This is a genomic window from Streptococcus sp. SP8, assembly GCF_030440045.1.
Lineage (GTDB): Bacteria > Bacillota > Bacilli > Lactobacillales > Streptococcaceae > Streptococcus > Streptococcus parasanguinis_I.
Genome location: NZ_JAQFJL010000001.1, coordinates 173,015 through 230,685 on the forward strand (window position 1 = coordinate 173,015; position 57,671 = coordinate 230,685).

A 57,671-nucleotide genomic window follows, 5' to 3' on the forward strand; every position below is an offset into this window, starting at 1 on the left:
TATAGATAGAAAAAGCAAATCCGACAAATTCTTCTTCGTTATAAAAAGCAAAAAAATTAGCATCGTCATTGTCCGTATAACGCAGGTATTCCGACAAAGGGACTCGCTCTTCTTCTGGGAATGCCTCGATATTCAGCCTCTCGACCTTGTCCAGATCTGGGAACGTTTCAGTGATTAATTGGCTGGTTAAGCTCATAAAAGCCTCCTTTTCTGCCCTGATTATACCAAAAAATGTAAGGGCCTTCAACTATCGACGCTTGTCGCTGGTTCCTGAAGTTGGTATAATGACACTATGAAAAGAATTCAACGTGTGGACCTCATAGATGGTCCTATTTTACCCGCTCTATTGAGTTTTGCCTTTCCTATTCTTTTGTCCAATATCTTTCAACAACTCTACAATACCTCGGATGTTATGATTGTAGGGCGTTTTTTAGGTCAAAAATCATTGGCTGCCGTTGGAGCAACCTCTGCCATATTTGATTTGATCGTTGGATTTGCTGTCGGTGTCGGCAATGGGATGGGCATTATTATCGCAAGAAATTATGGAGCCAAAAACGAGGACCAATTACGAAAATCTGTCGCAGCAACTGCTGTTATTGGTAACATCCTCAGTCTCTTTGTGATCTTCATTGGTGCCGTGGGGCTTTATCCAATGCTCCAATTTTTAGGGACCCCATCAGCTATTGTAGCTCAGTCTTATCTCTATATCTCCACTATTGTCAATGGTGTAGCTGTGACCTTTGCCTATAATCTTTGTGCTGGACTTCTTCGAGCGGTTGGCGATAGCCTAGCAGCACTCTATTTCTTGATTATCGCTGCCATTCTCAATATTCTTCTTGATCTTTATTTTATTACCCAACTTCATCTTGGAGTTCAATCTGCTGGGATTGCGACCATCATCGCCCAGGGTATTTCGGCCCTTCTTTGTCTTCTCTATATTCGTAAGAAGGTCCCTTTTCTGCTCCCGCATCGCAAGGATTTTGTTTGGGACAAGGAGCTTTATCAGGATCTGCTAAGTCAGGGCCTTGCCATGGGCCTCATGACTTCCATCGTTTCGATTGGAACGGTTATCCTCCAATCCGCTATTAATCAGCTTGGAACAACCATTATCAGTGCACAGGTCGCAGCCCGTCGTATCATGTCCTTTGCCGTTTTACCGATTACAGCTATCGCCTCAAGTATCACAACCTTTATCTCGCAGAATTTTGGCGCAGAGCAATTCCAGCGGATCAAAAAAGGCGTTACCATTGCCAACCTTCTTTCTTGGGTTTGGTCTGTCTTGGTTGCTGCTCTTCTATTCTTCACAAGTCCGTCTTTAACCAGCTTTATTTCCGGCTCGACAAATCCTGATCTCATTGCAAATGCCAGTCTTTATCTCCAGATCAGCTCTTGCTTTTATCCTATTTTGGCGAGTCTCATCATCCTGAGAAATGCCCTACAGGGAATGGGTAAAAAATTAACCCCACTCACATCCAGTTTTATTGAATTGTTTGGAAAAATTTTCTTCGTTCTGTGGATTATTCCTCACACCGGCTACATGGGGGTCATTCTCTGCGAACCCCTTATCTGGATTCCCATGACCCTACAGCTCATCATAATCTATCGAAAAATCAGGTACCAACTCCTTACTGAATAATGATAGATTAACAAGACCAAAACAACTTCTGCTCATTTGAACAGAAGTTGTTTTTAGATATCTAGCTATTAGAACAAACCGATGGCTGTTCCATCAGCAGCCACATCCATATTCAAAGCAGCTGGACGTTTTGGTAAACCAGGCATGGTCATCACATCCCCAGTCAAAGCTACAATAAAGCCTGCTCCCAATTTTGGAACCACTTCACGGATAGTGATTTCAAAGTTTTCAGGAGCTCCCAAGGCATTTGGATTATCAGAGAAGCTATATTGTGTTTTGGCCATACAGATTGGCAACTTATCCCAACCATTTTTCACGATTTGGGCAATTTGTGTCTTGGCTTTCTTCTCAAAATTCACCTTAGTACCGCGATAAATTTCTGTAACAATCTTTTCAATTTTTTCTTCAACAGAAAGGTTATTATCATACAAGCGTGTGTAGTTAGCTGGACTTGTTTCGATGGTTTTAACCAAGGTTTCAGCAAGTTCAACTCCACCGTCAGCACCATTCGCCCATACACTCGCAAGCTCAACTGGCACCTCAATTTCAGCACACAATTCTTTCAAAGCAGCAATTTCTGCTTCTGTATCGGTGATAAATTCATTGATGGCAACCACTGCAGGAATGCCAAACTTACGGATATTTTCAACGTGACGTTTCAAGTTGGCAAAACCAGCACGAACAGCCTCTACATTTTCTTCAGTCAAAGCATCCTTGGTCACTCCACCGTTCATCTTAAGAGCTCGGAGAGTCGCTACGATCACAACCGCATCTGGTGATGTAGGCAAGTTTGGAGTTTTAATATCAAGGAATTTTTCAGCGCCAAGGTCAGCCCCAAAACCAGCTTCTGTAATCGTATAGTCGGCTAAATGAAGAGCTGTCGTCGTTGCTAATACAGAGTTACATCCATGGGCGATATTGGCAAATGGACCACCGTGAACAAAGGCAGGTGTACCATAGATGGTTTGAACCAAGTTTGGCTTGATCGCATCTTTGAGGATCAAGGCAAGTGCCCCTTCCACTTCCAAATCACGGACATAGACCGGGCTACGATCATAGCGGTAACCAATTACAATGTTGGCCAAACGACGTTTCAAATCTTCAATATCTGTCGCCAAGCAAAGGATGGCCATGATCTCAGAAGCAACGGTAATATCAAATCCGTCTTCACGCGGAATCCCATTTAAAGTACCGCCAAGACCGACAGAGACATGACGAAGAGCACGGTCATTCAAGTCCACTACCCGTTTCCAGATAATCCGACGTTGGTCAATTCCTAGCTCATTTCCTTGGTGCAAATGATTATCAATCAATGCCGAGAGGGCATTATTAGCCGTTGTGATCGCATGCATATCCCCTGTGAAATGAAGGTTGATGTCTTCCATCGGTAGAACTTGGGCATAGCCACCACCAGCAGCACCACCTTTAATCCCCATAACTGGACCTAAAGAAGGTTCGCGAATGGCAATCATGGTTTTTTTACCGATTTTATTCAAAGCATCTGCTAAACCAATGGTGATGGTTGATTTCCCTTCTCCAGCTGGAGTTGGGTTGATCGCAGTGACTAAGATAAGTTTTCCTACTGGATTTTTCTCAACTTCATGAATCTTATCAAAGCTCAATTTTGCCTTGTATTTTCCATACAATTCAAGATCATCGTCAACCAAATCAATTTTCTTCACAACGTCCACAATCGGTTGGAGTTCAATGCTTTGAGCAATTTCGATATCTGTTTTCATAAGGGACTCCTTTATATTTGATAGATCTATTATACCTAAAATTCGCGAAAATAACATGGTTTTTCCACCTTTTGAATCGAACGTTCGTTTTTTATCTAAATTTTATGGCTATACATAGTTAATCCTAATAGCTTCAGAACTTTACTTACGTATCTTTTTTGTGTAAAATAAGCATATGCATATTTTAATTACATCAGGTGGGACGAGCGAAGCCATTGATAGTGTTCGTTCGATCACCAATCATTCCACCGGGAGCCTAGGGAAAATCCTTGCAGAAATGGCTCTTGCAAAGGGACATCAGGTGACCTTGATCACAACGCCTACCGCGCTTAAACCCGATCCTCACCCACAGCTTCGACTTCTATTGATCCAGAATGTCGAAGAACTTCTCGCACAAATGAAAACGGAAGTCCCTCAACATCAGGTTTTGATTCACGCTATGGCTGTTTCAGACTACACACCTGTTTACATGACAGGCCTTGATGAAGTTGAGAAAGCTCAAGACCTTCATAGCTTTATCCATCGCGAAAATCAGGAAGCTAAAATCTCTTCCAAAGAAGAATACCAAGTACTCTTTCTAAAGAAAAATCCGAAGATTATCTCGCTCGTCAAAGAATGGAACCCTGCTATTCAACTGATCGGCTTTAAGCTATTAGTCGACGTTTCTTCTGAAGAGTTGATCCAGGTAGCACGTGAAAGCCTGGTTAAAAATCATGCCAGCATGATCGTTGCCAATGATCTGACCAAGATTCAGAACGGTCAGCATCAAGCCTATCTAGTAACAGATGATCACGTTCTAGAAGCTTCTACGAAAACAGAAATCGCAGAGGCTATCCTACGTTATATCAAATAAAAAGGTACATATGACACACATTACTTTAGCGGTTACCGGTAGTATTTCCGCCTATAAGGCTGCTGATATTACCAGCCAACTAACCAAATTGGGATTTGAAGTGAAGGTCCTCATGACTCCTTCAGCCCAAAAATTTATCACCCCTTTAACCTTGCAAGTTCTTTCAAAAAATCCAGTAGGCCTAGAGGTTATGGTGGAAGACGATCCACAGCGGATCGAGCACATCGACATTGGGAAAGAAACTGACCTCTTTCTTGTAGCGCCGGCCAGTGCCAACACCATTGCTAAATTGGCCATGGGACTTGCAGATAATATGGTCACAAGCACAGCTCTAGCCTTGCCTCAAAGGACTAAAAAATTACTGGCCCCTGCTATGAATACAAAAATGCTAGATCATCCTGCTACCCAACGAAATCTAAAACTCTTACAAGACTATGGTTACCAGATCATCCAACCTCGAGAGGCTACTCTCGCTTGTGGAGATCAAGGTTCTGGAGCTCTAGCCACTGTCGACACTATCATCCAAGCTGTTAAGGAGAATTGTTTATGAGAAAATCAGCCTCTATTTCACGAATTGCCATCTTTTTTGCCGTGATGATCACCATTCACTTTGTGACGTCCTTCATTTTGCAATTTGTCCCATCAGGAATTCAACCAACCTTGGTTCATATTCCTGTCGTGATCGCTTCTATTATTTACGGACCTCGAACTGGAGCAATTCTAGGACTCCTCATGGGACTCTTTAGCCTCACCATGAATACCCTGGTTATAACACCAGCCAGCTATCTCTTTAGTCCCTTTGTCCCTCACGGGAATCTCTACTCCCTTATCATTGCCATAGTCCCTCGGATTCTCATTGGGGTAACCCCTTACTTCGTCTATCGCTGGATTCGCAATCGTACAGGACTTATGATCGCTGGAATTGTCGGCTCTATGACCAATACTGTTTTCGTTCTAAGTGGGATTTATTTCTTCTTTGGAAATAGCTTCGGTGGTGGAATTCAACATTTCCTAGCCTTGATTATATCTACCAACTCTCTCATCGAAGTCATTGCTACAGTCCTCATTACCAGTGCCGTCGTTCCATCTCTTGAAAAATTAAAATAACCTTTCAAACCAAGACCAATTTATCTTGGCTTTATTTGATGGTGAATTAGCTCTATTTTTTTGAAAAGATTTACATTTATCGCTAGAATTTTCAGAAAAAATTTGCTATAATGTAAGCGATTAAATTATAAGCAAAAAGGAGACGCTTGCATGACCTATCAAGAAAACTACCAAAAATGGCTCGACTTTGCTGAATTACCAGCTTACCTTCGTGATGAGTTGGTCGCAATGGATGAAAAAACAAAAGAAGATGCCTTCTATACCAACCTTGAATTCGGTACAGCTGGTATGCGTGGATTAATCGGTGCTGGTACCAACCGTATTAATATCTATGTTGTTCGCCAAGCAACTGAAGGGTTGGCCCAATTAATCGACTCAAAAGGTGAGGAAGCGAAGAAACGCGGTGTTGCGATCGCCTACGACAGCCGTCACTTCTCTCCTGAGTTTGCTTTTGAATCTGCTCAAGTTTTGGCTGCACACGGAATCAAATCTTATGTATTTGAAAGCCTACGTCCAACACCTGAATTGTCATTTGCTGTTCGTCATCTCCACACATTTGCTGGGATTATGGTAACCGCTAGCCACAACCCTGCTCCGTTTAATGGATATAAGGTATATGGTGAAGACGGTGGACAAATGCCACCTGCAGATGCCGATGCTTTGACAGATTACATCCGTGCTATCGAAAATCCTTTCACTGTACAATTGGCTGACCTTGAAGAAAGCAAAGCTAGTGGCTTGATTGAAGTTATCGGTGAAAACGTCGACGCTGAATACTTGAAAGAAGTGAAAGGCGTTAACATCAACCAAGACTTGATCAATGAATACGGTCGCGACATGAAGATTGTCTACACACCACTTCATGGTACTGGTGAAATGTTGGCTCGTCGTGCTCTTGCCCAAGCTGGATTTGAAGCTGTTCAAGTTGTTGAGGCTCAAGCCGTTCCAGATGCTGACTTCTCAACTGTTAAATCTCCAAACCCTGAAAACCAAGCTGCCTTTGCTCTTGCTGAAGAACTTGGCCGCAAAGTAGACGCTGATGTATTGGTTGCAACTGACCCAGATGCTGACCGCCTTGGTGTTGAAATCCGCCAACCAGATGGTTCTTACCTCAACCTTTCTGGTAACCAAATCGGAGCGATCATTGCTAAATACATTCTTGAAGCTCACAAAACAGCTGGTACCCTTCCTGCCAATGCTGCCCTCTGTAAATCAATCGTATCAACTGAGTTGGTGACTAAGATTGCAGAAAGCTACGGCGCAACTATGTTTAACGTCTTGACTGGTTTCAAATTTATCGGTGAAAAAATCCATGAATTTGAAACACAACACAACCACACTTACATGCTTGGTTTCGAAGAAAGCTTCGGTTACCTGATCAAACCATTCGTACGTGACAAAGACGCTATCCAAGCCGTTCTTATCGTTGCTGAAATCGCAGCTTACTACCGCTCACGTGGTATGACTTTGGCAGATGGTATCGAAGAAATCTACAAACAATACGGTTACTTCGCAGAAAAAACCATCTCTGTTACCCTTTCAGGTGTGGACGGGGCTGCTGAAATCAAGAAAATTATGGATAAATTCCGTGGCAATGCTCCTAAACAATTTAACAACACAGACATTGCTAAGACAGAAGACTTCTTGGAACAAACAGCTACTACTGCTGACGGCGTTGAAAAATTGACAACTCCTCCAAGCAACGTTCTTAAATACATCTTGGCTGATGATTCATGGTTTGCCGTTCGTCCTTCAGGTACAGAACCAAAAATCAAATTCTACATCGCCACAGTTGGTGAATCTGAAGCAGATGCTAAAGAAAAAATTGCGAATATCGAAGCAGAAATCAATGCTTTTGTAGGCTAAAATATGAGGCTGGGACAAAAGTCCTAGCCTCTCAATTATTTTTTGATTGTTGAGCAAGACGCAGTGGTTGAGTGGGCTCTACTACGCTGATTTCATCAGCTTTTACAGCCCTACTCAACTGTGCGGAGGTGGGACGACGAAATCGAATTCTAACGATAACCGATTTCTGTCCCACTCTCTCTTTCTTTCGTAGCAAATACCAGCGATTTTATAGAAAATATGGCATACTAGACATAGAAGAAAGCGAGGTAATCTCATGGAACAATTTTTAGAAGATATTAAAGATCTTGAAGTCACAACTGTCGCGCGTGCGCAAGAAGCGATCGATCAAAAAGAAACAGCGACCTTCTTTATCGGACGCAAGACTTGCCCTTACTGCCGGAAGTTCGCTGCTAAATTAGCAACTGTCGTAGCTGAAACAAAAGCTCATATCTATTTTATTAATAGTGAAGAACCAAGTCAGCTAGACGCATTACAAGCCTTCCGCTCAACTTACGGCATCCCAACTGTCCCAGGATTTTTACATGTCGAATCTGGTGAAGTCAGTGTTCGTTGCGACTCATCCATGTCTGAAGAAGAAATCAAAGCATTCGCTCATCTATAAAAAAAATAGCTAGAGAATAATCTCTAGCTATTTTTCATTTTCCGTAAAAGTCGTCCAAATCTTTTGCTGGGGTTTAGCAAAAGGATAGTCCGAAAATTCTTCTGGTGTTAACCAAACAGTCGATTCACTTGCTGGTTGCTCTCCTTCTTTTACTAGGCCGTAACGAAGTTGAACCTGCCACTTGCGATGCGAAAAGACATGCTGGACGATAGGATACGATCTGTCCTGCCATTCAATAGCCAAGTCATAGTCTTGTTCAAAGGAAAGAATTTCTGGGTTGACTTCTGCATGACCTTGCCCATTCAGTAGGGATAATTGACCTAGGTTCTCAGATAGGCCATCCACTTCAATCAAGGGGAAATGCCAAAAACCAGATAAAAGCCCTTCTCGCTCATTTTTCTCCAGCAAGTAGCGGCCTTGACTATCCTTGATAATAAAAGCTGTTAGATAGACAGGTACAGGTTTCTTCTTAGGAGCCTTGATGGGATAACGATCCATGGTCCCATGTTGGTAGGACGCACTAAACTCCTTAACAGGACTCTCTTCCGGCCGTGGATTGACTGGCGATTCAATATCGGATCCCAAATCCATCAAAGCCTGATTAAAATCACCCGGCCGGGCCGGATCGATCAAGATTTCCATCATGGTTTGAAAAATCTTGCGATTGGTCGGAACTCCGATATCGTAGTCCACTTCAAACAAACGGGATAGAACACGCATGACATTGCCATCTACTGCTGGCTCTGCTAATCCAAAGGCAATACTAGCAATGGCACCAGCTGTATAAGGCCCAATTCCCTTAAGTTTTGAGATAGCCTCATAGCTTGATGGAAACACACCACCGTGATCTTCCATCATCTGCTGAGCAGCTTTCTGCATGTTGCGAACCCTTGAGTAATAGCCCAAGCCTTCCCATGCTTTTAAGAGCCTTTCTTCAGGAGCTTGAGCCAAATCAGCGACAGTTGGAAACCAGTCCAGAAAGCGCTCATAATAGGGAATAACCGTATCGACACGTGTCTGCTGGAGCATAATCTCTGAGATCCAAATTTTATAAGGATCCTGGGTCCTTCTCCAGGGGAGATCCCGTTTATGGGCATCATACCAGGCTAATAACTTTTCTCGGAAGGAAGCAATTTTTTCATCCTCCCACATGATAATCCCGTAATCTTTTAAATCCATCATATTCCTAGTATACCATAGAACGGCTTAGAGTTTAGAAATTCTGATTTTATAAAGAAAAAGGCTCAAGATCATCCTGAGCCTTTCAATCATTCTTATTGTTCTACTGCTTGTGCCGCTGTAATCAAGGTCAATTTGTACACGTCATCTGAATTACAGCCACGAGAGAGGTCGTTCACTGGTTTGTTCAACCCTTGCAAGACAGGACCTACCGCTGCAAACCCACCCAAACGTTCAGCCATCTTGTATCCAATGTTACCTGCCTCAATACCAGGGAAGATAAAGACATTGGCTTGTCCTGCCACCTTGCTTCCTGGAGCCTTCAAGGCTGCAGTTGCTGGGACAAAGGCTGCGTCAAATTGCAATTCCCCATCAATTTCAAGGTCTGGACGAAGTTCATGAGCAAGTTTAGTCGCTTCAACAACCTTATCAACACTTTCCCCAAAACCAGAGCCTTTGGTTGAATAGCTCAACATGGCAATTTTTGGATCAATGCCAAACATCTTAGCTGTGATAGCAGAGTTGATGGCGATTTCAGCCAAGCCTTCAGCATCTGGATTAATGTTGATGGCACAATCCCCGAACAAGTAGCGTTCGGATCCACGTACCATAAGGAAGGCACCAGAAGTCCGTTTGACATTTGGACGAGTTTTAATAATTTGAAGAGCTGGACGAACCGTTGCAGCTGTTGAGTGAATCGCACCTGACACCATCCCATCAACGATTCCCAGATGTACCAACATGACACCAAAGTAGTTGACATCGTCTTTCAAGATTTGACGTGCTTCTTCTTCTGTCATTTTTCCCTTACGACGATCTACCAAGGAAGCTACCATCTCTTCAAAACCTGGATAAGAATGCGGATCAATGACTTCATATCCATCCAAAACCCCTTCAATTTCAAGGTAAATCCGAATTTTATCCGGATTACCAAGCAAAACAGGGGTTACCTCTGTCTCCTTTACAAGGCGTTTGGTCGCTTGGAGAATACGAGGCTCTTCACCTTCTGGTAATACAATACGTGCATTCTTACCAACGAGGTTGGCTTTGAGATTTTCGAAAACTTCCATGAGTTTTACTCCTTTTAATAATTAATAACTAGTTTGAAGCTGTGTTAATACAGCTTGGAAATCTGGAGGCAGTGGACTTTCTATGACCAATTCTTCCTCTAGAAATGGATGATAATAGGATAGACGATGACAATGAAGGGCTTGGCGCTCAATGCCGTCTTCTAAACTGCCGCCATAGAGATCATCTCCCAAGAGCGGAAAACCAATATGGGAAAAATGAACGCGGATCTGGTGGGTTCGACCTGTGTGTAACTGAATAACCACTAGGTGAATATCACCAAAAGATTGAACAACCTGGTAGCTTGTATGAGCATACTTGCCACCTTTAGCTACCTTTCGGGTGATAATTGAATCTTCATCACGCGCAATCGGAGCAATAATCTCTCCAACAGGGTCTAATGACCCTTCTCCCTTAATCAGGGCATAATAGCGTTTCTGAATCGTTTTAGACTGCAATTGCTTATCCAAGCGAGCATGGGCATAGCCATGTTTGGCAAAGAGCATAACGCCACTTGTATCCTTGTCCAAACGAGTAACAATGTGAACCTGCTGGTTCTCGTAGTCCTGCTTCACATAGTAGCCCTTTACAAAATTTGCTAAGGTATTGGAATGAATCGCACTTGGAATCGATGCGATCCCAAAGGGTTTGTTTAAGACCAAAAAATGATCATCTTCAAACAAAATATCCAAAGGCCGATCCATGGGTTTTAGAGTTTCGAACCCTTCTTCTGCTGGAATATCAATGACCAAGCGATCCCCAATATCCAACAAATAAATCGCATTCTCCGGACGTCCATTGACAAGGATCTTGCCACCACGAAACTTAATCTTTGCTAAGAGGCCCTTAGAAACCTCGTGCTTTTTCAGGAAGGTCTTGACCTTGACATGCTCATCGACAATGAATTCAAATCTCATTCTCTATCATCTCCGATAAAGGCATCCTTGACCCGATTCCAGAAACTGGTGTGACTGGAGCTTGCCACAAAATTAATCTTATGGTTGTCAATCTGGTATTCTACCTTTGCAATATTGCGATAAGAATAGGTTGAATTGTCAACAGAGATAATGTGAAAGCCAGGTCTCGTCGGTGTAATCTCGATCTTATCCTTTTTAGGGACAATGACAGAAGAACCCAAGGTACGATAAACGCGGTTGTTGAGACTGGCGATCTCAGCGATTTGCAGCGCCTCAATAGTTGGGTGAAGGACTGCTCCTCCCAAGGATTTGTTGTAAGCCGTACTTCCTGTAGGAGTCGAAACAGTAATGCCGTCTCCTCTGAAGCGCTCAAAATCCACTCCATTAATCGTAAGATCGGCAACCATGGTTCGGTCGCTTCTCTTAATCGTTGCTTCGTTCAACGCTCTCATGGTACGGGTTTCCCCATTATCAAAAGTAATCTTGACATTCAAAATAGGGTAAGAAACCTTGGCACCTGTATCATATTTTAAATTCTCAACTAGCTTATCAATTTCACTGTCTAAGTAATCTGTATAGAATCCTAAGTGTCCGGTATGGACACCAACAAATCGCACCCGATCCAACTGGTGTTCATACTTGTGAAAGGCCGATAGCAACATCCCATCACCACCAATGGAAATCACAATATCCGGGTGCTTCTCCGTCAAAATAAAATTATTTTTCCGAAGCTTGTAGCGCAATTGCTGAAAAACCTCTTCACTTTGACGCTTTCGATTGCGAATAATGGATACTTTTTTACCTGTAGTCTTCATCTGTGTCATCACTATTTCCAACGCCATCATTTAACTTACGATGAAGTGGATCAAATAGAGCTTGAGCTTCCTGTATGGCATCCCGAATTGCTCCCATCTCTTCATCCAAAAGATAGGCCAAGTTGGCTGTCGTCTCTAAGCGTTTTTTGATCTCGTCTGGAAAGTCTCCTTTATATTTATAATTAAGCGAGTGTTCAATGGTTGCCCAAAAGTTCATGGACAAGGTCCGAATTTGAATCTCTGCTAAGATCGTCTCATTTCCATCAATGGTGTCAACCGGATACTCCACCACAACGTGGTAACTCCGATAGCCACTTGATTTCTTGTGGCGGATGTAATCTCGTTCTTGGACCACGCGCATATCCTGCCGTTGTCTCAGAACCTCAAGGATTTCGTCCACATCGTCTACAAATTGGACCATGATGCGAAGACCGGCAATATCTTGCATATCTTGGGCAAGATTCTCTTCAGAAATATTCCTGCGAGACATTTTTTCACGGATACTTTCAATCGGCTTAACCCGCCCTGTGACAAACTCAATTGGAGAATGTTTTTGTTGCTTACGATATTGCTTACGAATCCCACGCAGTTTAATTTTTAACTCTCCAACTGCTTGGATATAGGGGTCTAAGAAGTTTTCCCAATCAATTGCCATCCTACCACCTTGTAATCTGAACCATTTTTGTATACAATAAACACATCTCCTATTATATCATGAATCGCTTTCAAAAAAAAGCAAAGGATGACAAAATGAACCATTTAGAAATTGAATATAAAACCTTGTTGAATAAGCAAGAATACCAGTCCCTTCTCTCCCTTTTCACAGATACACCCTTAGTTATTCAAACGAATCACTATATTGATACGCCAGATCAGCTCATCCGTAAGGAAAAAATGGCTTTGCGGGTGCGTACTTTCACAGATCAGGCTGAATTGACTCTCAAGGTCCCTGAAGTAGTCGGTCACTTCGAATATAATCAAGACCTCAGCCCTGAAGAAACTGAGGCGATCCTCCAGCAACATGAATTTCCTGACGGAGAAATCAAAAACCTCTTAATCTCTAAAGAAATCTCTGTTGAGCAACTCGCTGTCTGGGGAAGCCTTACAACAGAACGATTCGAAAAAGAAACAGCTGCAGGATTGGTGGCACTAGACCACAGTCTCTATCTAGACACTGAAGATTATGAATTAGAAATCGAGGTCGAAACCGCTGAGCAGGAAGAAAATTTCCATCAGTTCATCAAAGAGCATGGAATCGTCTACAAAGCTGCAAAAAATAAAATCGCAAGATTGGCGGAAAGATTGTAAAATAGCTGAAATTATCGCAAATTTTTGCTAAAATAGTGTTAAGATCAAAAATCTAAATGAGGTTGGAATCACATGTCAGATAAAAAAAATATGAAGCTCTTCTCTCTCAATTCAAATCCAGAGATTGCGCAAAAAATCGCGGATCATGCTGGGGTTCCACTTGGGAAAATTTCATCCCGTCAATTCTCAGATGGTGAAATCCAAGTCAATATTGAGGAAAGTGTTCGTGGATATGATATTTATATCATTCAATCAACCAGTTTCCCTGTCAACAATCACTTGATGGAACTCTTAATTATGGTGGATGCTTGCCAACGGGCCAGCGCAAATACTGTCAATGTGGTCATGCCTTACTTCGGTTATGCTCGCCAAGACCGGACTGCTGCTCCTCGCGAACCAATTACTGCTAAGCTTGTCGCAAATATGTTGGTCAAAGCTGGGGTGGATCGTGTCGTCACTCTGGATCTCCATGCAGTGCAAGTCCAAGGTTTCTTCGATATTGCCGTGGATAACCTCTTTACCATTCCACTTTTTGCAGAACACTACATCAACAAAGGTCTAACTGGTCCTGATGTCGTAGTCGTCAGCCCTAAAAACTCTGGTGTCAAACGAGCTCGCAGTTTAGCAGAATATCTTGATGCACCGATTGCGATCATTGATTACGAGCAAGATGATGCGAACCGTGATTATGGCTATATTATCGGGGATGTCAAAGACAAGAAAGCGATCTTGATTGACGATATCCTCAATACTGGTAAGACATTCTCAGAAGCTGCGAAAATCGTCAAACGCGAAGGTGCTACTGAAATTTATGCTGTATCAAGCCATGGTTTATTTGTAAAAGGAGCTGTTGAATTATTAGACCAAGCTCCGATCAAAGAAATCTTAGTAACCGATTCTGTTGCTCCAAATGGACCAACACCAAAAAATATTAACTATCTGACAGCTAGCGAACTGATCGCTGAAGCTATTGTTCGCATTCAAGAAAGAAAACCTGTTAGTCCTCTATTTGCCTACCACAAGAAATAAGGTCTTAATGTGATATATTTTGATAATGCCGCAACAACTCCCCTTCTACCTGAAGTCATTGATAAAATGTCTGAAACTATGAAGACCACTTTTGGAAATCCATCGAGCCTTCATGCTCATGGACGGATGGCTAGTAAACTTCTCCGGGAATCTCGCGAGCAGATTGCTCAGTCTCTCCATACTCTTCCAAATCGTATTTTCTTCACTTCAGGTGGATCAGAAAGTAATAATACCGTTATAAAAGGCTACTGCTTGAAACACCAAGCAGATGGCAAACACATCATTACGACCGCTTTGGAACACCATGCGGTTCTAGAACCCATCGAATATCTTGTAGAACGTTTCGGTTTTGAAGTTACGATCGTCCAACCAAGAGTTGGACGCATTCTGGCTAGTGATATCAAGGCCGCTCTTAGACCGGATACTATTCTTGTCTCTACCATGTTTGCCAATAACGAGACTGGCGATCTTCTACCGATTAAAGAAATCGGAGAACTCTTAAAAGATCATCCAGCTGCCTTTCACGTTGATGCTGTCCAAGCAATCGGAAAGGTCCCTGTCTATCCCGAAGAGTTGGGAATTGATTTTCTCAGTGCTTCTGCCCACAAATTCCATGGACCAAAGGGAGTTGGTTTCCTTTATGCAGCTGTCCCAGACTTTGATAATCTCATCCATGGTGGGGATCAGGAAAGTAAGATGAGAGCCAGCACGGAAAATCTCATTTCTATTGTCGGGATGGCAACTGCGCTTCAGCAAGCTACACTTCATCAAGAAGAAAATTTCAACCAGGTTCAAAAACTTGGCCAGGAACTAGTCAATGGTTTAGCAGCCTACGACTACTACGTAAATGCGAATGACGATCATCTTCCATTTGTTTGGAACCTTGGCTTTCCGGGTGTCCAAAATGATGTATTATTGATGCGACTCGATCTTGCTGGAATTTCTGTCTCTACAGGTTCTGCTTGTACCGCCGGTACAGTTCAACCCAGCCATGTCCTTGAGGCGCTCTATGGAAAAGATAGCTCACGCCTAAAAGAATCCCTTCGAATTAGTTTTTCAGAACTCAATACCGTAGAGGAGGTTCAAGACTTCCTCTCAAAACTTAAAGAAATTTTATCATAGGAGAACAATATGGCTTTTGAAACAAGTGTTTCATTGAAAGACTGCAAATATACCTATAGTCTACACCCAAATGTTAAAAAATATACCTTACGTGACAATACATTTGCTGTTACAAAAGTTGGAAATTACGAGTTAAATCGTTTGCTCGAAGCTGTTCCAAATAGCGGTGAAGGCTTCTTGCTTAAAATTATCTTCAACAAAGACCTCACAGGTTTTAAAATCAATATTACAGATAAGTCTGGACTTCGTCTGGTGAATATCTTTAAAAATCCAGAAAATGACATTATCCAACAAAAATTTTATTTCCTAATGGATAGTCTTGTCGAAAGAGAAATTTTCAACAAAACAGAGGTCTAATATGGTAACCCTAACTTATATCGACGCTTACCAAGTAGAACGAATGACTACTTATCCCGACCTTGCAGCCTGCATCCTAGCATTTTCAGGCTGTGTAACCCTGCCTGACTCTTACTCAATTGTTTCCATTGAATACAAGGGTGAAAAACTCCCCTATAAGGGGAGAGTCGATGGGCTCTATGCTTTTTTGAAAAAGGTAGAGCAAGCTGAAAACTAAGCTGATGGTGATGGAACTCTCCCATCACCATCAGCTTTTTCTTTAGACAAAAATATTTTTGAAAAACCGTTCAAGATAGTTGATTTTTTCACAATCTTCCTATACAATAAGAGGGAAAGGTTGTGATATTGTGAAACATGATAAAAATACTCCAATTCCACGCGCAACAGCAAAACGCTTATCGCTCTACTACCGCATTTTTAAACGCTTTAACTCTGAAAAAATAGAGCGCGCCAATTCCAAGCAAATTGCGGATGCAATTGGGATTGACTCTGCTACTGTTCGCAGAGATTTTTCTTATTTTGGTGAATTGGGAAGACGTGGATTTGGTTATGATGTAAAAAAACTGATGAACTTCTTTGCAGATCTTTTAAATGACAATGCTATTACTAATGTCGCTATTGTTGGGATCGGAAATATGGGAAGCGCCCTTCTTAATTACCGTTTCCATGAGCGAAATAAAATGAAAATTGTCATGGCTTTTGATGTAGATGATCATGAACTGATTAATACCAAAAGTAAGGATGGGATCCCCATTTATGGGATTTCTACGATCAAAGAGAATCTCAAAAAAGAAGGCATTCAAACAGCCATTCTAACTGTTCCAAGTGTTAAGGCTCAAGAAGTTGCTAGTCTTTTAGTAGATGCTGGTGTCAAAGGAATTCTAAGCTTTTCTCCAGTCCATCTGACAGTTCCTAAAGAGGTTGTTGTCCAATATGTCGATCTTACTAGTGAATTGCAAACACTTCTTTATTTTATGCGTAAAAACGAAGAATAAAGACTTATACTTCAACAACAAAAAGGTTGGAACAAGAAGGTTCCAACCTTTTTTATACCAAATAATCCGTTTCTTCTCGATAACTATAGTAGTTTTCTTCGGATACAATCAAATGATCCAATAGGGTCAACCCCATTACTTCACAGGCCTCTAAGACTCGCTGAGTGACTTCATCATCATTTTTACTGGGGAACACAGCACCAGATGGATGATTGTGAGCCAAGATGATGGAGGTTGCCATGTGTTTTAGGGCATAATGCAGGATTTCACGTGGCTCCGCAATACTTCTATTCACGGTTCCAATAAAAATGGTCTGTTGATGAATAATTTCATTCTGCGTATTTAAATAGAGGGCAACTAGGTGCTCCTGTTTCTTATGGCCGATTTCCTGTTGTATTTTATGGGCCAATTTCTGGCTGCTCATGATCTGTTCAGAACTCATTAATTCATCTTTATGAATCCTTCGTCCAAACTCAATCACAGCCTGAAGTTCGATGGCCTTCACCCGGCCAATGCCAGATATTTCCTGTAGCTCCTCTAGGGTTAATTGACTTAACTCCTTTAAACTATTAACCGAACTCAAGAGACCTTGTGCAATCTCATAAACGCTTTTTTGCTTATTGCCTGTCCGTAAGAGAATGGATAACAATTCTTGATGACTCAGCTTATCTACCCCTTCAGAAACCAAACGTTCTCTAGGAAGCAAAGATGGTTCAATAAATGATATGTCGTACATAATTTCCTCCTCACTTATTAATTCGTAATAAATTGAGAAAATAACGACCTTTCATTATTTACAGGCGATTTCTTGCTTCAAATCATCTAACACTAAGGCTTCATCTTTATTAAAGCGGATCTGATAACCTGTTTGAACTTGTTCAAGCTCCTTTAAAAACTGTTGAATTTCACAGCGGATCAAGTACTCCTGACTCTGAGGAATGGCTTCTAAGGTTTGGTAGACTTGCTCTACTTCGTAGATTCCTTTCGTAATTAATCCATTTCGTGGAAAATCATTTATTAAGAGATTATAGAAATGATGCAAGTGATGATAAATTCGCTCTTTTGTCACTATTCTACCTCCTTATCATACTCTTTCTCCTCTATTATATACTGATTTTCCCTCAATATTATGACAAGTTCCTTACATTATATTACCAATCTCTTACAATTTTACAAGAATTTCTCCTATCTTCCTACATAGAAAAAGCCCAGACATCTCTGTCTCGGGCTTTATTTTCTTAGAGTTGCATTTGATTATAAGACTTGCTGAATGAATCCAGGATGTCCTTTGGAGCCTTGTCATAGTCAACAGAGGTTTCCAAGTTTCCTTTTACAATCGTTCGGTAAGTCGCTGCAGCATCCTCACAGGTCACCAAGGTGATTTCATTGACACCTTCACGATCTTGAATGACATCTACACGGTCTGGAGTCACTGTCTCAACAGACGAGATGACATAAGTATAGATTTTTTCTTTGTCCGTGATGTAGATCTTCATACCAGCCTTGGCTTTCTCTAATGGTGAGAACAGCATGGCATTTGCTCCAGTAAGGCCAAATACGTGGTGACTAGCAAGAGAATAATTGCCTTGTCCCATGACTTGGTTTTCCTTCATAGTCCCTGCTCCATAGTAAAGGGCTACGTTTTCAAGTCCTTTAAAAATTGGAAGGTTCATGTTCAATTCAGGAATCGAAATCCCCCCAATTACAGGAAGTTTTTGAGCTTGCCATTGGGCATTGATCACGGCTTCCGTCGAGAGTGACTGGACATGTTGGAAATCAAAGCTCGTCTTCACTTCTTTGTTTTTATCAATAGTCTTTTTATCGACCTTGCTAACCTGATATTGGTTGGTATGCCAAACCATGATCATATTGCGGATCGGAGCATTGAAAATTAAGAGAAGCGAGAGAATAATCAAAAGTGTTGCAACGATGTTGATAAGAGTATTACGTAAACTCTTTTTCTTTTTTCTTTTGCGTGACATGCTGTCCCCTTATCTATTCGTTTTCTTCCACTACTTCTTCATCTTTTTCATCAGCTTGTACAGTTGTAAAGGTCACAATTTTCGCATCCTGATCCAGTCTCATGACTTTCACACCCTGAGTCGAACGACCCGTTTGAGAAATGTTAGCCACACCTGTCCGGATCATAACTCCGGTATCGGTAATGATCATCAGATCTTCATCCCCTTTAACGGTTAAAAGACCAGCTAACGGACCATTTTTCTCTGTAATATTGGCTGTTTTGATTCCTTTACCACCACGGCCCTTGGTTGGGTATTCGCCAGCCATTGTCCGCTTACCATACCCTTTTTCAGTAATGACCAATACTTCGTCCTGGTCGGTGATAACACTTGCCCCAACAACCTTGTCTCCATCACGGAGATTCACACCACGTACACCTGTAGCAGAACGTCCCATATTCCGAACTACTGCCTCATTAAAGCGGACTGAATATCCATATTTGGTACCGATAATGACATCAGTATTGCCATCTGTAAGGAAGACATTGATCAATTCATCCTCGTCCCGTAGGTTCAGAGCTTTCAGACCGTTCTGACGGATATTTGAAAATTCTGCTACGTTAGTGCGCTTAACTACACCTTGTCGCGTCGTAAAGAAGAGATAAGCCTCATCACTGCGATCTTGCTCCACATTGATAATGGTTTGAATCGATTCACCTTCGTCCAATTTTAGGAGGTTGACAATTGGCAATCCCTTAGCTGTCCGACCATATTCTGGAATCTCATAGCCTTTTAGACGATAGACACGCCCCTTATTGGTAAAGAAGAGCAAATGATCATGGGTGCTCGTAGAAACCAATTCACGAACAAAGTCATCGTCCTTCACACCGGTTCCTTGGACCCCACGTCCACCACGTTTTTGTGCAGTAAATTCAGCTTGGTCCAAACGTTTGATGTATCCTTTATTAGAAAGGGTAATTAAGACATCTGTTTCTTCAATCAAGTCCTCATCTTCAAGAGAAAGAACTTCCCCTACCATCAACTCAGTTCGACGAGCATCGCCAAACTTGCGTTTGACTTCTTCTAATTCTTCCTTGATGATAGTCGCCACACGCTCTGGTTTAGCCAAAATATCAGCCAAATCAGCAATCAGGGCAACCAAGTCGTCATATTCACTCTGGATCTTGTCTCGTTCCAAACCGGTCAAACGACGAAGACGCATGTCCAAAATGGCTTGACTTTGACGTTCAGAGAGCTTGAACTTAGCCATCAACTCAGCTTGTGCTTCAGCGTCTGTCTGGCTATTGCGGATGATTCGGATTACTTCATCAATGTGATCCAAGGCAATGAGCAAGCCTTCTAAAATATGGGCACGAGCTTCAGCTTTTTCTTTATCAAAGATGGTCCGGCGAGTCACCACTTCTGTTTGGTGCTCGATATACGCACCTAAAATTTGACGAAGAGAAAGGATCTTTGGAACACCGTTTTGAATCGCCAACATATTGAAGCCAAAGTTGGTTTGCATTTGCGTCATCTTAAATAGGTTGTTCAAAATGACATTAGCCGAAGCATCCCTACGAACCTCGATCACAAATCGAACCCCTTCACGGTTAGACTCATCACGTACAGCTGTAATCCCTTCGATCCGTTTTTCTTGCACCAAGCGAACGATATGTTCGTGAACCTTGGTTTTGTTGACCATATAAGGGAACTCGGTAACGACAATCCGTTCACGACCACTCTTGGTCACTTCAATCTCTGTACGAGAGCGAAGAACAATTGAACCTTTCCCTGTTTCATAGGCCTTATGAATACCTGATTTCCCCATGACCAAGGCTCCGGTTGGAAAATCTGGACCAGGCAGCACTTCCATGAGTTCACGAGTGGTCACTTCAGGATTGTCCATCATCAATTTGACGGCATCTATTGTTTCACCGAGATTATGAGGTGGAATATTGGTAGCCATCCCAACGGCAATCCCTGTAGCTCCATTCACAAGAAGGTTAGGGAAGCGTGCTGGTAGCACCATGGGCTCCCGCTCACTGGCATCATAGTTATCTGCAAAATCAACTGTATTCTTATTGATATCCCGCAACATTTCAAGAGCAATCTTACTCATACGAGCTTCGGTATACCGTTGTGCAGCGGCGCCATCACCGTCCATAGAACCAAAGTTACCATGGCCATCCACTAACATGTAACGGTAACTCCACCATTGCGCCATCCGAACCATGGCTTCATAAATTGAGAAGTCCCCGTGTGGGTGGTATTTACCCATAACATCCCCTGTGATACGAGCTGACTTTTTATGCGGTTTATCAGGCGTGACACCCAATTCATTCATACCGTACAAAATACGTCGGTGAACGGGTTTTAAGCCATCACGAACATCAGGGAGGGCACGAGCTACGATAACACTCATCGCATAATCAATAAAACTCGTCTTCATTTCTGATGTTAAATTCACATCAATTAGATTCTTATCCTGCATTCAAAAAATGCCTCTCTTTACTTAATTCACCATACTATTATAACACATTTTAGCCTTTTTTTCTGCTATGGAACACAAATGTAAAAACGTTTACATCAAGGATTCATACTGTTTCAGATGACAAAGACTTTCAAAAGTGGTAGAATGAAAACGTACGAGAATCTATCTCAAAAAAATAAGAAGGAGACGTTTAGACTCATGACTTTGACTAAACAACACAAAAAAGTTATCCTTGTCGGTGACGGTGCTGTAGGTTCATCTTACGCTTTTGCACTTGTTAACCAAGGAATTGCACAAGAGCTTGGAATTATCGAAATTCCTCAATTGCATGAAAAAGCTGTCGGAGATGCGCTTGACCTTAGCCACGCCCTTGCCTTCACTTCACCTAAGAAGATCTATGCGGCTGAGTACGCTGACTGTGCAGACGCTGACCTTGTTGTAATTACTGCAGGCGCTCCTCAAAAACCGGGTGAAACTCGTCTTGATCTTGTTGGTAAAAACCTTGCCATTAACAAATCAATCGTAACACAAGTTGTTGAATCAGGATTTAACGGAATCTTCCTCGTAGCTGCTAACCCAGTTGACGTGTTGACATACTCTACATGGAAATTCTCTGGATTCCCTAAAGAACGCGTTATCGGTTCAGGTACTTCACTTGACTCAGCTCGTTTCCGTCAAGCTTTGGCTGAAAAATTGGATGTGGACGCTCGTTCAGTACACGCCTACATCATGGGTGAACACGGTGACTCAGAATTCGCTGTATGGTCACACGCTAACATCGCTGGTGTAAACCTTGAAGAATTCCTTAAAGACACTCAAAACGTTAAAGAAACTGAATTGATTGAATTGTTCGAAGGCGTTCGTGATGCTGCTTACACCATTATCAACAAAAAAGGTGCTACTTACTATGGTATCGCCGTTGCCCTTGCTCGTATTACTAAAGCAATCCTTGATGATGAAAATGCAGTACTTCCACTTTCTGTATTCCAAGAAGGTCAATACGGAATCAAAGACGTCTTCATCGGTCAACCAGCTGTTGTTGGAGCACACGGTATTGTACGTCCAGTAAACATTCCATTGAATGATGCAGAACTTCAAAAAATGCACGCTTCTGCTAAAGAATTGAAAGCAATTATTGATGAAGCATGGAAAAACCCTGAATTCCAAGAAGCATCAAAAAACTAATCTGATTGGAAAAGACTCTCAAATTTCGAGAGTCTTTTTTAATTGAATAAAAAAATAAAAGGCTGAGAACACTCAACCTTTTCTTCTTTCCACCCTGAGGGAATCGAACCCCCATCTCAAGAACCGGAATCTTACGTGATATCCATTACACTAAGGGTGGCAACTGTTATAGTATATCAAATTCTTGAGAATTTTACAAGTAAAAAAGAGAGTGGGACAGAAATCGGTAATTCGTTAGAATTCGATTTCGTTGTCCCACCTCCGCACAGTTGAGTAGGGCTGTAAAAGCTGATGAGATCAGCGTAGTAGAGCCCACTCAACCCCTGCGTCTTGCTCGACAATCCAAAAACAATTGAGAGGCTAGGACTTTTGTCCTAGCCTCTTTTGAATATTACAATTCGATATCGCCAAACAAGTCAGCCATTGAGAATCCAGTTTGAGTTTCTGGAAGATCAAAGTCGCGTTTTTCTTGTTTTGGACGACGTGGACGAGATTGACGTTTTTCTTGTTTTTCGCCTTCTTCTTGAGCTGGACGTTCTTCAAGAGCTTTGATAGAAAGTGATACACGTTCATCTGCAGCATTTACTTCAAGAACTTTAACAGTTACTTCTTGTCCAACTTTAAGAACATCTTTTGGATTTTCAACACGTTTGTGTGAAATTTGTGAGATGTGTACAAGTCCGTCGATACCTGGCAATACTTCAACGAATGCACCGAAGTCAGTCAAACGTTTAACAGTTCCTTCGATAACATCACCAGCAGCCAATTTTTGTTCAACGCCATCCCAAGGTCCAGGTGTTGTAGCTTTCAATGAAAGTGATACACGACCTTCTTCTTCGTTCAAGTCAAGAACTTTCACTTGGATTTCTTCACCTACAGTTACAACTGATTTAGGTGATACGTTGCGTTCGTGTGACAATTCTGTCAAGTGAACCAATCCATCAACACCACCAAGGTCGATGAAAGCACCGAAGCTTGTGATACGTGCAACTTTACCAGTTACGACATCGCCAACGTTCAATTTACCAAATACTTCTGCGCGTGCTGCAGCTGATTCAGCTTCAACAACTTCACGACGTGAAAGGATAAAGCGGTTTTCTTTTGGATCTACTTCTTTGATTTTAGCATCAAATTCTTGACCTACGAAACGTTCAGTGTTACGTACAAAACGAGTATCAAGCATTGAAGCTGGAATAAATCCACGAAGTCCTTCAAATTCTACTGAAAGTCCGCCCTTAACAGCGCGAGTTCCTTTAACAGTAACAACTTCTTCTTCACGTCCAACCAATTTGTCCCATGCTTTGCGAGCTTCCAAACGTTTTTTAGATACAAGGTAAGTTACTGTATCAGTATCTTTACCAACTACTTGACGAAGAACAAGCAATTCAAGTGTTTCACCTGGTTTTACCAAGTCATTGATGTCAGCATCACGATCGTTTGTCAATTCGCGAAGAGTCAAAACACCTTCGACACCAGTTCCAGAGATTGCAACGTTAGCTTGGTTCGCGTCAACTGTCAATACTTCAGCAGTAACAACGTCACCTGGTTCAACTTGGCTAACACTGTTTAGCAAATCTTCAAATTCATTCATCTAAAAAATCCTCCAACAATCAAGTTTTCTAAAACTTGACATACTTATAATTATTTTTCCTAAGCAAGCACTCGCAACGAAATCAAAATGATCTACAACGACTTCTTCATATAAAGAAATAAAATACCTGGATAGATATTTTACCACCTTATCTGATATTACCTAGAACTGGGGTAGCTGGATTCGAACCAACGCATGAGGGAGTCAAAGTCCCTTGCCTTACCGCTTGGCTATACCCCAAAAAGAGCGCTGACATTAGTCACTTTATCATCGTCAAAATGAACGCTAATGGAGAGAGAGGGATTCGAACCCCCGAACCCGAAGGAGCGGATTTACAGTCCGCCGCGTTTAGCCTCTTCGCTATCTCTCCATATAAATCAACAGGATCTATTATACCATTGATTTATTTTGATTGCAAGCCCTTATTTATTCAAATTATAATTTTCTATTAAAATTTCAACAGCTTTTTCAAGTTTTTTGTAAAGAGAATCCACATTTCCATTTTTGATAATGGCAAACTGACCTGCCATGTCTGCAATTTCCCCAATCGCTTTCTTTCCAATGGACAAAGTGAATCCATCAAAAGTGTCTTTTCCGACGGTTACTTTACTATCAACGATTTGAATCTCAATTTTCTTATCTTTTTTACTCATTTCAACCCTCTTTTCACTTTTTCTATTTTACAAAAATTCTCTTGATGACGCAAGAGAAAAGGGAGTGAGACAGAAAGAATTTAGATAGAAATTCCTTCTTTATCCCACCCCCGCAAGAGTCATTCGTCACTCTTTTATTCCTAAAAGCGAATGAAGAGAAACATTAGCTACTGCGTTCTTTCGTTAAGACTCGTTCTCATTGAAATCTGGACACATTGCTCTCAGACGCTTTCGGTTTAATCGACTTTGACAATCCATCCTTCTGGTGCTTCGACATCACCAAATTGGATACCGGTCAACTCGTCATAAAGCTTCCGTGTGACAGGACCTACTTCTGTTTCAGAATAGAAGACATGGAAGTCATCCCCGTGTTGAACACCTCCGATTGGAGATATCACAGCTGCGGTACCGCAAGCTCCTGCTTCTACAAAGCGATCCAAGTCATTGATAAAGACATCCCCTTCAATTGGTGTCATACCAAGACGGTGTTCTGCCAAGTAAAGCAAAGAGTACTTGGTGATCGATGGCAAGATAGACGGACTCAATGGTGTCACAAATTCGTTATTAGCAGTGATACCAAAGAAGTTTGCAGAACCAACTTCTTCAATCTTGGTGTGCGTCGCTGGATCGAGGTAAATCACGTCTGAGAAGTTACGATCATGCGCAATCTTACCTGGCAACATACTAGCTGCGTAATTCCCACCAACTTTTGCAGCCCCTGTACCATGTGGTGCAGCACGGTCATACTCGTCTTGAATCAAGAAGTTCGTTGGAACCAAACCACCTTTAAAGTAGTTACCGACAGGCATGGCAAAGATGGTAAAGATATACTCATCTGCTGGGTGCACACCAATAATATCACCAACCCCAATCAAAAGTGGACGAAGGTAAAGGGTAGCTCCAGTACCATATGGTGGAACATACTCTTCATTGGCTTTCACCACTGCCTTACAAGCATCCACAAACATGTCGACAGGTACTTGAGGCATCAGCAAACGATCAGCCGTGCGTTGCAAACGTTTAGCGTTTTGATCTGGACGGAACAATTGGACGCTTCCATCTTTTGTACGGTAAGCTTTCAACCCTTCAAAGGCTTGCTGACCGTAATGCAAACTTGGAGAAGATTCGGACAAATGCAAGGTCGCATCTTCTGTCAATTCTCCTTTTTCCCAAGCTCCATTGCGATAATGTGCCAAATAGCGATAGGGTAATTTCATATATGAAAAGCCAAGGTTTTCCCAATCAAGTGATACTGTCATGATAGTGCTCCTTTTTATTCTTTCTATTCCTTGTCGATCTGATGCAGGTCGATTCAGTTTCTCAATCTATGTACACTATTGTACACCATTTCATGAGAATTTCAAGCGAAATTTTCAATTTTCAGAAAATTTATTTTTAAAGAAAGTCAGTCCTAGAATGGACCGACGCTTTCTTTTATTTGATAGTAGCTGAAAAAACTTCTTGATCCGAAATGGTATCGCTGACAAAGGATCCATTGCTTGTTCTTTCAGAAATGCTTAATTGTGTCAAATCAACTTCTGTCACCTGACCTATTGTAGAAGTGATCTGAAGGATTTGATCTTGTTCTGCCACTTCTTCTTGGCTCGTAAAGAGATCAAAATCTCCCTGGTCAGTGAAGACTGGACCTGCCTTGAAGACGCGATGTGGTTTATTTTTCAACTCACGCAAGACCTGTAGTCCCCTTTTAGCTCGACTGGTCACAGGAATATCGTCTTGTAACATCCGTTTGAGGCTGCCTCGTTGAGTCAGAATGTACATGCTTGGAGTTGTCGACTTAAAGGCGGCAGCAACTTGATCTCCGTCTTTGAGGTTAATGGCTTTGACCCCTGCTGCTTTGGCTCCTACGACAGGAACCTCTTCAATATTAAAGCGCAACCCGTACCCATTTTTAGTAATGATCATGATATCTTCCAGGACAACTGGCGCAACCGCTACGATACGGTCGTCTTGGTCTTTGAGCTTAGCATACTTAGTCGATTTAGAACGATAAGTCCGCCATGGGCTCAATTCTTTGCGTTCAAATCGCTTGATTTGTCCTTGTTGAGTTGCTGCAAAGTAGGTTACTCCCTCAAACTGATCCACAATCTCCGTAAAGAGAATTTCTTCCTCTTGCTCGAAATTGGTCAAGGTCTGACTGAGGTGCTCTCCGATATCCTTCCACTTGGTATCTGTCAATTCGTGAATTGGTCGATAAATGGCATTCCCCAAGTTGGTAAAGAGTAAGAGATGCTGAGTGGTCTTAGCAGGCTCTACGAAAATCAACTCGTCATCGTCCCGCTTACCGACTTCTTCCAGTGTTGAGGCATTAAAAGAACGAGGCGAGGTTCGTTTGATATATCCAGCACGGGTCACACTTACGAAGGTTTCCTCTTCAACAATGAGACTGGCTGTATCAATCTCGATCGTTTTAGCAGTGTCTTGCAATTCACTGCGACGCGGATTCCCAAAGAGCTTCTTGACTTCACGCAATTCCTTCTTCATGAGATTGAACATGGTCCGTTCATCCCCAATGATGGCTGCCAAGGTCGCGATTTGCTCCTTGAGACTGGCATGTTCTTCTTCCAAGGTCACGATATCTGTATTGGTCAAACGGTACAATTGCAAGGTAACAATAGCTTCTGCTTGTTCTTCCGTGAAATCGTAGCTGACCTTGAGGTTTTCTTTAGCATCTGCCTTATTATCAGAAGCACGGATCAAGGCAATCACTTCATCCAGGATGGAAATGACGCGGATCAAGCCCTCTACGATGTGGAGACGTCGTTCGGCTTTTTCCTTGTCAAAGCGCGAGCGAGAGACAATGATATCCCGACGGTGAGCAATGTAGCTAGAGAGAATCGGTACAATCCCCACTTGTCGAGGGGTATAATTGTCAATCGCCACCATATTGAAGTTGTAGTTGACCTGCAAGTCTGTGTACTTGAACAAGTAGTTCAAGATTAGATCGGCATTGGCGTCTTTCTTCAGCTCAATGGCAATGCGAAGACCATCCCGGTCAGACTCATCCCGGACTTCCGCAATACCGGCCACCTTGTTGTTAACACGGACATCGTCGATCTTCTTGACCAAGACTGCCTTGTTGATCTCATAAGGGATCTCGGTAACAACGATTTGCTGCTTACCGCCTTTGAGCTGCTCGATCTCTGTCTTAGAGCGGACAACCACCCGACCCTTACCAGTTTCATAGGCTTTCTTGATCTCATCCCGTCCCTGGATAATGGCACCAGTTGGGAAATCCGGTCCAGGTAGAAACTCCATGAGCTTGTCTACCTTGGCAGATGGATGGTCGATCATGTAGACCACGGCATCGATGACTTCAGCAAGGTTGTGTGGCGGAATATCTGTCGCGTAACCAGCTGAAATCCCTGTTGCCCCATTGACCAAGAGATTTGGAAAGGCTGCCGGCAAAACAGTTGGCTCTTTTTCAGTATCATCAAAGTTCCAGGCAAACGGCACTGTGTTCTTTTCGATATCTTGCAAAAGATAACCCGCAATTTCAGACAAACGCGCCTCGGTATAACGCATGGCCGCTGGTGGATCACCATCCATGGAACCATTGTTTCCGTGCATTTCTACAAGGATCTCGCGGTTTTTCCAGTCCTGAGACATGCGGACCATGGCATCATAAATAGAATAATCCCCATGAGGATGAAAATTCCCCATGATATTTCCGACAGACTTGGCAGACTTGCGGTAGCCCTTGTCATGGGTATTGCCGTCCTTATTCATAGAATAAAGAATCCGCCGTTGAACAGGTTTCAAGCCATCCCGAATATCAGGAAGAGCCCGTTCTTGAATAATGTATTTGGAGTAGCGACCAAAGCGCTCCCCCATGATGTCCTCTAGGGACATATTTTGAATATTACTCATATAGGGTACAACGCCCGTAAAATGCAAAGGAAAATAGAAAATTTATCTTTTTCACACAGCACTTAGGGCGTGTTCAACTCCTTTCAAAGAATGTTGAGTAGTCTTTTAGGAAAAAGGAATTCGGTTACACCAAGTAACCAAACGTCCCTTTCTGATGTTTAAAATAGATTCATTAATGATTAGAAAGTTTCTCTTTAGCATAAGAAGTCATTTTTTCTGCTACTTCCTTATCGTAAGTAAACCCCATCTTTTGGGCCAGAATTTGAGCTTCTCGATTGAATAGCCCCATGGTAGCAAATAAAGACTGAGTGATTTTATCGATACTAGATAAATCAAGCAGTGCTGAGAACTCCTTCTCTTGCCCGCCTGGTAGATACTGGAAGAGGTACTTGTAGTTCTTTCCGATATCAACTGCTCCCTTATCGCTTGTCACCTGCCAAGCTAAGACCTTGAGGAGTTCTTGCTGACAAATGCCATAGAGGTGGTCTGTCGCATAGATAAGCTGATTTCTTCGAATGGCCTTGACAACATAAGCCGATACCCACCAAAATTCATTGCAGGATGCTACAAATTCCTCTTCAGTAGGCGGAGCGATCCAGTAGCGCTTGGAATTAGGCTGATAGGCTTCAAACAAGCCTTTGTCGTCTTTTATAACTTCAAAATTTGCTTCGCTGTCCACCCACTCTTGGATAGACTCCATGGGGCAGAGGGTTAAATCAATACGATTCCCATCTTCAAAAAGCATGAGATACAGACGACGGTGTCCCAGTCGGTTGTGCTGTTCGATGAATCGGTTTCCGTACTGATCCAACCAGGATAAATCTGAAATCAGGTCTTCTAGATCATCAACGATATAGACCACATCATAATCTTGAAACTTGTCTTTGGGTGCCCGAGGATTGGCTCGCGAACCGGATAAGGCCACTGCTTCCACTTGCAAGGACTCAGCTATTTGCAAAATCAGATTCATCATTTCTGTATCAGTTCTCATGTCGATTCCTTACCATTTCTACATCCCAGCATATTTACTTTATAGTAGAAAGTGATTAAAATACTGTATTTTCTTCCAAGGTAAACTTAACATTGTCTTCAATCCATTGACGACGTGGTGCAGCCTTATCTCCCATAAGGACAGAGACACGGCGTTCTGCACGCGCTAGATCATCAATGGTGACACGGATCAAAGTACGAGTTTCTGGATTCATGGTGGTTTCCCAAAGTTGGTCCGCATTCATTTCCCCCAACCCTTTGTAACGTTGGAGGGTTGCTCCACGGCCAAAGGTCCGACGCAACTCTTCTAATTCGCTATCTGTCCAAGCATAGGCTACTTCTTCTTTCTTGCCTTTGCCTTTCGACATCTTATAAAGAGGAGGAAGTGCAATGTAGACATGCCCTGCTTCTACCAAAGGGCGCATATAGCGATAGAAGAAGGTTAAAAGGAGGGTTTGAATGTGGGCACCATCCGTATCCGCATCGGTCATGATGATGATCTTATCGTAGTTAGCATCTTCCACTGAGAAATCAGCCCCAACTCCAGCACCGATGGTGTAAATCATGGTGTTGATTTCCTCGTTCTTGAGGATATCACTCATATTGGCCTTCTCAGTATTAAGAACCTTCCCACGAAGGGGGAGAATCGCTTGGAACTTCCGGTCCCGTCCTTGTTTGGCAGAACCGCCGGCTGAGTCTCCTTCGACCAGATAGAGTTCATTCTTCTTAGGATTTTTAGACTGGGCTGGTGTCAATTTACCAGACAAAAGTCCCTTGTCCTTTTTGCTCTTCTTGCCATTTCGGCTTTCATCCCGCGCTTTTCGAGCGGCTTCACGCGCATCCCGGGCTTTAATAGCCTTACGAATGAGATTAGAAGCCAATTCTCCATTTTCCATCAGGAAGAAGGTCAATTTATCAGAAACAATGCTATCGACTACTGGACGAGCCAAGGGACTTCCTAATTTGTCTTTGGTTTGTCCTTCAAACTGCAAATGAGCTTCTGGAACCAAGATTGAAAGAACCGCAGACAAACCTTCACGGTAATCTGATCCTTCCAGATTCTTGTCTTTTTCTTTGAGGAGCCCTGTCTTTCTTGCATAGTCGTTCATAGCCTTGGTAATGGCTGTCTTCAGACCCGTCTCATGGGTTCCCCCATCTTTAGTGCGAACATTATTAACGAAGGACAAGATATTATCTGAGTAGCCATCATTGTATTGCATGGCCACTTCTACCTGAAAACCATCTGATTCGCCACTAAAGTAGAGAACAGGTGTCAAAGTTTCCTTGTCTTCGTTCAAGTACTCTACGAAATCTTGGACACCATTTTCATAATGAAAGGCCACATGGTTGTCTTCTTCCTTACGGAGATCGGTCAGCGTCAGCGTCACGTCCTTCAGCAAGAAGGCTGATTCTTTGATTCGCTCAGCAATGGTATTGAATTTGAAATCCGTCGTTGAAAAGATGGTTGGATCTGGCATGAAGGTGACCTTGGTCCCTGTCTTAGACTTGGGAGCAGAGCCAATCTTTTCAAGGGTCGTAACTGGTTTTCCCCCATCTTCAAAACGTTGCTTGTAGACAGCTCCATCACGCGTAATTTCTACCTCTAGCCAGCTAGAAAGGGCATTGACGACAGAAGATCCCACTCCATGAAGACCTCCAGATGTCTTATAGCCTCCTTGGCCAAACTTCCCTCCGGCGTGGAGGACCGTAAAGATGACCTCAACGGTTGGTTTGCCCATAGCATGCATCCCGGTCGGCATTCCACGTCCCTGGTCTTCTACCGATAGAGAACCATCTTTATTAATCGTTACATCGATTTGTGATCCAAAGCCAGACAAGGCTTCATCGACCGCATTATCCACGATCTCCCAGACCATGTGATGCAAGCCATTTCCGTCGGTCGATCCGATATACATCCCTGGACGTTTACGGACCGCATCCAACCCTTCTAGTACCTGAATGGCATCGTCATTATAATTATTAATATTGATTTCCTTTTTTGCCACAAGGAACCTCCTGTTTGTTCATCTTTTCTATATTACAGTTTTTTAGGAAATTTTGCAAAATTTTTTCTCTTTATATGGAGATTTCTATATCTCAGTAAAAAAAGCTGGCTTGACACTTTCTTCAGATGTCACACTTGAACTCCAGAAATTGCTTTTTCTATCGATGGCTTTTTGATATAATGAGAGTATGATAAAAGAAATAAGTGTTTTAATTTTAGCCTATCTGTTAGGCTCCATTCCTTCGGGATTATGGATTGGGAAAATCTTTTTCCATATTAATTTACGGGAACATGGCTCGGGCAATACAGGAACGACCAATACCTTTCGGATTTTAGGGAAGAAAGCTGGGGTCATTGTCTTTACGATTGATTTCTTGAAAGGAACTTTGGCCGTTCTCCTTCCGACTTTCTTTGGAATTCAGGGGATCTCGCCGATGGTCTTTGGTCTCTTAGCCGTTTTGGGGCACACTTTCCCAATTTTTGCTGGATTCAAGGGTGGAAAAGCAGTGGCGACGAGTGCTGGTGTTTTACTTGGTTTCTCGCCTATCCTGCTACTCATTTTAGCTGTTTATTTTGTAGCCAGCCTTTATTTAACCAGCATGATTTCGTTTTCGAGTGTTACCGTTGCGCTACTCGCAATTCTATCGGTCCTCCTTCTCCCTTTGACTGGATGGATCTTGCACAACTATGATCCACTTTTTACAGTCATTGTCTTGGCCTTAGCGACCTTGATCATTCTTCGTCACAAGGATAATATCCAACGGATCAAAGAGAAAAAAGAAAATCTCATCCCTTGGGGAAAGAACATCACCCATCAACAACCAAAAAACTAGAGCAAGCGCTCTAGTTTTTTTTTTTATTGGGCTACATTTTTATTCTTGAACAGATATGCATTATAAGGCGTCAACCAAGTCCATCAGTATTTCCATAGGAGTTTTTTTCCTACGACCATTAACCGTTTCGATAAGATGATAAACTTTTAAACGATTGTCGTTACTGAAGACAAACTCAAAGCGAAACTCACGACCGTTGGGTGCCACTGTATCAAATTTCGTTTTATATTTATCATGAACGGGGCTAACTGGAAACTTATTGAAGAGCAAGCGTCGCTTATCTCCCGCTTCTTTTAGACAGTTTTCCAGCTCCTGACAATAGTCATAAAACAGCTGATAGAGGTCTTCTTCTGAAATTCTTCTTCTCCGAACCAATGATTTAAAATCCGAAAAATTTCTGCGCGGGATGTCAATACTAAATGAAAATCCCTCCTGATTGATTCTTTCTAAAAATCCATCTCTTGAAATCATAGAACCACTCTTTCTTTTATCAATCTGTAATGAACCCTTATTGTTTCTATTCATAGTCAATCCATTATGTAATCAAGCAGATCCATCAAGGTTAGTTTCTTACGACCATTGACAGACTCAAATAAATTATAAACTCTTAGTTCTTGGTTCTTTTTAAAAGCAAACTCAAAACGGAACTCGCGGCCATTACATGCGGCTACATAAAATCCGGTCTGATACTTCCTCTTATCCTCTACTACCTGCATTTGCCGGTCTTCTACCTCTCTACAAAGTGAAAGAAAGATCTGATAGAGTTGCTCCTCAGAGAGCCTTTTTCTTCGAACCAATGACTTGAAGTTATTGTACTGCCACCATGGGATCTGGATGTTGAAGGAAAAACCTTCCTTATTGGCTTTATCGATAAACGCTTTTCTGGAGACCATACTAACTCCTCTTCTATTGGAACATCCTTTGCCTCTATTATACCATCTTTTATCCTTTCACAAAAACAGCATCCCAAATGGAATGCTTTTTTGTTTCTTAATAGTATTCCCCTTGGCGGTAGTTCCAAGAGTTGAAATGATCAGATAAGTGCATCATGATCTTATCAATATCCAATCCTTTACGAATCACAACTGGACAAGTATTGACAGAACGGCTACCTGCTCCTTGTTCTGGAATCAATTTTCCTTCGGCATCAACCATAGAGACCATCACACCTTGTTCATAGCGAGTTTCAATGGTCTTGTCTGGTTGGATAGAGGCTACATAATCGTCAGCTTCGATGACCAAGTCCACGGCACTTTCGATTCGCTCACCAATTCCTTCAACCTTCCCGCGGTTTCCTTTACCTGAAGGGTTGGCTGAAGAGGCGTAAACCATCTTGCCTTCTTTTTCCCACATTTCTTTGGCGATTTGCTCACCAGCTTTACCAAATTTAATGACAAAACAGCTGGTTCCATGAACGTCTGTCATGAGTTCTTCGCGTCCATCTCCGAAGGCTTGTAATTTTGCATAGGCATCTTCACGCCAAGGAAGGATACAACCAAGCAAGATATCTTCATCCCAATGTTTTTGGTAGAAGGCTTCAATTTCAGGATTCAATTGCGCAAGGGCGCGGAGTTCATCCATGCTTCCACAAAGAACGACACCTGGTTTGTTGCGGTTACGTTCTTTGGCTTCAAACTTCCGTTCCAAGCCAGCTTTGTCGCTAGTCATGATGATATAGCCGACTTTGGTAGGGCAGACGATACAGCCACCCTCTCCTTTAAGAATGTCAAATCCTTCTTGTGAAAGTGTTCCGTCCCATTGAATGTGTTTTGTCATAAATTTCGTCCTCTTCTATTTCTTTTTTTCTATTCTATCAAAATTCCCAAAAAGCTTCAATGTATTTTCTGAAAATTCTTAATTAACTATACAATTTTTATTGCCAATAGGCGGGCCGATTCTTCTCATAAGCAGCAATCAAGTCCTCGTATTGGAGGGTAATCCCAATATCATCTAGACCGTTGAGTAATTTGTGCTTCCAATCTTGATCGATCTCAAAGCAAAACTCTCCAACAGGCGAGATGATCTTCTGCTCTTCCAAATCTACTGTCACTGGATCTGTCGGCTTCAAACTTGCCAATTTTTGACGAACCTCTAGCGGTTGGACAATCGGAAGCATGCCATTATTGAGCTCATTATTGTAATGGATATCTCCGAAGGATCCGGCGATAACGACTTTAAAGCCATAATCAGCTAAAGCCCAGGCCGCGTGCTCCCGAGAGGAACCAGCCCCAAAATTGTCACCAGTGATCAAAATGGTCGCCTTGCGGTATTCTGGCTTGTTAAAGATAAAATCTGGATCCTCAGTATATTGGTCATCCAAATAGCGCCAAGCATACATGAGGTATTTCCCAAAACCTTTTTTATCAATTAACTTTAAGAATTGCTTGGGGAGGATTTGGTCAGTATCAATATTATCGTTCATCAAAGGAACTGTAGTTCCCGTATAACTGGTAAATTTCTCCATGCTTCCTCCTTTTACTCGACTTCTGGCATTTGGCGCACATCGACAAAGCGACCAGCGATTGCTGCTGCAGCGGCCATTGCTGGGCTACAGAGATGGGTCTTAGCCCCAAATCCTTGACGATCTTCAAAGTTCCGGTTGCTAGTAGAAGCACAGTGGACGCCATCTGGAACCTTGTCTGGGTTCATTCCTAGACACATGGAGCATCCTGGATCACGCCATTCAAAGCCCGCATCCATGAAGATCTTGTCTAAGCCTAATTTTTCAGCGGCTTGCTTAACTGGACGAGAGCCAGGTACCACAATAGCAGTTAAGTTTGGCGCAATTTTTTTGCCTTTCACAAACTTGGCTGCCAACTCCAAATCGCTGAGACGCGCATTGGTACAAGAACCGATAAAGATATAGCCTAATTCAATGTCTGCTGGTTTTTGGCCAGGTTCAAGATCCATATAATGATAAGCCCGTTCATCATTCATGTCCCGAATCTCTGGAAATGGAGTCTCAAAGTCCACTCCCATAGAAGGATTGGTCCCCCAAGTCACCATCGGAGCAAGATCAGATACATCCATACGGATGACCTTATCATAAACGGCATCGTCATCACTGACTATAGTCTTCCAATCAGCTACTGCGGCCTCAAAATCATCTGGCACACATTCGCGTCCCCGGAGGTAGTCAAAGGTCGTCTCATCTGGATTCATGATCCCCATTTTGGACCCGAACTCGATCGACATGTTACAGATGGTCATGCGTTCTTCCATGGTCAAGCGATCAATTGCTTCTCCCCGATACTCTACGACATAGCCAACTCCACAAGCAACACCGTAGCGCGCTATCAAAGCTAGGATGTAATCCTTTGAATAGATCCCTTTTTGTGGGGTTCCGGTGAATTCAACCAACATTTTCTTTGGTTTGACTTGCCAGATGGTTTGGGTGGCAAAGACATGCTCCACTTCACTGGTTCCAATCCCAAAGGCAATGGCACCAAAGGCTCCGTGGGTTGCGGTATGGCTGTCTCCACAGACAATAAATTTTCCAGGCTGTGTCCGACCGGTTTCAGGGCCCACCATATGAACGATTCCTTGCTTAGCAGAACCATGGGCAGCATGATCAATCCCAAAGTCCACCACATTCTCAGCTAATTTATCAATCTGGGCTTTTGAAATCACATCACGAATATCAAAAATATTGACCGTTGGAACATTGTGATCAAAGGTTCCAAAGGTTAAATCGGGTCGTCGGACCTTGCGTCCTGCATCCCGTAATCCTTGAAAGGCTTGCGGACTCGTCACTTCGTGGATGTAGTGTTGGTCCACATACATGAGTTGGGGTTGCCCTTCCACTCCTGTAATAACATGGCGGTCCCAAAGTTTATCAAAGATTGATTTTCCACTCATCGTCTTTCTCCTTTTATCTTCTTGTTAGGAAATCCATTGAAGGATTAGAAAGAGGGCACCTGCTAAAAGTAGGCTACTGCCCCACCAGCTAGCTTGAAAATACCATTTCCGCACCTTGTGGTGAAAGAGATATCCGCCTAGTAGAGCTCCGAATCCACCAAGTAGCCAGCTCTCGAGTAACAGGACCTTTTCAGGAATCCGCCACCTCTTTTGGATAGCTTTTCGTTTATCTAAACCATAGGTCAGAAATACGATACTATTCCAAATAGCAATAAGAACTAAACAGCGATCTCTCCAAGTCATCTTAGAGATTCCCAATAATGGCTGCAGTCATCTCAGCAGTAGAAGCCTGACCACCTAGATCTCGCGTTAAGATTCCTTGATTCAAGGTTTGATTGACAGCTTCTTCGATCATTTCTGCACCTGCTGTTTCTCCAAAACTGTCTCGGAGCATCATGGCAACGGACAGGATCATGGAGATCGGATTGGCAATGCCTTGACCAGCAATATCAGGTGCTGAACCATGAATCGGTTCGTACATACTTGGCCCTTGGTCAGAATGACTAGCAGATGGCATCACGCCTAGTGTTCCTGGAAGGACGCTCGATTCGTCAGATAAGATATCTCCAAATAAATTCTCTGTTACGACGACATCAAAGCGAGCTGGATTGGTGATCATGATCATGGCTGCACTATCGACAAGCTGGTGCTCTAAGGTCACATCTGGAAATTCTTTGGCAACTTCTTCTGCTACTTGGCGCCATAATTTAGATGTTGCAAGGACATTTTGCTTATCGATACTGGTCACTTTCTTGCCACGTCCTTGCGCAATTTTGAAGGCTTGGCGCATAATCCGACGGATTTCTTCTGCGCTGTAATCATTGATATCGCGCGCTGTATCTTCTTTCAAGATATGCTCTCCAAAGTAAATCCCACCTGTCAATTCACGCACGACTACAAAGTCGACACCCTCGATACGCTCTGGTTTCAAAGGAGACAGATGTTTTAAGGCGTCAAAAATCCGTACAGGACGAATATTGGCAAAGAGATTTAATTCCTTGCGAATAGCGAGCAGGCCTTGTTCTGGACGAACAGGAGCATGGTCATACTCAGGACTCCCGATGGCTGCGAGAAGAATAGCATCCGCTCCTTTAGCTGCTTCGAGAGTATCTTGGGGAAGTGGGTGGCCAGCGGCATCAATCCCAGCACCCCCAAAAGGTTTGTCTTCTAGACTATAATCAAAGCCAATTTTGGGAGCAACGGCTGCGAGAACCTCTAGTCCAGCTGCCATGATCTCAGGGCCAATCCCATCTCCTGCAAGTGTTACAATTTTCTTTGTCATGTTCATTTCCTCTTAGGCTTGTGGAAGATCCCGGTAAGAGACAGTTCGTCCCATTTCACCCGCATTCTCTTTTTGAACCAGCGTATTGGCATTGATATAAGCAATGGCAGAGGCTTTTAATACGTCAAAGTCCAAACCAGAGGCATTGAAGATCGTATCTGTATCGACATTTTCCACCGATACCAAGACACGGGCTTGAGCGTCGATCCCATCTGTCACTGCATCGATATTGTAAGAGGTCAAGCGAACGGTTTGGTTGAAGAATTTATCAATCGCATTAAAGATGGCTTCAACCGACCCTTGACCATTGGCAAGGAACTCAAGCACTTCCCCTTCTTCATTGCTGAGGCTAACTGCTGCTGTAATCGTTTCGTCTGCATTGGTGGTTAAGCGGAGATCGTTAAATTGGAATCCTTCTGGATTTTCCACTGCTGTACCGGCAACAAGGGCGCGGATATCGGCATCTGTGATCTCGTGTTTCTTGTCTGCCAGAGATTTGAACTTAGCAAACAATGGCTTGATGTCTTCCTCTGTAAATTCCAGTCCCAACTCATGCAGTTTTTCGACAAAGGCATGGCGACCAGACAATTTTCCAAGCGGAAGGCTGTTGCTCTTAACACCCACCAACTCAGGGGTGATGATTTCATAAGTAAGAGGATTTTTAAGGACCCCATCTTGGTGGATTCCAGACTCGTGTGAGAAGGCATTGCCACCAACAACTGCCTTGTTTTTAGGAATTGGAATACCAGAGTAACGAGAGACCAACTCAGAAGTGTTGATGGTTTCATTAAGGACAATCGGACTCTCCACTTGAAAATAGTCTTCGCGAATATTGAGAGCAACTGCTACTTCTTCAAGCGCCGCATTGCCGGCCCGCTCCCCGATTCCATTAATGGTTCCTTCGACACGACGGGCACCATTTTTAACAGCAGCGAGGCTATTCGCCACGGCCATACCTAGGTCATCATGGCAATGAGGGGAATAGATAATCTCGCGGTCTGTCTTGACATGGTCAATCAAGTATTTGAAAATGGCACCGTACTCTGCTGGTGTCGTAAAACCGACTGTATCAGGAATGTTGATATAGCTGGCACCAGCATCGACTGCAGTCTGTACGACTTGCAAGAGGAAATCCAATTCCGTCCGGGTCGCATCTTCGGGAGAGAATTCAACAATCTCAAATTTTGAGCGAGCGTAAGAAACGTGCTCTTTGATGGCTTCAAGAATTTCTTCCTTTGTCTTGTTGAGTTTAAACTCCCGGTGAATCGGACTGGTTGCGATAAAGACGTGAATTTGCGGATACTTAGCATCCTTCAAGGCTTCATAACAAGCGTCAATATCTGATTTGACAGAACGGGCCAAACCTGTCACGGCTGTCTTGGTCAAGACCTTGGCAATCTCTTGAACAGCAGTGAAGGAATCCGGACTAGCTGCAGGAAAACCTGCTTCAATAGCAGAAATACCCCATTTTTCCAATTGTTTAGCAATGGCAATTTTTTCTTTGATAGAGAAATTAACTCCTGGAGTCTGTTCACCGTCCCGAAGGCTGGTATCTAAAAATTCAACTTTACGCATAGGGTCTCCTCATTTCTATGTAGTGGATATAAAGAAAAACATCTCACTCGGTTAACCAAGCGAGATGTTTTTGCCCGCTTGGTAAGCCAAACAGGACTAATGCTTCTGCACTAGCCCTTGTACCTCAACAACAAAGTAAATTGAATAAACTTAGCTGTTTTCATGTTTGACTTTCTCCTTTGTTCAATGTCTTGTTTAGTATTTTAGCATAGGGAAAAAGCAATGTCAAGAATTTTCTGTAATATTCTGAATTTTTTGAATAGAAACAAAATAAAGCTTTCAGTTCTAGTTAGATTGAGGATAAAGTCATCTTAGAAACTTTCCGTCATGAGAATAGTGCTAGAAACACTATTGTTTCTAGCACTCGGAATTATTGAACCTAAGGAAATTTTTTAAGATGATTGTGAATTCAATTTGAATAGCCTCTTTCGCCCTACTTCTTCTGATACAAATCAAAAACGATCTTGTCATTATAGAGATCAATGGTATTGGCCTTGACGTAAATTCCAAAATCATTGTCAATTTTTGGTAGTACAATGGTAATGGTAGACTCCTTTGGAGAAATCTGGATAAAATCTGGGATATTTTTATTTTTGCTTAAAAGTCGCAAAACCATTTTTTGTGGAATTTGAAAGGTTCCGACTGAAAAATCCTTCACCGTCAAGAGAATATTCCCGTTTTCCAATTTGGATGGTTGAAAGTAAATATATAAGGGATACTCCTTTCCTAAGAGACTCAACTGCCCTTCTAATAGGATTTGCTGATTGTCCGCATAGACCTTGTAGTCGGACAGCTTATATTTTTTCAGAAGCGATTTGATGGTATCATTGAGTTGATCTCGAGTCGTTGTCATGGTTCCAACTTTGACATCTTTGGTTCCAACTGCTTGATGAAGCTGACTAACATCTTCTCTTGGCGTCGCTAAGCGTCCTTGCACAACTATAGCGAAGGCTAAGAGAAGGCTGACCAAGCCTAAAAACAACCATTTCCAAATATTGATTTTTTGAAGGAAGGGGACCTTCTCTTTGTTGGGATTATTTTTGACTCCAAGTTTTCTTCGTGGCATTGATTTTCTCCAATATTGCTTGTTTCATCTTTTCATAGCCCGTATTGTTGGGGTGAAAACTATCCTCTTCATACAGGGCATCATTGATAACGGTTGTCTTCCCGTCACTGATTTCTGATACGCCCATTTTTCCATCAATTCCTTTATAGAGTAGATCATTGATCGGAACGAAATAGACCTGATCAAATTGCGCGATGGTTTCTTCTGTCGTCTCATTCCAACGATCTACAGCCGTCTGGATACTAGTTAATTCAGGAAAATTCAGGTAAAGAGGATTGTAGATCCCCACTACATAAATAGGAAGATGGGGATTGTCCTTTCTGGCCTTTGTAATAATTTCTTTGAGGTTCGCTGTATAATTCTTGAGCGGCTTTTGGATATCCGATAGGGAAAAGTCACTCAGATGATCGACAACGACTTTGCGCAGGTCATTTCCCCCAACCGTTAAGGTCATGACACGCGCCTTTTTGAGATCCTTCTGAAGATCTGTTTGCTTCTTGAGTCGATCTAAGATCTGAGCACTTGTATTCCCAGCTACTCCATAGTTGACAGGCTGGTACTGACCGTCATTTTCATTGGATAGGCTTTGGGCAAGAATGGGCACGAAGCCCCCTTGCTTGGTGCTATCCCCTACTCCTTCAGTCAGTGAATCCCCTAGAGCTACATAAGTATAGGTGATTTCTTTCGCAGCCGTTTTGGGCTTGGTCATACGAGGGGATGCAGTTGGTAGCAGAGCACGAAATAGAAAGACAAAGACAAGAAGGCTGGTTAAAAAGAAAACCAAGCCTTGCATCATTTTTTTAAGATTCATATGAATACGATCGCTTATCCTTGAAAAATCACTTGTCCATCACAGATTGTATAAGCAACTTTCCCTTTTAATGTTTCACCCACAAATGGTGAATTGCCAGCTTTTGAAGCGAAATGATCCGATACCAGACGATCTGCTTCTGGATCAAAGATGGTTAAATCAGCCGGTCCATCCACTGCGATATAGCCAGCATCAAAATCATAGAGACGTGCTGGATTATAGGACATCTTTTCAAGCAATTGCATCAGGCTTAAATGGCCAGCATGCACCAAGTAGGTCAAACCAATAGAGAGCGAAGTTTCAAGCCCAGTCATGCCAGATGGTGCTTTGGTAATATCAGGAACATTCTTCTCATTTGCATGGTGAGGCGCGTGGTCAGTCGCAATCACAGAGATGACGCCTGACTTCAAGCCTTCAATCACTGCTAGACGGTCAGATTCCAAGCGAAGAGGTGGATTCATCTTAGCATTGCTTCCCTTAGTCAAGAGCAGACTTTCTGTTTTCGAAAAGTGTTGAGGTGCCACTTCTGCCGTCACATGAGCACCTAATCCTTGGGCAAATTCCACCACCTTGACACTTTCTTCCTTGGAAAGGTGTTGGATATGGAGGTGAGCACCTGTCGCATGGGCAATCATGGCATCACGCGCAGCCATTGAATATTCAGCTACACCCGTCGCCCCACAGACATGGAAGTGTTCCTTGGCAATGTTTTCATTCAAACCAAGAATGCCATTCAACTCAGGGTCTTCTTCATGCAGACTAATAAAGGTTCCTAGACGCTTAGCTTCTTCCAAAGCTTGGCGGACAACCTTAGTGCTTTGAAGGGGAATCCCATCATCTGAAAATCCTACTGCACCAGCCTTAAGCAGGCCTTCAAAATCTGTCAGGTGTTGACCGTCAAAGTTCTTAGTCACCGTCGCAACCGTATGAATGTGAAGATTTTCCTTGGCTGCAGAATCTAAGACTTCCTCTAAGGTCGTAATATCTGAAATGGTCGGATTGGTATTGGCCATCATGACCACTCGAGTAAAACCACCAGCAGCTGCGGCTAAGGCACCCGTATGAATGTCTTCTTTATGAGTTTGACCGGGTTCGCGGAAATGCACGTGTACATCGATCAAACCAGGTGCCACAACCAGACCAGTAGCATCAAGGACTTCTTGTCCATCCGTTGGGAGGTTTTCAGCGATCTCTACAATTTTCTTTCCTTCGATACGAAGGTCACAGACTTGATCCAAGCCGGTCTTGGGATCCATGACGCGACCATTTTTAATGACAACCATTGCATTCTCCTTTATTCATAAAAATCAACATGCGACTCTAACAAACGGTCGCCGTCATAGCGAAACATTGCAGAAAAGAAGGGTTTATCCTCCAACAACCACTCGACAAAGGTGTGGTCCCCTTCCCAGGTTGGTTTTGAGAGGACTTGATCATAAGGTACCCACTCCAAGGTCCCTTCGTTACACTCGATCAGTTCTCCCTCAAAATCTGTTACCTTGAAGACATAGGTATACCAGTCCAAATCTGGAGTAAACTCGGGAAAGGTAATGATCCCTTTCAAGACTGGCTTGGCTCTAAGGCCCGTCTCCTCAAAAATCTCACGCGCAGCACACTCCTGTGGGGTTTCCCCGCGTTCTAATTTTCCTCCAACTCCGATCCATTTACCTTCATGGACATCATTGGGCTTTTTATTGCGATGCAACATGAGAAATTCTTTCCCATTGTCAATGTAACAAATCGTTGCTAATTGTGGCATTTCTTTCTCCTATCTTAACCAATCAATCGGCTCACGTCCCGCCTCTTTCAAAAATTGATTGGTTTTTGAAAAGGGTTGGGAACCAAAGAATCCTCGGTAGGCCGATAAAGGACTTGGGTGAGCTGATTCAAGGACCAGATGTCGATCGTGGGTAATCAGAGGCTTTTTCTTACGGGCATAAGATCCCCAGAGGATAAAGACAACAAGCTCCTCCAACTCATTGACCACCTTAATCACAGCATCTGTGAAAGGCTCCCAAATTTGTCCTGCATGGCCATTGGCCTGACCAGCAGGCACCGTCAAGCAGGCATTGAGTAAGAGCACGCCTTGCTCTGCCCAAGAGGTCAGATCATGGGAACGCTTCTCTCCGATATCTGAGCGCAATTCTTTGAGAATATTTTGCAAAGAAGGCGGCGCTGGTACATGATCTGGAACAGAAAAACTTAAGCCCTGCGCTTGATCCGGTCCATGGTAGGGATCTTGGCCTAAAATCAAGACCTTGACCTGATCCATCTCTGTCGTCTGCAAGGCCTTAAAGACCTTGTCACGCGGTGGATAAACCACTCCTTTGCTATAGACTTCATTCATAAAGTCATTGATCTGGTGAAAATACCCTTCTGGAAGATGGGATTTGATGGCTTCATGCCAGGGTGAATGCTGCATGGAAACTCTCCGCTATCCAATAAATTCTTACCTTCCATTATACCACATTTGGCGCAGATCCACTGGATAAAAAAGAGGCTGAACATTTTTGTCCAACCTCTGTTTCTGCCTGTCAAACAAGCGAGAGCTTTTATGTATTTTCTTTCTTGGTAAATCCTGCTAGACCGATCGAAGCGACTAGTAAAATTTGCGGTAAGAATTGGATGAGGTAGCGGGTCTTCCCACCTTCAAAGATGGTCAAAAAGAGCAAACCACCAAAGACCGCTAAGGAAAGGAAGTTAAAGTCATCTGTATCTCGACGTTTGAGATAAGCTCCAACCAAACCAGCCGATAGGATGATCCAGATCACCTGCTTGACAAATTCATAATACTTGTACTGCGGTCGATCAATGCTGAGGAAATAGGTCCGCACCCATTTTGCCAAACCATTATTTTTAGTCAGAGGTGCATAGAGAGGATTGATAAAAGGCGTCTTCTCATACTCTACATCTCGGTAGAGCCAGCCCAGGGTTCCTTCTGCTACCGTCAAGGATTGCTTGTAGTAGATATGCCCGATCAGACCGAACGGTCCGTACTCCTTGAGACGGCGCTTGATTTCTTTGATCACATTTTCTTTTTTAAAGAGGCCATTGTTGTAATCCGAGCGCTTGTCCTCATCGATATAGGCCAGCAAGCCTTCTTTCATATCTTCTTGGTTATGCCCCATATCCGTCAAGCCTAGATTGATAAACAAGAGTGGTCCTTTAGCCAAACCTTCTTGTTTCAAAATTGGTACAACTGTTTGATGATTGACCGCTGTATTCAATCCTGCAAAGACAAAGCCCGTCATCATCACTGTCACCGTAGCAATCTTGCCAAAGGACTTCCAGTTTCCTCTAAAGAAGAGGACAGCCCAAAAGGCAATCATGATAATAATCGTCGTTGGACGGATCAACATGGTCACGCCAGATAAAATCCCTAAAGCAAACATCTTCTTCCAGGAGACTGCTTGATCTTCCTTTAAGAGATCCAAGGCCCACCATAATTGAAGGGCAATCAAAGGAAGCGGCGGAATATCTGTATACATGGAATAGAAATAAGGCGAGTAACAGATCAAGCTCACATAGAAGAGATAGACCAGATCAGCCGTTTTTTGATTGAAATGCTTCTGGGACAGCTTGTACAAGAGAACTGCACCCAGATTGACATAGAGGATATTGAGAGCCTGCATGACCCACAGACCGCTAGAGCCAAATAAGACATAGAAAAACTTCTCGTAAAGAAAGAGCGGAATGTTATTGGGATTGCGACTGAGGTAGTTGGTGATAGAGGATTGCTTAAGAAGATCAAAAGCCCCTTTGAAAACAACCGCAGCATCCCGACGGATAAAGAGCTCCGCACAGACCATAACAATCAACTGAAAGACAAGGGCTCCAAGCAAGAAGCCTTTTTTATGCCGGGTCAACCAAGCAAAGGCACTCTTTAGCCCATCGCGTTTCAACCAGGCTAGCAGAAATAGCAATCCAGCACCTAAAATGGCTAGCCATGAAATCTCTCTCAGATAGGTCACACTGATCAAGAACCAGTGAACCATCACTAGCAACATGACAACATGAAGCATCCCAAATAGAATACGTTTACTTTTCGATAACATAGGTCCATTATATCAAAAAAACAGCATTTCTGCTGTTTTGGGGTGATCAACAACTGTAAAGTGCAAAGAAAAGTTGTTCTGAAATGTAATTTATAAACATACTCATTTTATCGAAGCAATTTTTAACTCTTAACCTTAACTAACAGACCTAAAATACTAGGATTAAAATGCATATTAACCCAAGATAAATTCCAACCGTTAGAATCATCCCGATTTTATAGAAACCGACTAAGCCGGCATATCGTTCGACAAAACCAATTTGTGGCTCGTTTGGATTATAAAAGACTGTCATAGGAGACCCAATTGGGAATATCATCCGCAAATCCAGATTTTTACCTGCTCCAAGAACATAGGTTCTATCGAAAACATTGGTTTGTCTTGACTTAGAAGAAGTCTCTCTGAAATAAGCGTAGGTAAAGGTCTTTTGGTATCTTTCGCCCCCGACTTGATACTCCACCACAGGCAGAGAAATAAGCAGTTGATTTTTTGAATCAAAAGCAACGACTTCTCCCATAACTTTTGCGGTTGATTCTGTTTTCACTTTTATTTCACGACGATACAAGGTGTAAAAGATAAGCAGCATGATCAAGAAAACAAGTGTCAAGATTCCCAAAATTAACCAAAATAATGTTGCTGTCATTAATTTTTCACCCTTTCACATAAACTAGTTGATTTCAAACCACTTGAAAAATCATCTTATTCTCCTCTTTTCAACCAATTCTGTTGTTGCGCCTTTTCTGCAAGACCTTTTGCTTTATTGATATCCAGTGATGTTGAATCCGAAGGGGCGTTAGATTCGATTTCTTCTTTCAATTCTTGTAAGGTTTGAACATCTTTCGGAGTCAAATTTGAGACCGTGCTAGATCCTTTTTCTGTCGAATTTTCTGGCACAGACTGGATCAAGCGATAGGTCTTAATCACTTCAGTTTCTGCGTCTGTTGTCGGAAGAGGACGATAAAACATAAAGAAACCAATAATGACAATCAGAAGAGACGTAATGGATACAAGAAACCCTTTTTGCAGATTCTCTACAGTTATTTTAGTATCTTTAGTAGACAAACTCTTCCATTCTGGATGTTCTTCCTCAGCTTCTTTTTTGGCGTTGAAAGCAGGGGTAACCAAGACTTGGTTCATCAAAGTCAGTGCCCCCAAGGCCATCAATAAAAATGGGATATGACGTGATTTACTTATGACCACTAAAATTCCTCCCGCAATAGCAATCAAACTGATGATGATATTGACGGTAAACCATACCCGAGCCTGCTTCTTCATTTGCAAATAATCTTCTTTTGACATCTTCTTCTCCCTTAAAAATAGATTTTCCTTCATCCATAAAAACAATTACTACTATCATACCGGATTTTACTTTGAGATTCAAGTTAACCACAAACTAGTGAAAAGAGTATAAAAAAGAAGCGTTAAAAACGCTTCCGTCCTATTATTTATTTTGCCAAGTTTCTTGGTTTTCCTTGAAACGGTGCAACAACTCTAAACCTTCAGAGGTGATGTAACCTTGTTCTTCTGCCAAATGAATCAATTCTGTATAGTTAGACAAGGTTTCAAGTTGAACGCCAGCTTCCGCAAATTTCTTATCGGCTTTCTCCAATTGGTAGGTGAAGATAGCTACGACACCAAGAACGTCCGCTCCTTCACGCTTGGCAGCTGCGACAGCATCCAAGACAGATCCACCAGTAGAAATCAAATCTTCCACTACGACCATCTTTTGACCTTGAGGTACACGGCCTTCGATTTGGTTTCCAGCACCATGGTCTTTTGGTTTGCTACGGATGTAGGCAAATGGCAAATTCATCTTGTCCGCAATAATGGCTCCGTGAGGAATCCCTGCAGTTGCTGTCCCTGCAATTACTTCTACTTCAGGGAAAGCTTCCTTGATTTTATCTACAAATCCATTTTCGATCAAGGTACGAGTTTCAGGATAAGCGAGGGTTACACGGTTATCTGTATAAATAGGGGACTTGATCCCAGATGCCCAAGTAAAAGGTTCTTCTGGTTTCAAATAAACCGCTTCGATTTTCAAAAGATGGCTAGCAATATCTTTAGCTAATGACATGACGACTCCTTTATTACGATTTTAATCATATACGAATTAAATCAATAATTGATTCAAACAACAACATTACAGGTTAGTGAATGCGTTAGGAAAGGTCCCGTAGGACTTCCCGTAGAGCTACAAAAGTTTTACTTTTACTGGCGATTAGTCTTCCGACGATCACAGAAGAGAAACGATCATTTTCTCTTCTGTGATCTAGTGAATGCGTTAGGGAAGTCCCATAGGACTTCCCGTAGAGCTACAAAAGTTTCACTTTTAGTAGCGATAAGTGTTCCGACGATTTAAAGGATAAAACGATTATTTTTATCCTCTAAATCTAGTGAATAGTTTAAGGAAGGCCCTATCGGGCTTCCCGTAGAACGTCTTGAAGCACAGCTTCTTAGACGTTCTTAACTATTCCACTGTCTCTTAATTTCATGGTAAGCGTCCCATGGGTTTTCTGCTTGGATGATTGGGCGTCCAACGACAATATAGTCAGAGCCAATTTTATGAGCTTCTTGTGGGGTCATGACCCGTTTTTGGTCGCCGATTTCAGCTCCAGCAGGACGAATCCCTGGTGTTACACAGACAAAGTCTGATGAAGTGGCATCCTTGATCAAGGCTACTTCATGGGCTGAACAGACAACGCCATCCAAGCCAGCTTCTTGGGCCTTGCGAGCATAATTGACTACTGATTCTTGGACCGTTGTTTGGATGTTTTGGCAATCACGCATGTCTTCTTCACTTGTAGAAGTCAACTGGGTCACGGCTACCAATTTAGCTCCTTCACCAAGAGCTGCCTTGGCTTCGCGCATCATCTCTACACCACCGGCTGCGTGGACCGTCACCATATCTACTCCGAAAGTTCCCAGTACGGACATGGCTGATTTGACTGTATTTGGGATATCATGCAATTTTAAATCAAGGAAAATACTGTGTCCAAGCCCTTTGAGGTAATGTACAATTTCAGGACCAACTGCATAGAAAAATTCCATTCCGATTTTTACAAATAATTTTTCGTCTTCTGGAAAATGCTCTAAAAAGTGTTTGACATCCTCGAAAGCTGGGAAGTCAAGGGCGATAATAGGACGTTCTTCACGCATGGATTACTCCTTTTTTGATTGATCATTTTGTCTACAAAAAAACCTTGCCCGAGGCAAGGTTACACGAAAATTAGGTAGGAACAACTACCATGATTCACCGTCTAGACCTTAGGAGCCTCTCTGGACTGCTTTAAAGGTTTTTATTTATTGTAGTACGATATTTGGGAAAAGTCAAGGATTTACAGTAGATTTTCCCGTACATGTTTACGGAAGTTCTCAAGGGTGTCAATACCATAGCGATCCATGACCTGTGGCAGATCTTCGATGATGGTTGGACAAGCATAAGGATCGGTGAAATTAGCGGTTCCAACACCAATCGCAGAAGCCCCTGCAATCATCATTTCAATGGCTGCTTCGGCTGAATCCACACCTCCCATTCCGATAATCGGAAGTTTAGTGGATTGGGCAACCTGACGGATGAGTTTCAAAGCAACTGGGAAAACGGCTGGTCCCGACATACCTCCGGTTCCATTGGCAATGATGGGCTTACCAGTCTTGAGGTCAAAGCGCATGCCGACCAAGGTATTGATCATGGTTAAGCCAGTCGCTCCTGCATCCTCTACTGCTTTTGCGACCTGCGTGATGTCTGCTACACTAGGCGTTAACTTGACATAAACAGGGACTGAGGACGCTTCTACCGCTGCTTTCACAGCCTCATAGGCTAACTCAGGAACTTGCCCGATTAAGAGACCATTATTCCCATGGTCTACATTTGGACAAGAGATATTGAGTTCAATGGCCATGACATTTGGGGCTTGCGAGATCTTGCCAGATACCGTCGCATACTCTTCGTTGGAGAAGCCGGCTACATTGGCAATAATTGGAAGCTCTGGATAATGTTGGGCCAACCAAGGGAGTTTCTCTGCTAGGACCACATCTACCCCTGGATTTTGGAGCCCAATGGCATTGAGCATGCCTGCAGGCGTCTCGGCGACACGTGGCGTCGGATTTCCGAAGCGAGCCTCCGCAGTTGTCGCCTTGATCATGATAGATCCAAGCAGGTCTAAGTCATAGTATTTAGCATATTCCTGACCGAAACCAAAACAGCCAGATGCCGGAATAATAGGGTTTTTCAAGTCTAAACCGGGTAAGGATACGGCTAGTCGATTTGCTGTCATAAGGTCCTCCTACATCACAATCGTACCGGTTTCAAAAACCGGTCCGTCTTCACACACGCGCTTATTGGCTGCTTGGCTTTCATTTTCCAGATGCACTACACAGGCATAGCAAGCCCCCATCCCACAAGCCATACGGGATTCCATGGAAATGTAGGCGCGGGGATGGTCATGGAATTTGGTATTGACATATTTGAGCATGCCAGGTGCTCCACAAGAATAGATAGCGTCAAACTTCTGGTCCATCTGATCAATGACCGTAGAAACATAGCCCTTAGTGCCATAAGTCCCATCGTCTGTCGTTACAGTGACATGTGCAACCTGAGAAAGCTCTTCTTCCAAAATGACGGCTTCTTTGGTCGCAAAGCCGATAACCACTTCAACTTCCACGCCTTGCTCATGGAGTTGTTTGGCCACTTGGACCAAAGGAGGAACACCGATCCCACCTCCAATAATCAAGGCTTTCTGACCTTGGCCCAGATCGGTGAGATCAAAGCCATTTCCCTGAGGCCCCATGACACTGAGTTTGCTACCGATTGGCAATTGGGAAAAGATAGTTGTGCCCCCACCTTCGATGCGGTAGATCAAGCGACAAGTCTGTGTCTTACGGTCAATCTCAGAAATTGAAATCGGACGGCGAAGGAGCTTGGACCCATCAGGGACGCGGATATGAAGGAATTGACCTGGCAGCATCTGCTCCACCATTTCCCCCTTTAAGATCATAGAATAGATGCGGGGAGCGATCTCTTCTTGAGCGACTAGCTCCATCTCCTCCATCATGATTTTTCCAAAGCGTTTTTTACAACTGTCACTGACCATTGGTTTCCTCTTCTTTCTTCCAGCAAAAAAGACCTCGCAAAAGCAAGGTCCCACAAATGATCAGCTAGACTCCGTCCGCTGATCTTTTTTCTGTCTTTCCTTGCAGGCCTCTCTGGACCTCTTAAAGGTTAAATTTGTCTCATTATATCGCGCTTCTTCTCGCTTGTCAAGTAGAAATCGGTGACTTAGGAAACTTTCTTGGGATCAAAATCTTCTGGAATCGGCTTGATGTATTGCATAGCGATTCGGTTTTCTGGCTTGCGATCGACCAAGTAGAGAACCAACAAGAAGATCCATTCCAGGGGCTTCATCAGATAGTAAATGACATCCATAGCCCATTTCTTCTTGATATGTTTGGCAAAGGGATAGCCATAGCGGTCGTAATTGCGACGCAAGAAGCGATGGAATCGTGGCGTCTTTTCTTCTAGCACCTGCTCAAAGGCATTGGCAATACAGAGCTGACGATTGACAACGACTGGATGACCGTGGCGCACGCCCATCCGCTGGGGCTTGACAACATTTTCATGGCCACCAGCCGCAACCGTACAGAGATAGTGCTCATCAATGATGAGATTCTGAGGAGGGATCTTTTGTGAGAAGGCCCAGTCTGCTGTATTGGTCCAGGCCTTGATCATGGAATCAGGTTGCTGCCCAAAGAGCATGAGAACGAAAACAACAAGAGCAAGAGTTGGAAGAGCGACAAGGACCGCTAGCCAAGGCCAGTTCCGTGACTTGTTTAAGAGCTGGTGCAACCATTGAAGTAGACGATTCTTATAGCTTATCTCTGTTCGATCTTCCTGCCACTCCTTGATACGAACCCATAAGAGATGGATGGAATAGATCAGTAAGAAAAAGGTGTGAAAACTTGCTACCTGCAGTTGATTATCAAAAACTAAGAGGAGAACCACTCCTCCTAGAATGCCACTGATGCAGAAGACGTTCGCTAGCGGCGAGAGTGAATTCGCATCCCGATAGGAATAGATGATCAAGGCTAGTAAGGAGAGAGCAGCAAAGGTGAAGAAGGTTGGATAGGCACCTGACCAGATCAGAGCATGTTTCTGAGAATTGATCAAAGGCTCATTCCATTCGTAAAAGGTCATATCCTTGACGATGTAAATGAAAATCGCTTCGAGAAAGCAACCAAAGAGTCCAAACCAAAGAACAATGGTAGGCTGTTGCTTTTTCTTTTTGACAGGCTTAGGACTAGGTGATTCTTGCCTTTCTTTCATAAGGAATGCGTCATCTTCTCTTGTCCCTTCTCCTTCCTTTGGAATTCTATCTTCAAACAAATCAGGATCTTCGAGAGCTTCTTCCTCAGATTCTTTGAACTGGAGGCTAGACCACCGACCAATCCCATAAATGATGACAAAAATATTGGGGACAAAGAGGGCCAGAGTCAAACCGTAAGGAAAGATCTCCATGGTGAAGGCAATGACCTCCCAAACACTAAATTGAATGAATGGATCCTTTATTGCGTAGAGCGACTGACTAATAACCAAATAGATGTAAAAGGCCAATAGAATCAGAGCATTGGTCACAAAATTGATCTGCAACAGACCAGCTGTGAAATGGGTTTCCAATTCCTTATCCTTTTTCTTATACCAGGAAACGAGTTTTTTCATAAGATCTCCTCAATCAATTTTTTACCATTCTATCAATCAGATCTTACCTTCAGCAAGGCAAAACTGTATTTTTCCATCAAAATCAGTCCCCAGATGTAGATTTTGTTTCCAATCTTCTATTTTTTAACTATTTGATCTAGCCTAATTTCTATTACCTACCTCAGCCTGCGTTATTCTCTGATACAGTCCTTGAAAGACCACATTTTACGGGAAAAACGCGCTCTTTTATGTTAAAATAAAAGCATGAGAATACAACAATTACAATACATTATCAAAATCGTCGAAACCGGCTCTATGAATGAGGCCGCAAAACAACTCTTCATCACGCAACCTAGCCTTTCCAATGCCGTCAAGGACTTGGAAAATGAGATGGGAATTGAAATCTTTATCCGGAATCCTAAAGGGATCACTTTGACCCGCGATGGGATGGAGTTCCTCTCTTATGCCCGCCAGGTGGTGGAGCAAATCGACCTCTTATCCGAGCGCTATAAAAATCCCGTGGGTTCTCGTGAGCTTTTCAGTGTCTCTTCACAGCACTACGCCTTCGTGGTTGAGGCCTTCGTTTCTCTCCTCAAGAAAAGCGACATGGAAAAATACGAGCTCTTCCTACGGGAGACGCGAACTTGGGAGATCATCGATGACGTCAAGAATTTCCGAAGCGAAGTTGGCGTACTCTTTTTGAATAGCTACAACCGAGATGTCCTCTCTAAGATGCTGGATGATAATCACCTGATTGCCACCCACCTCTTTACAGCGCAACCTCATATCTTTGTCAGCAAGACCAATCCTCTTGCCAAGAAGGAGATCGTCCACTTGTCAGATCTGGAAGATTTCCCATACCTTAGCTATGACCAAGGAACCCACAACTCCTTCTACTTCTCAGAAGAGATTCTCTCTCAAGAGCATCATAAGAAATCCATCGTTGTCAGTGACCGGGCGACCCTCTTTAATCTCTTGATTGGTCTGGATGGCTACACCATTGCGACTGGGATCCTCAACAGCAATCTCAACGGAAATAACATCGTCTCCATTCCCCTTGATATCGAAGACCCGATCGAGCTGGTCTACATCAAACATGAAAAAACAGCCCTCTCAAAAATGGGAGAAAAATTCATCGAGTACTTGCTTGAGGAAGTGAAGTTTGAAAAATAAAAAATATCTGAGTGTTCATCTTCACTCAGATATTTTTTATGGTCATCTCTATATTTAGAAATCAATATGGGTCAACAACTTGTATTCACAAAATCATTCCAACATCCATAATTTCTGAAATTAGTTAACATTTTTACTAAGTATTTCAGTTGTGTATTCATTTTTATCTGTGTATGTTTTCGATTGTGATAAAACTCTAAAACCTTTAATGTTCTTGCTTCGGTCTTTCATGATATATGTATCTGTTATAGTAGTTTTAAATGAATTTCCTGTCATACGAATTCCAACCGGTTGATTAGTAAATCGATCAGAATAAAATAAATAAACAGAAAATTTTTCTTGACCAATATTTAAACTATTTCCACCATGATCAAACCGTGTATCCCAATAATTGTGTGATTTTGACTGATCATAAGCATCAAAAAACCTTTGATTCCTTTCTGCTGTATTCATAACAGATTGCCGAAAGAATACTGGGCGGAAAAAAGTAAATTCTGGTTCCGTACCATATTGGTAGTAAGTTTGTAGTTTTCCACTCTTTGGATTTCTAACTTGAAATCTAATCTCATATGGATATTCTGGTATTTGAACCAAAGTATCCCCTTGGTAGAGCATTAAAACTAAATCAGTTCTATAAATATACCTGTGTTCTACCTTTTTTAGATTTGGAAAACGGTTAGATAGTTTCGTAAGAAGTTCATTATCTAAAATTCTCTCGCTAAATGCAGGACCAATTGATCCTACATCAAAAGAATGTCCGCTTTACTTTTATCAGTAAAGGTCACATGTAATATTCTGTGACTACCATATTCATCTATGTCTGTTCGGATAGATTCTTTCCATTGTCCATTAGATGGTTTCATTTCTATGTCATCATGAATAAATTCGAAATTGATGTCTTTGATAATCTTTTTCTGTGGCTTAATTTTACTGGTTTTGTAATTGTACACATCATAATAAATCGCTCCTGGCTCAAATAACTCAGGTTTTAAATAATAACGTAGGGCAATATAACCGATGAATACACCAAATAAAGCCAGGTAGATATGTTTCTTCTTAATTTCCAACTTCTTCACCTCCTAAAGATGGACTCTAGTAACAAGATTGAAACCTCTTGTTTCTTACTTACGAAATATTTTTTTCTTGCTCTTTCACTATCATCATAATAATTTCTCAGTTCGTTGAGGACTTCTTTTTCATACTCCTCTTTATTGTTTTCTGTATAGATCTTTTGTGTAGTCCGTACTTTCATCCGATCATTTTGATCACGCTTTATCAGTTGTGTACGGGTAACTGTTAATTTAAATTTCGATCCTGTAGGATTTATATTAATGGGAAGGTTAGATAAAGAATCTGAATAATACCAAGTATCGTAATAAAATTTATATTGATAGGTATTTGACAATTCTTTAGAAATGGTATCGGCTCCCCTGTCCCAGTAACCCTTCCAACTGTTATGGTAATCATCATAAAAAGATTGCATGTCTGCTTGATTCACATCTTTTTTAGTTTTTAAAAACACAGGTGTATTGGTTTTCTCCGGCAAATTTCCATATTCATAATAAGTTTGTAACTTTCCATTTTTTGGATTCTTTAGGTCAAAACGCGTAACAGCTTCTATTTCTGGAACTTGATAGAGAGTATCCCCTACATACATCATTCCAGCTAAAAAGGCAATTTTGAAACCACTATTTTTCTCTGTGATCACATTTGGAAATCTTCGGAGCATTTCTTGTTCTAATTTTTTATCATATAGTAATTTACGACTGAAGGTTGGACCCATTCGAATCGTCTTTTCTAGGGGAATTCTAATTTTTGAACCATCTTCTAACGTGGCATGTAAAATGACATCCCCACCATTAAAAAGGCCAAGATCAGACCGAGTTTCTTCCGACCAAGTTAACCCTTGAGGAACCACTGATTTTTCATAATAAATAAATTCAAGATTGATCTCTTTTACTTTTGCTTTTTTGGGCTCGATCTTCTCTGCTTTGTAGTTATAAACTCTGGTATATTGATAGTCCTTATCAAATAAACCAGGATCAACATAATTTTTCAAATATTGATAAAGTCCAAAGAAGAATAATCCTAAAGCTACTAAAACAAGTGGCAATTTCTTTTTTAACTTCTTCATGCACGCCTCCTAGGAAAATTTAATACATTATAATATAAGGAAGAAACCCGAACAATCTAACCTATTGTCCTAATATAAATATAATCCATAAAAATGTTGAAGTGTTTCACTCTAGAATTGAAATAAACTAAACTCCAGCTTGTATTATTCTACTATGATTTTTGGTTTTTTTCTGTCAAGAATTTCATACGTGTATTCAGTTTGATCAGTGTAAGTTTTCGATTTTGAAGTAACTTTTTCACCCTCGCTATCCTGATCTTCATTTGGTAAAATATAGGTATCTGTAATCGTTGTTTTAAATGTATGTCCCGTAGGGCTAATTCCAACCGGCTGATTGCTTAATCGATCGGAATAAAATAAACGATAGTAACGATACCCTTGCGAAATTGATAAATTAGCATGTCTAAATTCGAAATCTCTATCCCAATAATTTTTTTTACTAGATTGGTTATAAGCATTAAAAAATTCTGGTTTTTCATTATATAAGTGTGCTTTGTTTTGTAAAAAGAATACTGGTCGAAAATAATTAAATTTAGGTTCTGAACCATATTGATAGTAAGTTTGGAGCTTACCATTATTTGGATTTTTCACCTGGAATTGAATCACTGTTTGTTTCTCTGGAATTCGAAATAAGGTATCTCCCTGATAGAGCATTAGAACAGATTCTAAAGAATGATATTGAACAACATCAATGGGTTCTACTAACGGGAAACGAGACGATAATTTTTTATATAATTCATCATCCAAATTTTTCCAACTAAATGACGGACCAATTGAATCTGTTTTTAAGGGAATATCCGCCTTACTGTTATCAGTAAAAGTCACATGTAATATTGGGTCATTACGATATCTATCAATATCTGTTCGTATGGTCTCTTTCCATTTTCCATCTGTAGGCCTTTGCTCATTTTTATCATGGATAATTTCGATGTTAATATCTTTGATAATCTTTTTCTGTGGTTTTATTTTACTAACTTTGTATTGATAGACCTTATGATAAGTATACTCTGAATCAAACCAATCTGGCTTAATATAATACCGAAGACCGATGTAGCCAATAAACAGACTCACTAAAGCAAGAAATACAAATTTTCTCTTCATCCTCAACTTCTTCATGCACGCCTCCTTGACAAAATCTATTTCATTATATCATAATCAAATACATTCATATAGCGCTAGTCAAAAGGTAGACATAAAAACACCTGAAACAAGTGGATTTCCACTTCCCTCAGGTGTTCTTTTATTGTCTTAATTGTGAAAATACTTGGCCAATTTTTCCTTCGATAACTAGGTCTGCTTGCTTATCTTGTGGGATACTGGTTTTATTGATGACAACCAGCTTCTTCCCTCGGAAATACTGAATCAAACTGGCTGCTGGGTAGACCACAAGAGAGGTACCACCAATAATCAGCAAATCAGCCTCTTGGATGGCTTGGGCAGCTTGACTAAAGACGTCCATATCGAGAGGTTCCTCATAAAGAGTTACATCAGGCTTGACCACCTTGCCACAGTCCAGACAGTGTGGAACCGGGCCTTCCAAAGCTAAAAAAGCTTCCAAATCATAAAAACGCTGGCAACCCGTACAGTAATTGCGATCAGCACTACCATGGAGCTTCAAAACGTTTTTAGAACCAGCCATTTCATGGAGACTGTCAATATTTTGCGTCACCACTGCCATGAGCTTACCAGTCTCTTCCAGCCAAGCCAGATACCGATGGGCAGCATTGGGCTTGGCATCAGGGTAGAGCAAGTACTTCTTGTAAAAGTCGAAAAAGTCCTCAGGATAGCGCTCAAACATGGTATGGGAGACCAATTGCTCAGCTGTCAAATGCCGCCCCACCTGAACACTATAGACACCGTCTGAACTTCGAAAATCTGGAATATTTGACTCCGTGGAAACTCCTGCCCCTCCGAAAAACACGATCCGTTGACTCTGATCAATCATCTCCTGTAGTTGAGCAATCTTATCCATCTACTTCTCCTTTAGTAGCTCTTCCATGACAGCATTGGCCTGATCAAAATAAAAGTTAACTTGATCATAATGGATGCCTGTGTAGCTTGCAAGGTCAATCAAATTCTTCATAAAATCCTGAGAAGAGAAACCCGTCGTCCGATGAAGCTCTTCCTCATCAAAGGGCTTGATCAAGTGGGCCAGGGGGTTGCGAACTGATTTTTCTAACTCCCGCAATTGTTGGGCCGCAACTTTGACGCTATCTGGCAAGTCCAACTGCACAATCAACTCCGTCAAACTGGACGAATTGACCACACTTTCGCTGTGGAATTGCTGCAGGATAGGGTTGGCGGACGCATGAAGGCTCTCAAACTTCCAACGGTCATAACTCGATTCTTTGGAGTTATGAATATAATTGGTAATATCAGGAATTTTCAACTGAATCAATCGCATAAAGGTCCGATAGATAGCTGGGCTAACGGCACGAACAAAGTCAATAATCTGCTCATTTCGCAATTTCGCTTCGAGATCATAGAGGTAGTTGGCCAACTGTTCATCTTCTGGATCTTCATGCCAAAAAAGCTGAAAACCAGTCGCCTCTAGCAACTCGGTTCTCAACTTTTGATTCATGACGGGTTGGATATTGAGCTCTCGACGCTCCGCCATTAACTGCAGTAAGCTCACCAACAAATCCGGTACTTCTTCCTGCTGTTTGATAGAGCGCAGAGCCCGGCTGTAGTGATAATTTTGGAGATCGTAGAGCCATTCATCATGAAGGAATTTTGCCATTAGTCTGCAATCAAGGTCTCAAGACCAACTTTCATCA

At 42.3% G+C, this 57,671-nt stretch carries 60 protein-coding genes and 3 tRNA genes (2 of these 63 running past the window's edge); 15 read left to right on the forward strand and 48 right to left on the reverse strand.

Going from position 1 to position 57,671, the window contains the following annotated elements:
* Positions 1-196, reverse strand: the start of a protein-coding gene (locus PCY11_RS00805; protein WP_031576258.1) for a GNAT family N-acetyltransferase. It extends 359 nt beyond the left edge of the window; 196 of the gene's 555 nt are visible here — the first part of the coding sequence; the start codon lies at positions 194-196; its stop codon lies beyond the left edge, outside the window.
* Positions 197-292: 96 nt separating this feature from the next.
* Here PCY11_RS00805 and PCY11_RS00810 point away from each other — a divergent pair, with 96 nt between their 5' ends.
* Positions 293-1,636 (forward strand): MATE family efflux transporter, encoded by a 1,344-nt coding sequence (locus PCY11_RS00810; protein ID WP_049484040.1) that lies wholly within the window; start codon positions 293-295, stop codon positions 1,634-1,636.
* 68 nt (positions 1,637-1,704) lie between these two features.
* On the opposite strand, the gene PCY11_RS00815 is transcribed toward PCY11_RS00810, so the two are convergent.
* Positions 1,705-3,375: a formate--tetrahydrofolate ligase gene (locus PCY11_RS00815; RefSeq protein WP_301362324.1), complete on the reverse strand. Its 1,671-nt coding sequence runs from the start codon at positions 3,373-3,375 to the stop codon at positions 1,705-1,707.
* Between the two features lie 175 nt (positions 3,376-3,550).
* On the opposite strand from PCY11_RS00815, the gene PCY11_RS00820 reads away from it, so the two are divergent.
* The 5 genes from PCY11_RS00820 to PCY11_RS00840 all read left to right on the forward strand — a co-directional run bounded on the left by PCY11_RS00820 (position 3,551) and on the right by PCY11_RS00840 (position 7,805).
* Positions 3,551-4,228 carry a phosphopantothenate--cysteine ligase gene (locus PCY11_RS00820; RefSeq protein ID WP_024056115.1) on the forward strand — a complete coding sequence of 226 codons (678 nt, stop codon included), beginning with the start codon at positions 3,551-3,553 and terminating at the stop codon, positions 4,226-4,228.
* A 10-nt stretch (positions 4,229-4,238) separates the two neighbouring features.
* Positions 4,239-4,778 (forward strand): phosphopantothenoylcysteine decarboxylase, encoded by a 540-nt coding sequence (gene coaC, locus PCY11_RS00825; RefSeq protein WP_024056114.1) that lies wholly within the window; start codon positions 4,239-4,241, stop codon positions 4,776-4,778.
* Positions 4,775-5,335, forward strand: a complete 561-nt coding sequence (locus tag PCY11_RS00830; protein WP_024056113.1) for an ECF transporter S component — start codon at positions 4,775-4,777, stop codon at positions 5,333-5,335. The genes coaC and PCY11_RS00830 overlap by 4 nt, the downstream gene beginning before the upstream one ends.
* Positions 5,336-5,485: 150 nt before the next feature.
* Positions 5,486-7,201: a phospho-sugar mutase gene (locus tag PCY11_RS00835; protein ID WP_049499034.1), complete on the forward strand. Its 1,716-nt coding sequence runs from the start codon at positions 5,486-5,488 to the stop codon at positions 7,199-7,201.
* A gap of 256 nt (positions 7,202-7,457) precedes the next feature.
* Positions 7,458-7,805 (forward strand): thiol reductase thioredoxin, encoded by a 348-nt coding sequence (locus PCY11_RS00840; RefSeq protein WP_023918049.1) that lies wholly within the window; start codon positions 7,458-7,460, stop codon positions 7,803-7,805.
* A 27-nt stretch (positions 7,806-7,832) separates the two neighbouring features.
* Here the strand turns inward: PCY11_RS00840 and mutY are convergent, their stop codons facing one another.
* The 5 genes from mutY to PCY11_RS00865 all read right to left on the reverse strand — a co-directional run bounded on the left by mutY (position 7,833) and on the right by PCY11_RS00865 (position 12,439).
* Positions 7,833-8,987, reverse strand: a complete 1,155-nt coding sequence (gene mutY, locus PCY11_RS00845; protein ID WP_301362325.1) for an A/G-specific adenine glycosylase — start codon at positions 8,985-8,987, stop codon at positions 7,833-7,835.
* Positions 8,988-9,079: 92 nt separating this feature from the next.
* Positions 9,080-10,054 (reverse strand): phosphate acetyltransferase, encoded by a 975-nt coding sequence (pta, locus tag PCY11_RS00850; protein WP_049484047.1) that lies wholly within the window; start codon positions 10,052-10,054, stop codon positions 9,080-9,082.
* A gap of 21 nt (positions 10,055-10,075) precedes the next feature.
* Positions 10,076-10,969 (reverse strand): RluA family pseudouridine synthase, encoded by an 894-nt coding sequence (locus PCY11_RS00855; RefSeq protein WP_301362326.1) that lies wholly within the window; start codon positions 10,967-10,969, stop codon positions 10,076-10,078.
* On the reverse strand, positions 10,966-11,784 hold the full coding sequence (locus PCY11_RS00860; RefSeq protein WP_282184817.1) for an NAD kinase: 819 nt from the start codon (positions 11,782-11,784) through the stop codon (positions 10,966-10,968). Before PCY11_RS00860 ends, PCY11_RS00855 begins: the two co-directional genes overlap by 4 nt.
* The gene (locus PCY11_RS00865; RefSeq protein ID WP_003007189.1) at positions 11,768-12,439 is read right to left on the reverse strand and encodes a GTP pyrophosphokinase family protein; all 672 of its coding nucleotides are present in this window, start codon (positions 12,437-12,439) and stop codon (positions 11,768-11,770) included. Before PCY11_RS00865 ends, PCY11_RS00860 begins: the two co-directional genes overlap by 17 nt.
* Positions 12,440-12,534: 95 nt before the next feature.
* Between PCY11_RS00865 and PCY11_RS00870 the strand changes: the two genes are divergently transcribed.
* The 6 genes from PCY11_RS00870 to PCY11_RS00895 all read left to right on the forward strand — a co-directional run bounded on the left by PCY11_RS00870 (position 12,535) and on the right by PCY11_RS00895 (position 16,595).
* A complete protein-coding gene (locus tag PCY11_RS00870) occupies positions 12,535-13,092 on the forward strand; it encodes a CYTH domain-containing protein (RefSeq protein WP_301362327.1) in 558 nt (185 codons plus the stop codon).
* A 72-nt stretch (positions 13,093-13,164) separates the two neighbouring features.
* Entirely contained in the window at positions 13,165-14,121 is a 957-nt protein-coding gene (locus tag PCY11_RS00875) for a ribose-phosphate diphosphokinase (protein WP_024055731.1), read from the forward strand.
* A 9-nt stretch (positions 14,122-14,130) separates the two neighbouring features.
* The gene (locus PCY11_RS00880) at positions 14,131-15,243 is read left to right on the forward strand and encodes a cysteine desulfurase family protein (protein WP_049506211.1); all 1,113 of its coding nucleotides are present in this window, start codon (positions 14,131-14,133) and stop codon (positions 15,241-15,243) included.
* A gap of 9 nt (positions 15,244-15,252) precedes the next feature.
* A complete protein-coding gene (locus tag PCY11_RS00885) occupies positions 15,253-15,600 on the forward strand; it encodes a DUF1831 domain-containing protein (protein ID WP_003015156.1) in 348 nt (115 codons plus the stop codon).
* Between the two features lies 1 nt (position 15,601).
* Positions 15,602-15,817 carry a DUF4649 family protein gene (locus PCY11_RS00890; protein WP_003015144.1) on the forward strand — a complete coding sequence of 72 codons (216 nt, stop codon included), beginning with the start codon at positions 15,602-15,604 and terminating at the stop codon, positions 15,815-15,817.
* A gap of 130 nt (positions 15,818-15,947) precedes the next feature.
* Positions 15,948-16,595, forward strand: a complete 648-nt coding sequence (locus PCY11_RS00895; protein WP_049506210.1) for a redox-sensing transcriptional repressor Rex — start codon at positions 15,948-15,950, stop codon at positions 16,593-16,595.
* A 52-nt stretch (positions 16,596-16,647) separates the two neighbouring features.
* On the opposite strand, the gene radC is transcribed toward PCY11_RS00895, so the two are convergent.
* The 4 genes from radC to gyrA form a co-directional block, all read right to left on the reverse strand.
* Positions 16,648-17,331, reverse strand: coding sequence for a DNA repair protein RadC (gene radC / locus PCY11_RS00900; protein ID WP_070846282.1), 684 nt, complete (start codon positions 17,329-17,331; stop codon positions 16,648-16,650).
* Between the two features lie 54 nt (positions 17,332-17,385).
* A complete protein-coding gene (locus PCY11_RS00905; RefSeq protein ID WP_301362328.1) occupies positions 17,386-17,664 on the reverse strand; it encodes a porphobilinogen deaminase in 279 nt (92 codons plus the stop codon).
* A gap of 169 nt (positions 17,665-17,833) precedes the next feature.
* On the reverse strand, positions 17,834-18,577 hold the full coding sequence (locus PCY11_RS00910) for a class A sortase (RefSeq protein ID WP_014713268.1): 744 nt from the start codon (positions 18,575-18,577) through the stop codon (positions 17,834-17,836).
* Positions 18,578-18,590: 13 nt separating this feature from the next.
* Positions 18,591-21,047 (reverse strand): DNA gyrase subunit A, encoded by a 2,457-nt coding sequence (gene gyrA / locus PCY11_RS00915; RefSeq protein WP_301362329.1) that lies wholly within the window; start codon positions 21,045-21,047, stop codon positions 18,591-18,593.
* 198 nt (positions 21,048-21,245) lie between these two features.
* On the opposite strand from gyrA, the gene PCY11_RS00920 reads away from it, so the two are divergent.
* Complete coding sequence (locus tag PCY11_RS00920; protein ID WP_003011805.1) at positions 21,246-22,232, forward strand: L-lactate dehydrogenase; 987 nt, start codon at positions 21,246-21,248, stop codon at positions 22,230-22,232.
* A gap of 88 nt (positions 22,233-22,320) precedes the next feature.
* Here the strand turns inward: PCY11_RS00920 and PCY11_RS00925 are convergent.
* From PCY11_RS00925 to parE, 9 genes are all read right to left on the reverse strand, one after another.
* Positions 22,321-22,392 (reverse strand) — tRNA-Arg (locus tag PCY11_RS00925).
* 231 nt (positions 22,393-22,623) lie between these two features.
* Complete coding sequence (gene rpsA / locus PCY11_RS00930) at positions 22,624-23,823, reverse strand: 30S ribosomal protein S1 (protein ID WP_003011990.1); 1,200 nt, start codon at positions 23,821-23,823, stop codon at positions 22,624-22,626.
* Positions 23,824-23,991: 168 nt separating this feature from the next.
* Positions 23,992-24,063 (reverse strand) — tRNA-Gln (locus tag PCY11_RS00935).
* A gap of 49 nt (positions 24,064-24,112) precedes the next feature.
* Positions 24,113-24,193 (reverse strand) — tRNA-Tyr (locus PCY11_RS00940).
* Positions 24,194-24,245: 52 nt separating this feature from the next.
* On the reverse strand, positions 24,246-24,476 hold the full coding sequence (locus PCY11_RS00945; protein WP_301362330.1) for a DUF2969 domain-containing protein: 231 nt from the start codon (positions 24,474-24,476) through the stop codon (positions 24,246-24,248).
* Positions 24,477-24,712: 236 nt separating this feature from the next.
* Positions 24,713-25,735 carry a branched-chain amino acid aminotransferase gene (locus PCY11_RS00950; RefSeq protein ID WP_301362331.1) on the reverse strand — a complete coding sequence of 341 codons (1,023 nt, stop codon included), beginning with the start codon at positions 25,733-25,735 and terminating at the stop codon, positions 24,713-24,715.
* Between the two features lie 175 nt (positions 25,736-25,910).
* Positions 25,911-28,364 carry a DNA topoisomerase IV subunit A gene (gene parC / locus PCY11_RS00955; protein WP_301362332.1) on the reverse strand — a complete coding sequence of 818 codons (2,454 nt, stop codon included), beginning with the start codon at positions 28,362-28,364 and terminating at the stop codon, positions 25,911-25,913.
* A gap of 172 nt (positions 28,365-28,536) precedes the next feature.
* The gene (locus PCY11_RS00960; protein ID WP_301362333.1) at positions 28,537-29,355 is read right to left on the reverse strand and encodes an aminoglycoside 6-adenylyltransferase; all 819 of its coding nucleotides are present in this window, start codon (positions 29,353-29,355) and stop codon (positions 28,537-28,539) included.
* Positions 29,356-29,410: 55 nt separating this feature from the next.
* Entirely contained in the window at positions 29,411-31,360 is a 1,950-nt protein-coding gene (gene parE, locus PCY11_RS00965; RefSeq protein ID WP_003007156.1) for a DNA topoisomerase IV subunit B, read from the reverse strand.
* A gap of 190 nt (positions 31,361-31,550) precedes the next feature.
* On the opposite strand from parE, the gene plsY reads away from it, so the two are divergent.
* The gene (gene plsY, locus PCY11_RS00970) at positions 31,551-32,192 is read left to right on the forward strand and encodes a glycerol-3-phosphate 1-O-acyltransferase PlsY (RefSeq protein WP_301362476.1); all 642 of its coding nucleotides are present in this window, start codon (positions 31,551-31,553) and stop codon (positions 32,190-32,192) included.
* Positions 32,193-32,252: 60 nt separating this feature from the next.
* Here the strand turns inward: plsY and PCY11_RS00975 are convergent, their stop codons facing one another.
* The 21 genes from PCY11_RS00975 to PCY11_RS01075 all read right to left on the reverse strand — a co-directional run bounded on the left by PCY11_RS00975 (position 32,253) and on the right by PCY11_RS01075 (position 51,608).
* Complete coding sequence (locus PCY11_RS00975) at positions 32,253-32,663, reverse strand: hypothetical protein (RefSeq protein WP_042760061.1); 411 nt, start codon at positions 32,661-32,663, stop codon at positions 32,253-32,255.
* A 56-nt stretch (positions 32,664-32,719) separates the two neighbouring features.
* Positions 32,720-33,085, reverse strand: coding sequence for a hypothetical protein (locus PCY11_RS00980; RefSeq protein ID WP_024055813.1), 366 nt, complete (start codon positions 33,083-33,085; stop codon positions 32,720-32,722).
* Positions 33,086-33,182: 97 nt separating this feature from the next.
* A complete protein-coding gene (locus PCY11_RS00985; protein ID WP_024055812.1) occupies positions 33,183-33,968 on the reverse strand; it encodes an L-threonylcarbamoyladenylate synthase in 786 nt (261 codons plus the stop codon).
* 97 nt (positions 33,969-34,065) lie between these two features.
* Positions 34,066-34,656 carry a 3-isopropylmalate dehydratase small subunit gene (leuD, locus tag PCY11_RS00990; RefSeq protein ID WP_070846293.1) on the reverse strand — a complete coding sequence of 197 codons (591 nt, stop codon included), beginning with the start codon at positions 34,654-34,656 and terminating at the stop codon, positions 34,066-34,068.
* 11 nt (positions 34,657-34,667) lie between these two features.
* Positions 34,668-36,050, reverse strand: a complete 1,383-nt coding sequence (leuC, locus tag PCY11_RS00995; RefSeq protein ID WP_024055810.1) for a 3-isopropylmalate dehydratase large subunit — start codon at positions 36,048-36,050, stop codon at positions 34,668-34,670.
* Positions 36,051-36,074: 24 nt separating this feature from the next.
* A complete protein-coding gene (locus PCY11_RS01000) occupies positions 36,075-36,353 on the reverse strand; it encodes a DUF1294 domain-containing protein (protein ID WP_049474889.1) in 279 nt (92 codons plus the stop codon).
* A gap of 1 nt (position 36,354) precedes the next feature.
* Positions 36,355-37,392 carry a 3-isopropylmalate dehydrogenase gene (gene leuB, locus PCY11_RS01005; RefSeq protein WP_049474888.1) on the reverse strand — a complete coding sequence of 346 codons (1,038 nt, stop codon included), beginning with the start codon at positions 37,390-37,392 and terminating at the stop codon, positions 36,355-36,357.
* Between the two features lie 12 nt (positions 37,393-37,404).
* A complete protein-coding gene (locus tag PCY11_RS01010) occupies positions 37,405-38,967 on the reverse strand; it encodes a 2-isopropylmalate synthase (protein WP_070674014.1) in 1,563 nt (520 codons plus the stop codon).
* Positions 38,968-39,400: 433 nt separating this feature from the next.
* Positions 39,401-40,033, reverse strand: a complete 633-nt coding sequence (locus PCY11_RS01015) for a YpmS family protein (protein WP_021153114.1) — start codon at positions 40,031-40,033, stop codon at positions 39,401-39,403.
* A complete protein-coding gene (locus PCY11_RS01020; RefSeq protein WP_070846296.1) occupies positions 40,002-40,844 on the reverse strand; it encodes an SGNH/GDSL hydrolase family protein in 843 nt (280 codons plus the stop codon). Before PCY11_RS01020 ends, PCY11_RS01015 begins: the two co-directional genes overlap by 32 nt.
* 14 nt (positions 40,845-40,858) lie before the next feature.
* Positions 40,859-42,127 carry a dihydroorotase gene (locus PCY11_RS01025; RefSeq protein ID WP_070846298.1) on the reverse strand — a complete coding sequence of 423 codons (1,269 nt, stop codon included), beginning with the start codon at positions 42,125-42,127 and terminating at the stop codon, positions 40,859-40,861.
* A gap of 11 nt (positions 42,128-42,138) precedes the next feature.
* Complete coding sequence (locus PCY11_RS01030; RefSeq protein ID WP_003003493.1) at positions 42,139-42,603, reverse strand: 8-oxo-dGTP diphosphatase; 465 nt, start codon at positions 42,601-42,603, stop codon at positions 42,139-42,141.
* A 9-nt stretch (positions 42,604-42,612) separates the two neighbouring features.
* On the reverse strand, positions 42,613-43,266 hold the full coding sequence (locus tag PCY11_RS01035; RefSeq protein ID WP_070846300.1) for a uracil-DNA glycosylase: 654 nt from the start codon (positions 43,264-43,266) through the stop codon (positions 42,613-42,615).
* Between the two features lie 130 nt (positions 43,267-43,396).
* Positions 43,397-44,899 (reverse strand): glycosyltransferase family 39 protein, encoded by a 1,503-nt coding sequence (locus tag PCY11_RS01040; protein WP_070846302.1) that lies wholly within the window; start codon positions 44,897-44,899, stop codon positions 43,397-43,399.
* 148 nt (positions 44,900-45,047) lie between these two features.
* Positions 45,048-45,539, reverse strand: coding sequence for a DUF3592 domain-containing protein (locus tag PCY11_RS01045; RefSeq protein ID WP_070846304.1), 492 nt, complete (start codon positions 45,537-45,539; stop codon positions 45,048-45,050).
* Between the two features lie 56 nt (positions 45,540-45,595).
* Positions 45,596-46,195 carry a hypothetical protein gene (locus PCY11_RS01050; protein ID WP_070846306.1) on the reverse strand — a complete coding sequence of 200 codons (600 nt, stop codon included), beginning with the start codon at positions 46,193-46,195 and terminating at the stop codon, positions 45,596-45,598.
* A gap of 142 nt (positions 46,196-46,337) precedes the next feature.
* Positions 46,338-46,970: an orotate phosphoribosyltransferase gene (gene pyrE / locus PCY11_RS01055; RefSeq protein WP_003003338.1), complete on the reverse strand. Its 633-nt coding sequence runs from the start codon at positions 46,968-46,970 to the stop codon at positions 46,338-46,340.
* Positions 46,971-47,359: 389 nt separating this feature from the next.
* Positions 47,360-48,052 (reverse strand): orotidine-5'-phosphate decarboxylase, encoded by a 693-nt coding sequence (gene pyrF / locus PCY11_RS01060; protein ID WP_003011715.1) that lies wholly within the window; start codon positions 48,050-48,052, stop codon positions 47,360-47,362.
* 179 nt (positions 48,053-48,231) lie between these two features.
* A complete protein-coding gene (locus tag PCY11_RS01065) occupies positions 48,232-49,170 on the reverse strand; it encodes a dihydroorotate dehydrogenase (protein ID WP_301362334.1) in 939 nt (312 codons plus the stop codon).
* 9 nt (positions 49,171-49,179) lie between these two features.
* Positions 49,180-49,986, reverse strand: a complete 807-nt coding sequence (locus PCY11_RS01070) for a dihydroorotate dehydrogenase electron transfer subunit (RefSeq protein ID WP_070845484.1) — start codon at positions 49,984-49,986, stop codon at positions 49,180-49,182.
* Positions 49,987-50,171: 185 nt separating this feature from the next.
* Entirely contained in the window at positions 50,172-51,608 is a 1,437-nt protein-coding gene (locus tag PCY11_RS01075) for a DUF6688 family protein (protein ID WP_070845485.1), read from the reverse strand.
* A 243-nt stretch (positions 51,609-51,851) separates the two neighbouring features.
* Between PCY11_RS01075 and PCY11_RS01080 the strand changes: the two genes are divergently transcribed.
* Positions 51,852-52,760, forward strand: a complete 909-nt coding sequence (locus PCY11_RS01080; RefSeq protein ID WP_049485765.1) for a LysR family transcriptional regulator — start codon at positions 51,852-51,854, stop codon at positions 52,758-52,760.
* Positions 52,761-52,880: 120 nt separating this feature from the next.
* On the opposite strand, the gene PCY11_RS01085 is transcribed toward PCY11_RS01080, so the two are convergent.
* From PCY11_RS01085 to deoD, 7 genes are all read right to left on the reverse strand, one after another.
* Complete coding sequence (locus PCY11_RS01085) at positions 52,881-53,354, reverse strand: hypothetical protein (RefSeq protein WP_049485766.1); 474 nt, start codon at positions 53,352-53,354, stop codon at positions 52,881-52,883.
* Positions 53,355-53,500: 146 nt separating this feature from the next.
* Positions 53,501-53,827, reverse strand: a complete 327-nt coding sequence (locus PCY11_RS01090; RefSeq protein WP_049485767.1) for a hypothetical protein — start codon at positions 53,825-53,827, stop codon at positions 53,501-53,503.
* Positions 53,828-53,832: 5 nt separating this feature from the next.
* The gene (locus tag PCY11_RS01095) at positions 53,833-54,894 is read right to left on the reverse strand and encodes a hypothetical protein (RefSeq protein ID WP_070845486.1); all 1,062 of its coding nucleotides are present in this window, start codon (positions 54,892-54,894) and stop codon (positions 53,833-53,835) included.
* A 144-nt stretch (positions 54,895-55,038) separates the two neighbouring features.
* Positions 55,039-56,010 (reverse strand): hypothetical protein, encoded by a 972-nt coding sequence (locus PCY11_RS01100; protein ID WP_070845487.1) that lies wholly within the window; start codon positions 56,008-56,010, stop codon positions 55,039-55,041.
* A gap of 124 nt (positions 56,011-56,134) precedes the next feature.
* Positions 56,135-56,866, reverse strand: a complete 732-nt coding sequence (locus PCY11_RS01105) for an NAD-dependent protein deacylase (protein WP_070505624.1) — start codon at positions 56,864-56,866, stop codon at positions 56,135-56,137.
* A complete protein-coding gene (locus PCY11_RS01110) occupies positions 56,867-57,634 on the reverse strand; it encodes a hypothetical protein (protein WP_070845488.1) in 768 nt (255 codons plus the stop codon). It lies immediately after the preceding gene.
* Positions 57,634-57,671, reverse strand: the 3' end of a protein-coding gene (gene deoD / locus PCY11_RS01115; protein ID WP_003007097.1) for a purine-nucleoside phosphorylase. Its footprint extends 673 nt past the window's final position; the window shows 38 of its 711 coding nt (coding positions 674-711); its start codon lies beyond the right edge, outside the window; it ends in the stop codon at positions 57,634-57,636. Before deoD ends, PCY11_RS01110 begins: the two co-directional genes overlap by 1 nt.

Bases quoted from the DNA above. Each gene is read 5' to 3' on its own strand.
- PCY11_RS00810 (WP_049484040.1), top strand. From the start codon at position 293: ATGAAAAGAATTCAACGTGTGGACCTCATAGATGGTCCTATTTTACCC.
- PCY11_RS00815 (WP_301362324.1), bottom strand. From the start codon at position 3,375: ATGAAAACAGATATCGAAATTGCTCAAAGCATTGAACTCCAACCGATT.
- PCY11_RS00820 (WP_024056115.1), top strand. From the start codon at position 3,551: ATGCATATTTTAATTACATCAGGTGGGACGAGCGAAGCCATTGATAGT.
- coaC (WP_024056114.1), top strand. From the start codon at position 4,239: ATGACACACATTACTTTAGCGGTTACCGGTAGTATTTCCGCCTATAAG.
- PCY11_RS00830 (WP_024056113.1), top strand. From the start codon at position 4,775: ATGAGAAAATCAGCCTCTATTTCACGAATTGCCATCTTTTTTGCCGTG.
- PCY11_RS00835 (WP_049499034.1), top strand. From the start codon at position 5,486: ATGACCTATCAAGAAAACTACCAAAAATGGCTCGACTTTGCTGAATTA.
- PCY11_RS00840 (WP_023918049.1), top strand. From the start codon at position 7,458: ATGGAACAATTTTTAGAAGATATTAAAGATCTTGAAGTCACAACTGTC.
- mutY (WP_301362325.1), bottom strand. From the start codon at position 8,987: ATGATGGATTTAAAAGATTACGGGATTATCATGTGGGAGGATGAAAAA.
- pta (WP_049484047.1), bottom strand. From the start codon at position 10,054: ATGGAAGTTTTCGAAAATCTCAAAGCCAACCTCGTTGGTAAGAATGCA.
- PCY11_RS00855 (WP_301362326.1), bottom strand. From the start codon at position 10,969: ATGAGATTTGAATTCATTGTCGATGAGCATGTCAAGGTCAAGACCTTC.
- PCY11_RS00860 (WP_282184817.1), bottom strand. From the start codon at position 11,784: ATGAAGACTACAGGTAAAAAAGTATCCATTATTCGCAATCGAAAGCGT.
- PCY11_RS00865 (WP_003007189.1), bottom strand. From the start codon at position 12,439: ATGGCAATTGATTGGGAAAACTTCTTAGACCCCTATATCCAAGCAGTT.
- PCY11_RS00870 (WP_301362327.1), top strand. From the start codon at position 12,535: ATGAACCATTTAGAAATTGAATATAAAACCTTGTTGAATAAGCAAGAA.
- PCY11_RS00875 (WP_024055731.1), top strand. From the start codon at position 13,165: ATGTCAGATAAAAAAAATATGAAGCTCTTCTCTCTCAATTCAAATCCA.
- PCY11_RS00885 (WP_003015156.1), top strand. From the start codon at position 15,253: ATGGCTTTTGAAACAAGTGTTTCATTGAAAGACTGCAAATATACCTAT.
- PCY11_RS00890 (WP_003015144.1), top strand. From the start codon at position 15,602: ATGGTAACCCTAACTTATATCGACGCTTACCAAGTAGAACGAATGACT.
- radC (WP_070846282.1), bottom strand. From the start codon at position 17,331: ATGTACGACATATCATTTATTGAACCATCTTTGCTTCCTAGAGAACGT.
- PCY11_RS00910 (WP_014713268.1), bottom strand. From the start codon at position 18,577: ATGTCACGCAAAAGAAAAAAGAAAAAGAGTTTACGTAATACTCTTATC.
- gyrA (WP_301362329.1), bottom strand. From the start codon at position 21,047: ATGCAGGATAAGAATCTAATTGATGTGAATTTAACATCAGAAATGAAG.
- PCY11_RS00920 (WP_003011805.1), top strand. From the start codon at position 21,246: ATGACTTTGACTAAACAACACAAAAAAGTTATCCTTGTCGGTGACGGT.
- rpsA (WP_003011990.1), bottom strand. From the start codon at position 23,823: ATGAATGAATTTGAAGATTTGCTAAACAGTGTTAGCCAAGTTGAACCA.
- PCY11_RS00945 (WP_301362330.1), bottom strand. From the start codon at position 24,476: ATGAGTAAAAAAGATAAGAAAATTGAGATTCAAATCGTTGATAGTAAA.
- PCY11_RS00950 (WP_301362331.1), bottom strand. From the start codon at position 25,735: ATGACAGTATCACTTGATTGGGAAAACCTTGGCTTTTCATATATGAAA.
- parC (WP_301362332.1), bottom strand. From the start codon at position 28,364: ATGAGTAATATTCAAAATATGTCCCTAGAGGACATCATGGGGGAGCGC.
- PCY11_RS00960 (WP_301362333.1), bottom strand. From the start codon at position 29,355: ATGAGAACTGATACAGAAATGATGAATCTGATTTTGCAAATAGCTGAG.
- PCY11_RS00975 (WP_042760061.1), bottom strand. From the start codon at position 32,663: ATGATTTCAAGAGATGGATTTTTAGAAAGAATCAATCAGGAGGGATTT.
- PCY11_RS00980 (WP_024055813.1), bottom strand. From the start codon at position 33,085: ATGGTCTCCAGAAAAGCGTTTATCGATAAAGCCAATAAGGAAGGTTTT.
- PCY11_RS00985 (WP_024055812.1), bottom strand. From the start codon at position 33,968: ATGACAAAACACATTCAATGGGACGGAACACTTTCACAAGAAGGATTT.
- leuD (WP_070846293.1), bottom strand. From the start codon at position 34,656: ATGGAGAAATTTACCAGTTATACGGGAACTACAGTTCCTTTGATGAAC.
- leuC (WP_024055810.1), bottom strand. From the start codon at position 36,050: ATGAGTGGAAAATCAATCTTTGATAAACTTTGGGACCGCCATGTTATT.
- PCY11_RS01000 (WP_049474889.1), bottom strand. From the start codon at position 36,353: ATGACTTGGAGAGATCGCTGTTTAGTTCTTATTGCTATTTGGAATAGT.
- leuB (WP_049474888.1), bottom strand. From the start codon at position 37,392: ATGACAAAGAAAATTGTAACACTTGCAGGAGATGGGATTGGCCCTGAG.
- PCY11_RS01010 (WP_070674014.1), bottom strand. From the start codon at position 38,967: ATGCGTAAAGTTGAATTTTTAGATACCAGCCTTCGGGACGGTGAACAG.
- PCY11_RS01015 (WP_021153114.1), bottom strand. From the start codon at position 40,033: ATGCCACGAAGAAAACTTGGAGTCAAAAATAATCCCAACAAAGAGAAG.
- PCY11_RS01020 (WP_070846296.1), bottom strand. From the start codon at position 40,844: ATGAATCTTAAAAAAATGATGCAAGGCTTGGTTTTCTTTTTAACCAGC.
- PCY11_RS01025 (WP_070846298.1), bottom strand. From the start codon at position 42,127: ATGGTTGTCATTAAAAATGGTCGCGTCATGGATCCCAAGACCGGCTTG.
- PCY11_RS01030 (WP_003003493.1), bottom strand. From the start codon at position 42,603: ATGCCACAATTAGCAACGATTTGTTACATTGACAATGGGAAAGAATTT.
- PCY11_RS01035 (WP_070846300.1), bottom strand. From the start codon at position 43,266: ATGCAGCATTCACCCTGGCATGAAGCCATCAAATCCCATCTTCCAGAA.
- PCY11_RS01040 (WP_070846302.1), bottom strand. From the start codon at position 44,899: ATGTTATCGAAAAGTAAACGTATTCTATTTGGGATGCTTCATGTTGTC.
- PCY11_RS01045 (WP_070846304.1), bottom strand. From the start codon at position 45,539: ATGACAGCAACATTATTTTGGTTAATTTTGGGAATCTTGACACTTGTT.
- PCY11_RS01050 (WP_070846306.1), bottom strand. From the start codon at position 46,195: ATGTCAAAAGAAGATTATTTGCAAATGAAGAAGCAGGCTCGGGTATGG.
- pyrE (WP_003003338.1), bottom strand. From the start codon at position 46,970: ATGTCATTAGCTAAAGATATTGCTAGCCATCTTTTGAAAATCGAAGCG.
- pyrF (WP_003011715.1), bottom strand. From the start codon at position 48,052: ATGCGTGAAGAACGTCCTATTATCGCCCTTGACTTCCCAGCTTTCGAG.
- PCY11_RS01065 (WP_301362334.1), bottom strand. From the start codon at position 49,170: ATGACAGCAAATCGACTAGCCGTATCCTTACCCGGTTTAGACTTGAAA.
- PCY11_RS01070 (WP_070845484.1), bottom strand. From the start codon at position 49,986: ATGGTCAGTGACAGTTGTAAAAAACGCTTTGGAAAAATCATGATGGAG.
- PCY11_RS01075 (WP_070845485.1), bottom strand. From the start codon at position 51,608: ATGAAAAAACTCGTTTCCTGGTATAAGAAAAAGGATAAGGAATTGGAA.
- PCY11_RS01080 (WP_049485765.1), top strand. From the start codon at position 51,852: ATGAGAATACAACAATTACAATACATTATCAAAATCGTCGAAACCGGC.
- PCY11_RS01095 (WP_070845486.1), bottom strand. From the start codon at position 54,894: ATGAAGAAGTTAAAAAAGAAATTGCCACTTGTTTTAGTAGCTTTAGGA.
- PCY11_RS01100 (WP_070845487.1), bottom strand. From the start codon at position 56,010: ATGAAGAAGTTGAGGATGAAGAGAAAATTTGTATTTCTTGCTTTAGTG.
- PCY11_RS01105 (WP_070505624.1), bottom strand. From the start codon at position 56,866: ATGGATAAGATTGCTCAACTACAGGAGATGATTGATCAGAGTCAACGG.
- PCY11_RS01110 (WP_070845488.1), bottom strand. From the start codon at position 57,634: ATGGCAAAATTCCTTCATGATGAATGGCTCTACGATCTCCAAAATTAT.